Below are 57,671 nucleotides of genomic sequence, written 5' to 3' on the forward strand. Positions count from 1 at the left end.
CAAAAGGAAATCAAATTCCTGATTTTTCGTATGCAGGCTACATGGCTTCAGAAAAAGCGATTCCGAATGTGGAGAATAAAATTTTTGTTCCGAAACAAGAAGGTGATCCAACCCAAAGAATTCAGGCAGCGATTGATTATGTAAGCAATCTAAAACCGAACAAATCAGGTTTTCGAGGTGCTGTACTTTTAGACAAAGGAATTTTTAAAATCAGTGGAACTTTATTCATCAGAAAATCCGGAGTGGTTTTACGAGGAAGCGGAAACAATGAAAACGGAACAATTTTATTAGGAACCGGATTAAAAAGAGAAGCCGTAATTAGAATTTTAGGAATTGATGATAAAAAGTTAGGAGAAACTTTCGAATTCAATACAACATATACACCGCTCGGAACAAAAATAATTCAATTAAAAAACGCCTCAAAATTAAAACCGTCTGATGAAATTATCATCACAAAACCTTTAACTGCAAATTGGATTAAAGAACTAAAAATGGATGATTTTGGCGCAGAAACCGGTTGGATTGGCTGGAAAAAAGACGATTGGGATATTTCATGGAACAGAGTGGTAACCAAAATTAATGGAAATGAAGTAACACTAAACGCTCCCTTAACCATGACTTTGGATGACGTTTACGGAACTGCAAAAGTAACAGTCTATTCATGGTCAGGAAGAATTGAGCAAATCGGAATCGAAAATATCCTTTTGAAATCAACTTATGATACTTCAAAACCAAAAGACGAAGAACACAGATGGTTTGGAATTAGCATCGAAAACACAAAAAATGCCTGGGTAAAACAAGTCAGTTTCAAGCATTTTGCTGGAGGAGCAGTTTCGCTTTTAAAATCAGCACAGCAAATTACAGTTGAAGATTGTATTGCAACCGAACCCGTTTCTGAAATCGCAGGTTTTAGAAGACATACTTTTTATACCGAAGGCCAGCAAACTTTATTTCAGCGTTGTTATTCAGAATACGGTTATCACGATTTTGCCGTGGGAGGATTTGGAACAACAGGCCCGAATGTCTTTATTCAATGCGAATCGTATTTGCCTTTCAATAACAGCGGTGCGATTGGCAGTTGGGCAACCGGAGTTTTATTTGAAGTTTCATATATCGACGGTCACGCTTTAAGTTACAATAACAGAGAACAAAACGGACGAGGCGCAGGCTGGACGGCCGCAAATAGTGTTATTTGGGAAACTTCGGCATCAAAAATAGAATGTTATAATCCGCCAACGGCACAAAACTGGGCTTTTGGAACTTGGGGTGGCATCATGGCTGGCGACGGTCATTGGAAAGAAGTAAACGGGCATATCAATCCAAGGAGTTTGTTTTATGCACAGTTAGAAAGCAGATTGGAAAAACTTCCCATAAATCCTCATATTTATGATCTCGGCTCAGAACCTTCATCAAGTCCGGCTGTTGAAGTGGCGCAGGAATTAACCAAAAATTCAGTCGCTCCAAAAGAAAGTCTAATCGAATGGATTGCCGAAGTTTCGAAATTAAATCCAATTGACACAAACAATTCAGGTCTTAAAAATGCGAATGATTTAAAGATAAATTCGGCACAAAATACAATTTCAAACACAAAAGTAATCGTAAAAAACGGTTGGCTTACTTACGATAATAAAATAATCGCCGGAAATCGATTAAGCGTGCCGTGGTGGAGAGGAAGTTTGAGAGATAGTGATATTTCGAAGTCATTGCCGGATATTACCAGATTTGTTCCGGGAAGAACTGGAACCGGATTTACAGATAATATCGACGAAGTTTCCGATTATTTGACAACCAAAAATATGATCGCTTTAGAACATAATTACGGTTTATGGTACGAAAGAAGAATGGACGATCACGAACGCGTTCGCCGTTTTGATGCTGATGTCTGGCCTCCGTTTTACGAACAGCCATTTGCCAGAAGCGGACAGGATTTTGCCTGGGACCAATTAAGTAAATATGACCTGACAAAATTCAATGATTGGTATTGGGAGCGCTTGTCACTTTTTGCTGATTTGGCCGAAACCAAAGGACAATTGTTAATCAATCAGCAATATTTTCAACATAATATTATCGAAGCCGGAGCGCATTGGTCGAGCTCGCCTTGGCGTTCGGCAAACAATATAAACAGTACAGGATTTCCAGAGCCTCCGCCATATGCAGGCGATAAACGTATCTTTATGGCAGAACAATTTTATGATGTTACAAATCCTGCAAGAAGAAAATTACATCAGGGATTTATTCGTAAATCATTAGAAAATTTTCAGGAAAACAGCAACGTAATTCAGTTAACAAGTGCCGAATATACAGGTCCGCTTCACTTTATGGAATTCTGGCTGGATGAAGTTCAAAAATGGAAAGACGAAAACGGTAAAAAAGCAATTATAGGTTTAAGTGCCACAAAAGATGTTCAGGATGCTATTTTGAATGATGCAAAAAGAGCCAAAACAGTTGATGTAATTGACATTCGTTATTGGTATTATAAAGAAGACGGATCGGCTTATGCGCCAGAAGGAGGGAAAAATTTAGCACCAAGACAACACGCAAGAAAACTCAAAACCGGAAAAGAAACAGACGATCAGGTATATCGCGCCGTTCGTGAATACAGAGAAAAATATCCTGAAAAAATCATTTTATATTCAACAGATGGATCGTCAAGATTTGGATGGCCGGCTTTAATGGCGGGAGCTTCATTGGCAAACCTTCCCAAAATTGCGCTTCCTGAGTTTTATTCCGCTTTAAGCGAAATGAAATTAGTTGCGGGAAATACGTTTTCAGACAATATCTGGACATTAGAAAATACAGGAAAAAGTTATCTTTTTTACATCAAAAATGAAAAAGAAGTTTCACTTGATCTTTCTGCATACAAAGGAGATTTTGAAGTGTACGCAATCAACGCTGCAACCGGAAATTTAACCAAAAAAGCAAATATCAAAGGAGGAAAAACAGTTGTAATTCCACAATCAGAGATAAAAGAAAAAGTACTTTTTATAGTAAAGAAAAATTAGCCCACGGATGACACAGATTAAACGGATTAGCGCAGATATAATTAAAAATTAAAGAATAAAATGAAATCTGCACAATCTGCCAGATCTGCGAGAAATAAAAAAGAACCAGTGTAAACCAGTTCAATCCGTCAAACCCGTGGTCCAAAAAACATAATTTCAAAATAAACCAAAATGAATCTGAAAATTAAATATCTATACACAATTTGTATAAGCTTTTTGCTGACAGTGCAAAGCGGATATTCTCAATCTGCAGAAAAAACAAAAGGCACTTTGCCGAAAATTAAAGTGTCAAAAAACCAGCATTATTTCATAACCGAAGACGAAAAACCATTCTTTTGGTTGGGTGATACCGGCTGGCTGGCATTTGGAAAATTAGACAGAGAAAGCATAAATAAATATTTTCAGGATCGAAAAGCAAAAGGATTCAATGTTGTTCAGGTGATGGTTTTGCATAATATAAACGCGGTAAATGTTTATGGAGATGCCGCCCTGATAAACGAAGACGTTTCAAAACCTTTAACCACTGCAGGAAATAATTTCAATAATAAGGATGAATACGATTATTGGGATCACGTAGATTTCACTTTGGATGTTGCTCAGAAAAATGGAATCTACGTTGCAATGGTTCCCGTTTGGGGAACAAATGTTTCAAAAGGAAATAAAGTCAGCAAAGAGCAAGCAGAAAAATATGCGAAGTTTTTAGCCGACAGATATAAAAACAGAACCAATGTGATTTGGTTAAACGGCGGAGACACACACGGAAATGAGTTTATGGATATCTGGAACGCTATTGGAAACAAATTAAAAACAAACAATCCAGATCAGTTGGTGACTTTTCACCCTTTTGGAAGAACTGATTCTTCTGAAAATTATCATAATGCAAGCTGGCTGGATTTTAATATGTTTCAATCCGGTCACAGAAGATACGATCAGGATTCAATAAAAACGAATTTCAAAGAAGACAATTATAAATTTGTTCAGCGAGATTTAACCTTAAAACCAACAAAACCTACGCTTGACGGAGAACCATCTTACGAAGGAATTCCGCATGGTTTGCACGATACTTTACAGCCAAAATGGACAGACAATGACGTTCGTCGTTACGGATATTGGTCTGTTTTTGCAGGAGCTGCAGGTTATACATACGGCCATAATGCTGTAATGCAAATGTTTAGGAAAGGCGATAAACCAGCGTACGGAAACAAAGAATTATGGAGTTCTGCCATCAACGCACCAGGAGCCGGACAAATGGTGTACATTAAAAAATTGATGTTAAGTTTTCCATATTTAGAAAGAATTCCGGATCAAACCTTAATCGCCAATCAAGGAGAAAAATACGATTATTTAGTGGCCACAAAAGGCGAAAAATACGCTTTGATTTACACTTACAACGGTAGAAAAATTATTCTGAATATGGGAAAAATTGCCGGAGACAAAGTAACCGCAAGTTGGTACAATCCAAGAAATGGAAAAGAAACAAAAATTGGAATTGTAGATAATAAAGGAACAGAGGAATTTCAGCCATTAGGAGATAAAAAAGATGGAAATGACTGGGTTTTGATTTTGAGAACAAAATAAAGAATAACTCCAATCTTGTCATTTCTCCTCCTTCGAAATGACAAAAAACGAGAATAAAGATCTGCGCAATCTGCAAAATCTGCGTGAAACAAAACACACAAACATGAAAAATATATTAATCATTCTTTGTTTCATAACCACTTTCAACACTGCTTTCGCAAACGACGGCTGGCTGAATATCCTAAACGAAGGAGGTAACAACAAAGGAATAAAATGTACAGAAGCCATTCAAAATGCTATTGAAAAAGCATCAAAAAATGGTGGCGGAACAATTTTTTTTCCTTCTGGGGAATATTTAACGGGTGCGTTAAAACTAAAAAGCAACATTACGATTCATTTAGATTCAGGTGCGCTTTTGAAATTCTCAGACAATTTTGATGATTATTTACCTTATGTAGAAATGCGTTATGAAGGTTTGGTAATGAAATCTTTCTCACCATTATTTTATGCGAAAGATGCCGAAAATATCACCATAAAAGGAAGAGGTATAATCGACGGACAAGGAAAAGCGTGGTGGAACGAAGTATACAGAATAGAAAGTGCCAAAGGACCAATTCCTCAAACTAAATACCAAAAAATGTGGGAAGAACAAAACAAGGGAATCGTTTATTCTGATTATTATAAAAGAACGATTGACAAAAAGTTTTTCAGACCTTCATTCTTTCAGGCTTATGGCTGCAAAAATATTTTAATCGAAGGCGTTACTTTTCAAAATTCACCTTTTTGGACGATAAATCCTGAATTTTGTGATAATGTGACCGTAACAGGGATCTCAATTTTTAATCCGCATTCACCAAATACGGACGGAATTAATCCTTCGTCTTGTACCAATGTTCATATCTCGAATTGCCATATCAGCGTTGGAGACGATTGTATCACCATAAAATCAGGAAGAGATGAAGACGGTCGCAAATACGGAAAAGCAACAGAAAATGTTACCATCACCAATTGCACAATGTTAAGCGGTCACGGAGGTGTTGTAATAGGAAGTGAAATGTCGGGCGGAATCAAGAAAATCACGATTTCAAACTGTGTTTTTGACGGAACAGATCGGGGAATTCGTATCAAAGCAGCACGCGGAAGAGGCGGCGTTGTAGAAGATATTCGCGTCGATAATATTGTAATGAAAAACATCAAAGAAGAAGCAATTGTATTAAGCCTTTTTTACGATAAAGACACCAAAGTTGAATCTGTAACGGAGAAAACACCGATTTTCAGAAACATTCACATGAGCAATATTACAGGTTCGAATGTAAACAAAGCGGGACAAATTTTAGGAATTACCGAAATGCCAATTCAAAACATAACGTTCTCGAATATTAATATGGACGGAAAAGAAGGTTTTACGGTAAGTACAGCAACAGATGTGGAATTTCATGATGTGAAAGTAAACGCAACAGTGGGTTCATCTTTCAAAATATCAGATTCAAAAAATATCATTTTAGACAATGTTGGCTCATCAACACCAATAAAAGGAGTTCCGGTTATTAAGTTGGATAATGTTTTGAATATAATGATTAATAATAATTTTCCATTTAATGCGACCGATGTTTTCATCGAAGCTGATGGAAAAGAAACGAAAAGTATTTTCCTAAAGAATAATGTATTTAATAATGTAACAACCGCAGTTAAAAAAGGAAAAGACTTGGATAAAAAAGCAATTATAGAATAGCAGTTCGTCTTCCTGCAAGGTTTTCGAAACCTTGTAGGTATTTCTATGCGCACAAACTATACCTACAAGGTTTTGGAAACCTTGCAGGACAGAAAAACAAAACATGAAAAAAATATTCACCATAATAATTCTTTTCTTTTTTGCGATAACTTATTCGCAAAAAAAGAAGGAATTATATCTTTTTACGTCGTTTAGAGAACCGGCAACAGAAGGTTTATATCTGGCTTACAGCGAAGATGGTTACAACTGGAAAGGTTTGGAAGGATCGTTCTTAAAACCTGAAATCGGCGCAAGCAAAATCATGCGTGATCCGTCCATAACAAAAGGAGCAGACGGAACGTATCACATGGTTTGGACAACCGACTGGAAAGGCGGAAACGGTTTTGGATATGCCAGTTCTAAAGATTTGATTCATTGGTCACAACAAGAATATATTCCGGTAATGAAGAACGAACCGGAAGTGGTAAACGTTTGGGCGCCGGAAATTTTTTATGATGATGTCAAAAAAGAATATATTATTATTTGGGCATCGACAATTCCGTTTCGATTTGAAAAAGGAGTTGAAGAAGAAAAAAATAATCACAGAATGTATTATGTAACGACCAAGGATTTTAAAACATTCTCTGATACAAAATTATATTACGAACCCGGTTTTAGTGTGATCGATTGTGTGATTGTCAAAAAAAGCAAAAAAGATTATGTTTTGGTTTTGAAAGACAATACAAGACCTATGCGGAATATAAAAGTGGCTTTTGGAAAATCACCTTTAGGGCCATTCGGAAAAATTTCTGAACCGTTGACGGAATATTTATCAGAAGGACCAACTGTTGTTAAAGTTGATAAAAATTGGCTTTTATATTATGACAATTACGGTTCAAAAAATTATAAAGCTTTAAGTACTTCAGATTTTGTTCATTTTGATGATGTTTCGTCAAAAATAAGTCTTCCGGAAGGTCATAAACACGGAACGATTACAACAATTTCTGATGAAGTTTTAAAAGGATTAATTGAAAAGAAATAAAACATAAATTTCACAAATTTTCACAGATTAGATTAATTAAAAATTGAGAATTAAAAATTAAAAACCTGCTTGATCTGCTAAATCTGCGAGAGTAATTTTTTCACGCAGATTTAGCAGATCAAGCAGATAAAATAGAGATTAATACAATGATTGCTTTCCAAAACATAAAAACCAACATCATAACTACAGCCGCAATTCTTTTGATTGGTACAGCTGTAAATGCGCAGAATGACACCGTGCGTTATGTTGGTAAAACACTTTCAAATGTAGATTATCATCACGGGCAATTAAGTCCGGCGGTTGGAGTTCACGCTACACAAATTATGCGCGCAAGCCGTGAACATCCGGAAAAAGCAGATGGTTTTGGATGGACATACAACCACCAGCCTACAATGGCGTATTGGAATGATACTTTTTATCTTCAATATTTAAGTGATCCTGCAGGAGAACATATTCCACCAAGTCAGACATTAATAATGACTTCAAAAGATGGTGTGAGCTGGAAAATGCCAAAAGTAATTTTTCCTATTTATCATATTCCTGATGGATGGAAAAAAGAAGGCGTAGAAGGCATTGCCAAAAATCTGGATGCGATTATGCACCAACGAATGGGTTTTTATACTTCAAAAGACAAACGACTTTTTGCTTTGGCATATTACGGAATCGCCATGGATGAAAAAGACGATCCAAACGACGGAAAAGGAATTGGACGTGTGATTCGTGAAATTAAAAAAGACGGAAGTTTTGGCGAAATTTATTTCATCAGATACAACAAATCATGGGATAAATCGAAATCGGCTTTTCCTTTTTATACTCAGGCAAAAGACAAGGGTTTGAAAAAAGCCTGTGAAGAAATCCTTTCAGATCCTTTGATTTTACAGCAATGGGTGGAAGAAGCCGATCGCGATGATGAATTAATTCCGTTGAAAAAGCCTTATAAAGCGCTTAGTTCGTATCATTTACCAAACGGCGATGTGGTGGGTTTATGGAAACACGCTTTGACTTCGATAAGTAAAGATGGCGGAAAATCATGGGAATATATGCCCGTTCGTGCGCCTGGTTTTGTAAATAGCAACGCCAAAATCTGGGGACAAAAAACATCTGATAATCGTTATGCAACCGTTTATAATCCATCAGAATACCGTTGGCCATTAGCGATTTCAACTAGTGATGATGGTTTAAATTATAAAGATTTATTGTTGGTTCACGGAGAAATTAGTCCGATGCGCTATGGTGGCAACTACAAATCTGCTGGTCCGCAATACGTTCGTGGAATTTCTGAAGGAGACGGAATTCCGCCTGACGGAAAACTTTGGGTAAGCTACAGCGTAAACAAAGAAGATATTTGGGTCGCGTCGATTCCTGTTCCAGTTACAAGTATTATTACAGAAAATGCAAATGATATTTTTAACGAACTTCCAGACGGACAAGAATTAAAGCTTTGGAATACCTACGATTTATCTTGGGCATCTACCAAAATTGAAAAAAAAGACGGCAAAAAATGGCTAACTTTAAGAGATCAGGATAATTTTGATTATGCTCGTGCTGAACGTGTTATTCCGTTTGCAGAGAAAATGGAAGTAACTTTTACCGTTAAACCAGAACAAAATAATCACGGTTTATTGCAGGTGGAATTTCAAAACAAACAAGGATTGCCTGCTGTAAGATTAACGTTTGATTCAGACGGACAATTGAAGACAAAAACCGGTGCGCGTTTTAATACAATCGCCAAATACGAAGCCGGAAAAGAATATAAAGTAAATGTGAAACTGAATGTGAAAACACGTTCGTACACGATAAAAGTAAACGACGAAAAAGAATCAACAAGAATATTTTATGCGCCGGTAGATGGTTTTGAAAGAATTATGTTCCGCACAGGTGAACAAAGATATTCTCCAAATCCGGATACGGCACCAGATACAGACGATTATGATGATTTGCCTCAAACTGGAAAATTAATTCCAGAAGCGGTATTTAATATAGAATCGTTAATCACAAAAAAAATGTAAAACAGAATAGCCACGAATTCACGAATTATTTTATCATTGGGGGCATAATTATTTGCCACAGATTGAGATGATTTCACGGATTAATCGAATTATAATTTCGGTATAAAATTCGAATAATTAAACACAAAGATAAATTAGAGTTAATTTGTGAATTCGTGGCGAAAAAATATATAAAGTGAAGTTTTTCAAAAACATATTATTAGCAATTTGTCTTTTAGTAACTCTCGTTTCTAAAGGACAAATTTTGCCCGTACATCTAACCACAGAAATGGCCGAAAATCCATTAGCTGTTGTTCAAAATCAACCAAGATTTAGCTGGCAATTGGTTGCAAAAGAATCAAATACATCACAAATTGGCTATCAGATTTTGATTTCATCTTCTGAGGAAAAACTAAAAACTGACGAAGGTGATATTTGGAACAGCTTGAGAGTAAATTCTAATAAAAATTTGCACATTGTTTATAGTGGAAGCCCATTAAAACCCGAAACCAAATATTTCTGGAAGGTTAAAGTCTGGAATCAGGAAGGTGAAATTTCGAAATGGAGTAAAACTGCTTTTTTCAGAATGGCTCCCAACGAATCCGATTTAAAACCAATCTGGATTGGCGCGATTACAAAAGCAGATAGCCATTTACCGGAAGGCAGAAATTTTCACTCGGCGACTTATAAAAGAGAAAAAAAAGACTCGATAATCAATGCTTCGGATTCTTTGTCACGCAGAAGTATTATGCTTCGAAAACCTTTTAAGATTGCAAAAGAAATCAAAGAAGCTGTAGTGTATATTTCAGGTTTAGGGCATTATGAATTAACAATTAACGGGAAGAAGATTGGTAACAGCGAGTTTGCGCCTTTATGGACAGATTATGACAAAACGGTCAATTACAATACTTATGAATTATCGGCAAAAGAATTGCAAAAAGGAGAAAATGTAATTGGTGTACTTTTAGGAAACGGAATGTACAACACGCTCGCCGAACGATATACCAAGTTTTTTGTGAGTTTTGGTCCGCCAACTTTATTTTTCAAAATGAAAGTGGTTTACAAAGATGGCTCTGAAGAAATCATAAAATCGGATGAAAGCTGGAAATACAGCAAAAGCCCAATTACCTACAACAGCATTTTTGGAGGTGAAGATTACAACGCCAACTTAGAACAAAAAGGCTGGAATACAAAAGGTTTTAAAGATTCAAACTGGAAAAAAATTGTTGTTCAGGAAGCACCAAAAGGAGTTTTAAGAGCTCAGATTGCGCCGCAGATTACGGTTCAGAAACAATATGATGTTGCGGCATTTAAAGAACTTAAACCTAACTTTTTTGTTTTTAATATGGGACAAAATCTTTCGGGATTTACGACTGTAAAAGTAAAAGGAAAAAAAGGACAAACCGTTCGCGTTTGGGTTGGCGAAAGTTTAAATGATGACGGAACCGTTGGACAGGGAAGATCCGGAAAACCTTATTATTATGACTATACTTTAAAAGGAGATGGCGTAGAAGAATGGCAGCCGAAATTCAGTTACTACGGTTTTCAATATGTGCAGATTGAGAATATTAATTATAAAGAAACCAAAGATAAAAACTTGCCGACGCTGTTGGATTTAAAATCAAATTTCATTTATAATTCCGCTGGCGAAGCAGGAACTTTTGAATCTTCAAATACCATTTTTAATAAAGCGCATGAACTGATCAATAACTCCATAAAAAGTAATTTTCAGAGTGTTTTTACCGATTGTCCGCAACGCGAAAAATTGGGTTGGCTGGAAGAAATTCACTTAAACGGACCGGGTTTAATGTTCAATTATAATCTCGAAAGTTTTATTCCGGCAACGATGCAAAACATCTCAGATTCGCAACGAGAAGACGGTTTAATACCGACAATCGTTCCTGAGTATGTAGTTTTTGGAGGTGATTTTACAGATTCACCAGAGTGGGGCGTAACCGGAGTAATTCTGCCGTGGATGTATTATGAATATTATGGAGACGCTTCTTTATTAGAGAAATATTATCCGGTAATGAAAAAATACGTGGATTATTTAGGTACAAAAGCAAAAGATCATATTGTGTCGCACGGACTTGGTGATTGGTACGATTACGGAACACACGCGGCGGGATATTCAAAAAATAGTCCGATTGCACTTTCGGCGACTTCGCATTATTTTTATGGTGTAAGTTTGGTGGCAAAAGCGGCAAAATTGTTGAACAAAACAGAAGATATTTCGGAATATGAAACTTTGGCTTCTGATATTAAAACCGCTTTCAATAAGGAATTCTTCAATCCCGAAACCAAACAATATGGCACAAACAGCCAGTTTAGTAACGCTGTTCCAGTTTATATGGATATTGTAGAACCACAATATAAAGCGGCTGTAATGCAGAATTTATTAGCAGATATAAAAGCAAAAGGCGACAGATTAACAACGGGCGATGTTGGAAATCGTTATTTGTTTCAGGCTTTGGCACAAAATAGCGAAAACGAAATGATGTACAAAATGAACAATCATTACGATGCGCCGGGTTATGGTTTTCAGATCAAATTTGGGCTGACTACTTTAACCGAACAATGGGATCCGCGAAAAGGAAATTCATGGAATCACTTTATGATGGGACAAATCGAAGAATGGTTTTACCAAAGTTTAGCCGGAATTGTTCCTGATCCTGAAAATCCGGGTTTCAAACATTTCTTTATTCAGCCGCAAGTGGTGGGCGATATGACTTTTGTAAAAGCAACTTACAAATCTGTTTATGGAAATATTGCTTCGGAATGGGAGAAGAAAGATGGTAAATTAATTCTGAAAGTGGAGATTCCCGTGAATACATCGGCAACCATAAAATTGCCAATTGCAGCGGGTACAGAAGTAAAAGTAAACGGAAAAGTAACTAAATACCTGAGATTTGGATCAGGAAAATATACAATTGAATGTAAAATATAAAAATAAATTGGCACACAGATCAAACGGATTTCAACAGATGAACACAGATTTTTTTAAACTATCAAAATAAAATCCGCTCAACCCGCGTCATCCGCGTGCCAATGTCAACAACAAGAAATGAAGAAATTAAAAAACATAAGAAAGGCAATATTACTTTCAATTTTTGCAGTGAGTTTTGCAAATGCGCAAATAACGTCTGATGAAAATTACAGAAAACCCGTTTCAGAAACCTTAAAAAAGATTGAAACTATTTTTCATGTGACAATCAACGACGATCGAGGTTTATTAAAGGGAAAAGAACTCGATTATGCTGATTGGAGAATTGAGCCAGGAAATTTACCAATCTCATTGACGAATATTTTAGCGCCGTTTGAATTAATGTATTTTAAACAACCGGACGGAACTTATATTATAAGAAAATATGAAAACCATAAAGTTTCAGTTGATAAAGGAAAAGAACGATTGTTTTATCTGGAAAGCCTTTACTCAACTAAAGAAGAATGGGAAAAACGTAAAACGGAGTTAAAAGCTTGTATGATTACATCATTTGGTTTAGACAAGGCGCCCCCAACACCAAAGTCTAAGCCACTTTTAACTCCAAAAAGAATTTATAAAGACTACAGTGTCGAAAATATCGGATTGGAAATTCTGCCGGGCGTTTATGTAACAGGTTCGATTTATAAACCGTATCCTTTCAATAAAAAAGCTCCGGTAATTCTAACTCCTGATGGACATTTTGGGGACGGGAGATATAGAAAAGACGAACAATATCGTTGTGCTATTTTGGCTAAAATGGGTGCAATTGTTGTCAGCTACGATTTGTTTGCCTGGGGAGAATCATTATTACAATTTCCGGAACAAACGCACAGAAACAGTATTGCATCAACGGTACAAGTTTTAAGCGGAATCCGTTTATTGGATTATTTATCGACTCAAAAAAATGTTGATATGTCACGTGTTGGCGTTACAGGCGGATCGGGCGGTGGATCTCACACTATGTTTTTGGCGGCAATCGATGATAGAATTACGGTTTCTGCTCCGGTTGTAATGGTTTCGTCTCATTTTTCTGGAGGATGTCCTTGTGAAAGCGGGCGCGGAATTCACCTTTGCGGAAACGGAACAAACAATGCCGAAATTTCAGCAATGATGGCGCCAAAACCACAATTGATTGTTTCTGACGGAAAAGACTGGACATTGGCAGTTCCGGAATTGGAATTTCCTTTTATCCAAAGAACTTATCAATTGTACGGTAAAAAAGATTTGGTAGAAAACGCTCATTTTGCAAAAGAAGGACATGATTTCGGAATTTCAAAACGTATGGCTTTGTATCCGTTTATGGCGAAATATTTAGGTTTGGATTTGAATAAAGTAAAGAACGAAAAAGGCGAAATCGACGAATCAACTTGTGTGATTGAACCTTATGACAAATTATATGTTTTTGGCAATAAAGCCGAAAATTTGCCTAAAAATGCTTTGAAAGATATCGACAAATTATATGAAATGTTTGGAGAGAAAAATAATAAGATTTATGAAGTTAAGAAGTAAGATGTAAAAGATAGCCACGAATTCACGAATTATTTTAAGCCAATTTTAATAATTAAAAATTCGTGAATTTGTGGCAAAAAAAATATACTCTATGAAATTAAAAAATAAAATAACCGCGATTTGTGTTGGAATTTTTTCGTGTGCTGCAACAGCGCAAAGTAATAGTGATTTAAAACTTTGGTACGATAAACCAGCTGCGATTTGGAACGAAGCTTTGCCTTTGGGAAATGGTCGTTTGGGTGCGATGGTTTTTGGAGATCCGGCGGTGGAACGTTTGCAGTTGAACGAAGAAACGATTTGGGCTGGTTCACCAAACAGCAATGCACATACCAAATCGATAAAAGCTTTGCCGATTGTTCGACAATTAATTTTTGATGGAAAATTTGATGAAGCTCAGGAATTGGCTACACAGGATATTATGTCGCAAACCAATGACGGAATGCCGTATCAAACTTTTGGAAGTGTTTATATTTCATTTCCGGGACATCAAAAATATACCAATTATTATAGAGATTTAGATATTGCCAATGCTACGGCAAAGGTAAAATATACGGTAAACGGCGTTGAATTTACAAGAGAAATATTAACGGCTTTTTCAGATCAGGTTATTGCGGTGAAACTTTCGGCAAGTCAACCAGGACAAATTACGTGTAATGTTTTTATGAATAGTCCAATTGATAAAACGGTTGCTTCAACTGAAGGAAACCAAATTATACTTTCTGGTTTGGGAACCAATTTTGAAGGGGTAAAAGGAAAAGTAAAATTTCAGGGAAGGTTAACGGCTAAAAATAAAGGTGGCGAAATTGACGCGAGCAACGGCGTTTTAAGTATTAACAAAGCAGATGAAGTAACTTTATACATTTCGATCGCAACGAATTTCAAAAATTATCAGGATATTTCAGAAGATGAAATTGCGAAAAGCAAAGGATATTTGGCGAAAGCCGAAACCAAAGATTTTGAAACTATAAAAAAAGCGCATGTCGATTATTATCAAAAATTCTTCAACAGAGTTTCTTTTGATTTGGGAACAAACGACGCGGCTAAGAAACCAACCAACGAAAGAATCAGAGATTTCTCGAAACAATTTGATCCGCAATTGGCGAGTTTGTATTTTCAATTTGGGCGTTATCTTTTAATATCGAGTTCACAACCTGGCGGACAACCTGCGAATTTGCAAGGAATTTGGAATGATATGGTTACGCCACCCTGGGACAGTAAATACACCACAAACATCAATGCCGAAATGAATTATTGGCCTGCACAGGTAACCAATCTTCAGGAAATGCATGAACCTTTTGTTCAAATGGCAAAAGAATTAAGCGTTACGGGAGCAGAAACAGCAAGAATGATGTACAATGCCAGCGGTTGGGTTTTACACCACAATACCGATATTTGGCGTGTTACCGCTCCGGTTGATTCTGCTGCATCTGGAATGTGGCCAACGGGTGGTGCCTGGGTTTGTCAGGATTTATGGGAAAGATATTTATATACCGGTGATAAAAAATATTTAGAAGAAATTTATCCGATCATGAAAGGAGCAGCAGATTTCTTTCTTGATTTTATGGTTATCGATCCAAATACAAAATATTTAGTTGTAGTTCCTTCAAGTTCACCTGAGAACACACATGCGGGTGGAAGCGGAAAAGCGACAATTGCTTCCGGAACGACAATGGATAATCAATTGGTTTTTGATTTATTTACGCATGTTATTGAAGCTTCCAAATTGGTTTCACCAGATGCTGCTTATGTAAAAAAAGTAAGTGAAGCGCTGGCAAAAATGCCTCCAATGAAAGTGGGGAAACACAGTCAGTTACAAGAATGGCAGGACGATTGGGATAATCCGAAAGACAATCACCGACACGTTTCGCACTTGTACGGATTGTATCCAAGTAATCAGATTTCGGCAGTGAAAACTCCTGAATTATTTGAGGCAGCAAAACAATCTTTGATATATAGAACAGACGAATCGACAGGATGGTCGATGGGCTGGAAAGTAAATTTATGGGCCAGATTATTAGATGGAAATCATGCTTATAAACTGATTCAGGATCAACTGCATTTGGTAACGTCCGACCAAAGAAAAGGTGGTGGAACTTACCCAAATATGTTAGATGCGCACCAGCCGTTTCAAATTGATGGGAATTTTGGCTGTACTGCCGGAATTGCCGAAATGCTGATGCAAAGTCAGGAAGATGCGATACATTTATTGCCGGCCTTACCAGACGTTTGGAAAGATGGAAGTGTAAAAGGTTTGGTTTCGCGAGGTGGTTTTGTAATTGATATGACCTGGAAAAACAATAAAGTTTCTGAACTAAAAATTTATTCTAAAATAGGAGGAAACTGTAGATTAAAAGTAGAGAATACGTTAAAAGGATCGTCGCTTAAAAAAGCAAAAGGGAAAAATACAAATCCATTATTTTATGATGTTGAAGTGAATAAACCAATCATATCTGAAAAAGCGAATTTGAAGAAAGTTATGTTGCCAAAGTATAATGAATATGATGTTCAAATGAAGGCAGGGCAGACTTATACTTTTAAAGGGAATTAGGTTCTCCTAACAGGTTTTTAAAACCTGTTAGGTATAAAGTAGCAAGTCCAGTTTGTCATTCCGAGGAACGAGGAATCCCCGTTGCTGGGTCGACAAAGATTGGTGCTTTTGATTGTAGAGTTACTTGCGGAGATTCCTCGTTCCTCGGAATGACAAACTAGTCGCAGAAAAAGAATTAAATAAAAAAAAGAATAATGTTACATCATTTTAAATACAAAATAATAGCTTTTATAATCCTGATTGCAACTTTAAACGGCTGTAAATCTGGTGCGGACTATTCTCAAAAAGGAAAAGCGGTTATTTTAAAAGAAAAAAACTTCAAACATTATGTTGATTATTTCAACACCATGGAAGATGAGAATTTAAAATTTGCGATTCCGAATGATTCGGCTTGGACTTGGATGAAAAAGAATATTCCGTTGTTTGAATGTCCGCAGCAAAATTTTGAGGAGATTTATTATTTCCGTTGGTGGAGCGCGCGCAAACATATTAAGAAAACTCCGCAGGGATTTGCGATTACAGAGTTTTTGGTAGATCGTTCTTATGCCGATAAATACAATATGATTAGTTGTGCGTTGGGACATCATATTAATGAATTTCGATGGGTTCATGATCCGCAATATTTGGAGCAGGATGTTCATTTATGGTTTAGAGGAAATGATGGCAAACCGATGAAAAAGCTTCGAACTTTTAGCAGTTGGACTGCAGATGCTTTGTACAACAGGTATTTAGTAAATAAAGACGACAAATTTTTATTGGATATGTATCCTGATTTGGTTGCAGAATATGGAGCTTGGGAAGGCGACAGAAAACGAAAAGACGGCTTATTCTGGCAGTTTGATGTAAAAGACGGAATGGAAGAATCGTTGAGTGGTGCCAGAAAATTTAGAAATGCGCGCCCAACAATTAATAGTTATATGTTTGGAAATGCAACCGCTTTGGCGAAAATTGCCAAAATGAAAGGCGACGTCAAACAAGAAAGTTATTTTGAAGCGAAAGCAGATACGCTTCAAAAATTAGTAGAAACAAAACTATGGAATCCTAAAAGTGAATTCTTTGAGACCTTTACAGAAAAAGATACATTAGCGCAGGTTCGGGAAGCCATCGGATTTATTCCGTGGTATTTTAATTTACCACAGAAAAATAAAGGTTTTGAGAAAGCGTGGGAACAGATTAAAGATGAAAAAGGATTTTCGGCACCTTTTGGATTAACAACGGCTGAAAGAAGAAGCCCGCGTTTTAGAACGCACGGAACTGGAACTTGTGAATGGGACGGCGCAATTTGGCCTTTTGCCAGTTCGCAAACTTTGACCGCTTTGGCAAATGTATTGAACAATTACGATCAGAATTTTGTTGCCAAAACCGATTATTTCAAACAAATGGATTTGTATGTGCAGTCGCAATATTACCGTGGAAAACCGTATGTTGGCGAATATTTAGACGAAACAACAGGATATTGGTTGATGGGCGACAGAGAAAGAAGCCGTTACTATAATCATTCGACTTTTAATGATTTGATGATTACCGGTTTGGTTGGTTTGCGCCCAAGAGTAGATGAAAAAATAGAAGTGAATCCATTAATTCCGCAGGAAAAATGGGATTGGTTTTGTTTGGATAATGTTTTGTATCACGGCAATATTATTACGATTCTTTGGGATAAAACGGGAGAAAAATATCATAAAGGAAAAGGATTCAGGATTTTTAAAAATGGTAAGGAAATTGCGGTTTCTGAGAAGCTAGAAAGATTGGTTTCGGAGTAAATTTTAAAAAGCTTCAGAGAAGCAAAATATTTATAGCAAATACAGACCTGAATGATAAAAAGCTCCAGCGGAGCGACACAGACTAGGAATTATTTCGCCCCGCTGGGGCTTAATGAACTTACTATTATAAAATCTATAAATATATTGTCCCTCTGGGACTTTACATTGGTTAAACAAAAATTATGAAAAAGTTTTTTTTACATACAACATTCATCATCATAACATTGATTTCTTTTTCGGCGAAAGCCCAAAATAAAATCAGCGTTACCAATTTGCAATGCGAAATGCTGAACAATCCGGAAGGAATTGATGTTGTAAAACCAAGATTGAGCTGGCAAATAAATGCAGATGTAAATGATGTAAAACAAACGGCGTATCAAATTATTGTGGCTTCGACTTTAGAAAACTTAAATTCAAATAATGCCGATTTATGGGATAGCGGAAAAATTGAAAATGATGAATCTGTCAATATTATTTATAAAGGAAAAAAACTTGACGACAAACAAAATGCGTTTTGGAAAGTAACCGTCTGGACGAATAAAGGGGAAATTCAATCGAAAGAAAAGGCGAATTTTAGTATGGGAATTTTAAATTATGCCGACTGGAAATCAACACGCTGGATTGGTTATGAAAAAGCTTCTGCCGGAGATAGTATTTCTCAATATTCAAAATTGTCGGCGAGATATCTTCGAAAAGAAATCAACTTAAAAAAACAAATTAAAAATGCGAAGGTATATATAATGGGCATGGGTTTGTATGAATTGTACATTAACGGAAATAAAATTGGCGATCAGGTTTTGGCGCCGGTTCCTACGGATTATACAAAAAATGTAAAATACAATGTTTTTGACGTGACTTCGCAATTGAAAGAAGGAAAAAATATGTTGGGAACGATTTTAGGAAACGGACGTTTTTTTACGATGCGTCAGGATTATAAACCGTATAAAATTAAAACTTTTGGTTACCCAAAAATGGCTTTGCAGCTTTTTGTTGAATATACGGATGGAACAAAAGACGTAATTAGAACCGATGATACCTGGAAAGTTACCACAAACGGACCGATTTTATCGAACAATGAATACGACGGTGAAGAATACGACGCGAGAAAAGAAATGAAAAATTGGAACACCACCAATTTTGATGATAAAACTTGGTTAACAGCAGAATATGTTCAGGAACCGGGTGGTTTTTATGAAGCACAAATGACGCCGAATATGAAAATAATGGGCGAAGTAAAACCAATTTCAATCAAGCAAACGCCAAGAGGAACTTATATTCTCGATATGGGTCAAAATATGGTAGGCTGGCTGCAATTGAAAGTAAAAGGAAAAAGCGGCGACAAAATCACGTTGAAATTTGCTGAATCATTACAAACCGATGGATCTTTATATATCGATAATTTACGCGATGCCAGAACAACAGATGTTTATACTTTAAAAGGCGAAGGAGAAGAAATTTGGGAACCGACTTTTATATTTCACGGATTCCGTTTTGTAGAAGTTTCAGGATTTTCGACAAAACCAACTTTGGATAATTTTGTTGGAAAAGTGGTTTACGATGACATCAAAACAATTGGAACTTTTGAATCTTCGGATGCTGTGATGAACCAGATTTTTAAGAATGCCTATTGGGGAATTAGAGGAAATTACAAAGGAATGCCAATCGATTGTCCGCAACGAAATGAGCGTCAGCCGTGGTTGGGCGACAGAACGACGGGAGCTTATGGCGAAAGTTTTTTATTCGATAACCAGACGTTGTATGCCAAATGGCTTGATGATATTAAAAATGCACAAACCGCAGATGGCGGAATTCCGGATGTTGCACCGGCATTTTGGCGTTATTACGGTGATAATGTAACCTGGCCGGGAACGTATATTACAGTTGCAGATATGCTGTATCAGCAATTTGGAGATAAAAAAGTAATCGAAAAACATTATCCATCGATGAAAAAATGGATTGTGTACATGGAAGAAAATTATCTGGTTAACGATTTAATGACCAAAGACAAATACGGAGACTGGTGTGTTCCGCCGGAATCTTTAGAATTAATTCATTCCAAAGATTCGACCAGAACCACAAATGGAGAATTAATTGCGAGCGCATTCTATTATCATTTATTGCAAAAAATGAAAAAGTTTGCAACAATTAACGGGATAAATTCGGAAGATATTCAATATTACGATTCACTTTCTGAAAGAATAAAAACAGCTTTTAATGCGAAGTTTTTCGATTCAAAAACAAATAAATATGCAAATAATACGGTAACAGCAAATTTGCTTCCGTTGACTTTTGGAATGGTTCCTGAAAATCTTCAGTCAAAAGTATTTGACAATATTGTGCATGAAGTTGAGGTAACGTACAAAGGTCATATAAGTACGGGCGTTATTGGAACTCAATTTTTAATGCGAACGTTATCTCAATTTGGAAGACCGGATTTAAGTTATAAACTGGCTTCAAATAATACTTATCCGAGTTGGGGTTATATGGCGAAAAATGGCGCAACCACGATTTGGGAGTTATGGAACGGAAATACCGCAGATCCTAAAATGAATTCGCAAAACCATGTGATGCTTTTGGGCGATTTATTGATTTGGTATTATGAAAATATAGCAGGAATCAAGAGTAATCCTGAAACTCCGGGTTTCAAACAAATTATCATGAAACCTGATTTTGAAGCCGGATTGAGTTTTGTAAATGCTTCTTATGAATCTATTTATGGTTTGATTAAAAGTGATTGGAAAAAAGCTAAAAATAAACTCGATTGGAAAATAAATATTCCGGCGAATAGTTCCACAATAATTTATCTGCCAACGTCTGATGTTTCAGCTGTAACTATTAATAATCAAAAATTAAGCGTTGCTTTTTCATCTTCTTATAAAATTGAAAACAAGAACTTGGTTCTTAATTTATCATCCGGATCTTATACTATCGTCGTAAAGCGTTAATTTTAGACAATTCGGGACAGTACAGGATACATCGTTAAATTTTTAGTGTTATTTTTACACTTAATAAATATTTTTGCCTAAAAAAATATTAGGAATGTATTTATAATCCAAAATTTTAATTCAAAATAAAATTAAGAATGAAGATCATAAAATTGACATTTGTCTTGTTTGGACTTTTCCTTTTAGGAAGTTGTAAATCGGCTTTAGAAAAAAAGACTTGGAAAGAAGGTATTTTGGTAGATGAATTTATTTACGATAAAGCGCCTTACCCGTCTTGCCATGCTGTAACAATTGTCGAAGCAACAAATGGAGATTTAGTTTCATCCTGGTTTGGAGGAACGCACGAAAGACATCCTGATGTTTGTATTTATGTAAGCATCAAGCCGAAAGGAAGTGATAAATGGGGCGAAGGCGTTAAAGTTGCCGATGGTGTGATGAAAGAAGGCCCGAGATTACCAACATGGAATCCGGTTCTGTATCAAATTCCGGGTGGAGATTTAATGCTTTTCTACAAAATCGGTCCAAAACCATCGGAATGGTGGGGAGTAATCAGAACTTCATCTGATGGCGGAAAAACCTGGTCTGAGGCTAAAAAAATGCCTGATGGATTTTTAGGACCAATCAAAAATAAACCGGTTTTATTAAGCAACGGAACATTATTATGTCCGTCAAGTATTGAAGGAGACGGTTGGAGACTTCGCATGGAATCTACTCCGGATTTCGGCAAAACATGGATAATGGGTGATACACTGCCAAGAGGAAAACAAAAAATCAACGCCATTCAGCCAAGTATATTATTCCACAAAGATGGCAGTATCCAAGCCATTGGAAGAACCAGAAACAGAGCTATTTTTAGCACATTTTCTAAGGATAACGGAAAAACATGGTCTGATGTAGAATTGATCGGATTGCCAAATAACAACTCCGGAACAGATGCGGTAACGCTTAAAAACGGAAAACATTTACTTGTTTACAATCACGTTTTGCCTCCGGGAACAGAAGCAAAAGGTCCAAGAACGCCTTTGAATGTTTCAATTTCTGATGATGGAATTAATTGGAAAGCCGCTTTGGTTTTAGAAGATTCAAAAATCAGTCAATATTCATATCCTTCTATGATTCAAAGTTCTGACGGAATGGTGCATATTGTTTACACTTGGAGAAGAGAAAAACTGAAATATGTAAAAGTTGATCCAAGTAAATTAAAAGCGCTTCCAATTAAAAACGGAATCTGGCCTGGAGACGAAAACAAAGTCGTAACCGCTGTTAAGGCTGAAGAAGAATAAGATTTTAAAATTTAACCATTAAGATATTAAGTTGCATTAAACTTAATTTTCTTAGATCATAAAGTAAGTTTATTAAGCAGCACACTTAACTTTCTTAATATCTTAATGGTAAAAAACTAATATTTATGAATTTAGCTTATTTTAAGAAAGGCAGTATTATCGTAATCTTAGCAGTTTTATCCTGCTCTTTCGATAGTTGCGCAACAGCTCAGTCATCAAACAAACAAAAATATAAAGTTGCGGTTTGCGATTGGATGATTTTAAAAAGACAAAAATTAGGCGCTTTTGGTTTGGCAAGCGAAATCAAAGCAGACGGAATAGAACTGGACATGGGCGGTTTAGGAAAAAGACCAACTTTTGACAGCAAATTGGGAGATCCCGTTGAAAGACAAAAGTTTCTCGATAAATCTAAAGAATTGCATGTGGGAATCAGTTCTATTGCCATGTCCGGATTCTATGCGCAGTCTTTTGCCAAAAGAGAAACCATCGAACCTATGATTAATGATTGCGTAAAAGCAATGAAAGACATGAAGGTAAAAGTGGCTTATCTTCCATTAGGAACAGAAAGTGATTTGGTTAAAAATCCGGAATTACGTCCGATTGTTATTGAAAGATTAAAATGGGCAGGAAAACAAGTAGGTAAAATTGGCGGTGTAATCGCGATTGAAACTTCGCTAAATGCTACAGAAGAGAAAAAATTACTAGAAGAAATAGATTCGAAATACATCAAAAGTTCTTTCAATTTTGCCAATGCAGCAGATAACGGAAGAGATATTCCATCGGAACTAAAAATATTAGGCAAAAAACATTTGGCTCAAATTCATGCTTCGAATACAGATAAAGTCTGGCTTGAAAATGATACGATGATCAATATGCCGGAAATCAAAAAAACGCTGGACGAAATGAAATGGAGCGGCTGGCTAATTGTAGAGCGCTCTCGTGACGTAACACAAGTGCATAACGTAAAAGCCAATTATGGCGCAAACGTGGCCTATTTGAAAAAGATTTTTCAGAATTAATAAGCTTGTAAAAGTGCTGATTACGTAAAAGTTAAACATTACAAGTTCACACTTTTAATCTGCGTTTATCTGCTTAAATCTGCCCGATCTGCGTGCCATTTTTTCACGTAGATTTACACAGATTTAAGCAGATTTGGCAGATTTAATTTATCTAGCAAAGAATAAAAATTACAATACAATGAAATATTTTACTTTACTTTTTTTAACGATTTACACCACTTTCGCAACAGCGCAAAACATTACTATTGTTAGTGATTCAAAATCGCCAAGAGTGCAGTTTGGAGTTGAGAAATTATCTGAAATTTTATCTCAAAAAGGCTTCAAAGTAACTCCTTCTGATAAAATAAATAAGAAAGACAAAGTCATTGTTATTGGTGAAAAAGGAACTGATTTTTGGAAACAAAATGCAAAAAGCGCTAAAATCGACGATAGTAAACTGACTAAAAAAGAAGGCTTTCAAATTCGCACTCAAAAAAATATCATTTATATTGAAGGAACAGATGCTTCTGGAGCTTTGTATGGCGCATTAGAATTAGCAGATCGTATCAAAGATTCAGGAAAACTTCCGTCAGAAATTAATATTGACGACAGTCCGGAAATGGTTTTGAGAGGAGCTTGTATCGGAATGCAGAAACCTGTTTACCTTCCGGGACGTGATGTTTACGAATATCCGTATACGCCTGAAACGTTCCCTTGGTTTTACGATAAAAAACTATGGGTAAAGTATTTGGATATGCTGGTCGATAACAGAATGAACTCGTTGTATTTATGGAACGGACATCCTTTTGCGTCTTTAGTAAAATTAAAAGAATATCCTTTTGCTGTAGAAGTTAGCGACGAAGATTTTAAAAAGAACGAAGAAATCTATAAATTCCTAACCGAAGAAGCCAACAAAAGAGGCATCTGGGTAATTCAAATGTTTTATAATATTATTGTTTCTAAGCCTTTTGCAGAGCATTATAACATAAAAACACAAGACCGTTCAAGACCAATTACGCCTTTACTTTCAGACTATACCAGAAAATCTATTGCGGCTTTTATCGAAAAATATCCAAATGTTGGATTAATGGTTTGTTTGGGAGAAGCAATCAATACGGTTGATGACGATGTAGAATGGTTTACGAAAACCATTATTCCAGGCGTTCGCGATGGATTGCAAGCATTAGGAAAAACAGAGGAACCACCAATTATCCTGCGTTCTCACGATACAGACGGGCCTTTGGTGATGGAAAAATCACTTCCGTTATACAAAAATCTATATACAGAAAGTAAATATACCGGAGAGTCTTTAACGACTTACACACCAGGCGGACCTTGGGGAGAAACGCACAAACAGTTAAGCGCTTTAAAATCGATTCATATAGAAAACGTACATATTCTGGCAAACTTAGAACCTTTCAGATACGGTTCACCAGATTTTATCCAGAAAACGGTAAAAGCCATGCACAGCGTTCACGGCGCAAATGCACTGCATTTATATCCGCAGGCTTCGTATTGGGATTGGCCGTATTCTGCAGATAAAACAAAAACAGGCGAAAGATTACTGGAAATGGATCGTGACTGGATTTGGTACAAAGCATGGGCAAGATATGCGTGGGACAGTAAAAGAGACAGAAAAGAAGAAGTTCAATTTTGGGATAAAGATTTGGCTGCTAAATACGGAACTGATTTAGAAGCGGCAAATAACATTCAAAAAGCGTATGATGAAACAGGAGAAATTGCTCCAAAAACATTAAGACGTTTCGGAATCACAGAAGGAAACCGTCAGACTTTATTATTAGGAATGTTCGAAAGCCAATTGGTTAATCCGGCAAAATGGCGTGTTTATCCGGGATTTCATGAATCGTGCGGACCAGTTGGCGAATTGCTTTTGGAGTATTCTAAAAAAGAATGGAACCATGAACCGCATGTTGGCGAACTTCCAACTCAGATTATTGCAGAAATTACCGGACACGGAAGATTAGCGGTTGAAGCGATCGATAAAGCCGAAAAAAGCGTAACCAAAGACAAAGAAGAATTTCTACGTCTTAAAAACGATATGCATGCTTACAAAGCTTTTGCCGATTTCTTTTCAGAAAAGGTAAAAGCAGCCTTATTGGTGTTGAGATACAGTTATTCAAATGATATTTCAGATTTGGATAAAGCACTTCCACATTTAGAGAAAAGCATCGAATATTACGAAACATTAGTAAATTTAACGAAAGATAGTTATCTATACGCCAACAGCATGCAAACCGCACAACGCCGAATTCCGATTGGAGGCGATGACGGAAACAACAAAACATGGGCAGAATTATTACCGCATTATGAACGTGAATTGGTTAATTTTAAAAGAAATTTAGAGTTGCTAAAATCATCAAAAGATGGTAAAATTGCAACCAAAGAAGGAAAGCCGTGGCAAACTGCAGAAGTAACTTTATTAAGCGAAAACAAAGGAACTTATGCCGTAAAAAATGGTACAAAAGTGTACGGAACGCCAATTTCTGAATTGACGAAAATAGCTCCTGAATTACAAAACCTGAAAGGAATTGCATTTGAGGAAACAGCGCAAAACGAGAAAGGAACGCATCTGAAATTTAAAAATACTAAACCCGTAAAATTGGTTGTTGGGTATTTCAATTCAGATCAAAAGCGATTTTTGTTTCCGCCAAGTTTAGAAACAGATGCAGCAGGAAACGCTTACGGTCAGGCCGAAGTAATTTTGGCAAGCGCTATGAATTTAAAAGAATTACCTCGTGTAAACATTCATACCTACACGTTTCAACCAGGCGAAAACGAATTGAATTTAGGAAAAGGAAGAGTGCTGATTTTAGGATTTATAGACGCCAACCAAACCATTACGCCACGCGATGTGGGTTATATTGATGCCGGAGAAAAAGGGGCGATTGACTGGTTGTTTTATTAAGTATAAGTATAAGGGGTTTAATTTGGGCGTGCCCCTCCGGGTCGGGCTTTCTGCTATATCTTTTATTCCGTCCCGATAGCCATCGGGACTTTCATAAAAGGATACCGCCTCAATCCCTCACGCGAACTCGTAGTTAATTTAGACCTGACAGGTTTTTAAAACCTGTCAGGTCTAAATTAAGAGAAATAAAATACACAATCTTGTCATTTCGACGGAGGAGAAATCACATAACGTAACCATACAGTACGTTGCTCTCTGGATGTGATTTCTCCTCCGTCGAAATGACAAATAAACGAGAAGTACACTTTCCTACAAGGTTTTCAAAACCTTGTAGGTATTCAAAGTCAACGTTATAAAAATTAATCCTACGAGGTTTTGGAAACCTCGCAGGGTCAAAAAAAGCATGAAGAAAACATTTTTTTTTATTTATTTTTTTTTAGTTTTTTGCTCTGCTCAGAGCCAGGTGAAACATGCATCAGCGGAATTACGTAGAGAAATTTCGCTGAATTCATCTTGGGAAACTATAATCTTAAATAATCCCGTTCAGCAAGATGAAAGCTTTGTGAACAACCCCAAAATTGATTCACAGTGGCAAAATGTAAATGTACCGCATAACTGGGATCAATATTACGGTTACCGCCGAATGAAACACGGCAATTTGCACGGAACTGCCTGGTACCATAAAACTTTTAAAGCTGATAAAAAAGACAAAGGCAAACGCCTTTTTTTGTATTTTGAAGGAGTTGGCTCTTATGCCACAGTTTGGGTAAACGGAAAAAAAGTCGGCTCACACAAGGGCGGAAGAACCACTTTTACAATCGATATAACAAACGCCGTTTCTTTTGATGGGAAAAACAAAATAATGGTCAAAGCAGATCATCCGTCGTTTATTGCAGATCTTCCGTGGGTTTGCGGTGGCTGTTCCGGCGAATGGGGATTTTCTGAAGGATCTCAGCCGCTTGGTATTTTCAGACCGGTTTCGTTAATTGTTACAGATGAGGTTCGTATCGAGCCTTTTGGTGTTCATATCTGGAATGATAAATCAATTTCTAAAGAAAAAGCGATTCTGCATACCACAACAGAAATTAAAAATTACGGAAAGTCAAATCGGAACTTAACGATCGAAAATATACTTTTTGATGCTGCAGGAAAACAGGTTGCTATAAGTAAAATCGATGTCAAAACCATTTCCGGAGAAACAAAAGAAATAACACACACACTTCCGGAAATTATAAATCCAAAATTGTGGTCTCCGTCAAGTCCTTATTTATACGAGTTGGTGACTTCCATTTTCGAAAATGGAAAGAAAATTGACCAATTAAAAACGCCATACGGAATTCGTTGGGTAAGTTGGCCAGTTAGCCGTGATGGAAAAGATAATCGTTTTTATATTAATGACGAACCTTTGTTTGTAAACGGAATTTGCGAATACGAACACATGATTGGAAACAGTCATTCGTTTTCAGATGAACAAATTCACGCCAGAATCGAGCAGATAAAAGCCGCAGGATTTAATGCGTTTCGAGAAGCGCATCAGCCACATAATTTACTTTATCAAAAAGAATTAGACGAAAACGGAATCCTTTTTTGGAGTCAGTTTTCGGCACATATTTGGTATGATACGCCAGAATTTAAAGAGAATTTTAAAACCTTGTTACGCGAATGGATTAAAGAACGCAGAAACAACCCGTCTGTCGTGATGTGGGGTTTACAGAATGAAAGCACAATTCCGAAGGAATTTGCAGAAGAATGCACGAAAATCATTCGTGAAATGGATCCGTTATCTGCTTCTCAAAGAATTGTAACCACTTGCAACGGCGGTGAAGGAACAGACTGGAATGTCGTGCAAAACTGGTCCGGAACTTACGGCGGTGATCCTTTAAAATATAATCTCGAAATGAGCACGCAACTCTTAAACGGAGAATACGGCGCATGGCGAACTGCAGATTTACACACCGAAGGAGAATTTGATCAAAAAGGAATTTTGAGCGAAAACAGATTTTCGCAATTAATGGAAATCAAAGTCCGCGAAGCCGAATCTGTAAAAGATAAAATCGCGGGACAATTCAACTGGCTTTTTGCATCGCATGAAAATCCGGGACGTTCTCAAAATGGCGAAGGATTTCGTGATATAGATAAGGTTGGACCCATCAATTACAAAGGACTTTTTACGGTTTGGGGAGAACCGCTGGACGCGTATTATATGTACCGCGCCAATTATGTTTCGAACAAAACAAATCCGATGGTTTATATTGTTTCGCATTCCTGGCCAAGTCGTTGGGATTCGGCAGGTATCAAAAATGGAATCGATATTTACTCCAATTGTGATGAAGTTGAGTTGTTTAATGATGTTGATAAATCATCTTTAGGAAAACTAAAAAATCCTGGAGTGGGACAGCATTTTCAGTTTAATAATGTCAATATTCAATACAATGTTTTGTATGCCGTGGGTTATGTAAACGGAAAAGCGGTTGCAAAAGATTATGTGGTTTTAAACACACTTCCAAAAGCGCCAAATTTAAACGAATTATATACAGATCAGGCTGATATTACGAAAGCAAAAAAAGGATACAATTATATTTACAGGGTAAATTGTGGAGGTTCTGAATTTACAGATTCAGCTGGAAATACCTGGTTTACAGATACACACAAAAACGGACAATATACCTGGGGATCTTTGTCATGGACAGATAAATTTGAGAAATTACCGGATTTTTATGCGAGCCAAAGAACTACTTTCGATCCAATTTCGGGAACAAAAGATCCTGGATTATTTCAAAGTTTCAGATACGGAGTTGATAAATTAAGTTATGAATTTCCTGTTGGAGATGGCGAATATTTGGTTGAGTTGTATTTTACAGAACCTTGGTACGGAACCGGCGGCGGTTTAAATTGCAAAGGCTGGCGTTTGTTTAATGTTGCCATTAATGACAATGTTGTTTTAAAAGATTTTGATATTTGGGGAGAAGCCGGACATGATAAAGCCTTAAAGAAAACCTTCTTGGTAAAAAGCAAAAACGGAAAAATCAGCATTAATTTCCCAAATGTAAAATCGGGGCAAGCCATAATTTCTGCCATTGCAATCGGAACTAAAAAGAGATTTGAGAAACCGGCAGATACATCACCAAAAAATATTCAGAATCTGGTTTTAAGTTCTTACGATAAAACGATTAGTCGAGTTGCGTCTTGGTTGGATATAAATTCCAAACAATATTCTGATGCTGATGTTATTTTTACCCAATTGCCTTCGGAGGTTTTTGGAGCAGATTATTTGCAGTTTTCTTCCAAATCAAAAGTTTCAGGTTCGTTTACGGTTAAAGAAGATTCGGATGTTTATTTTTTGATTGACAATACAATCAAAACACAATTTGCCTGGTTAGCTGATTATAAAAAATCAGAAGAAATGGCAAAAAATAGTAGTACTATTGAATTTGGTATTTTTTCGAAAAAAGTAAAAAAAGGAGAAAAAATCACCTTTGATAATTCAGAAATTGTGAATTCTATTATTGTCGTTCCTATTTATGATATGGGCGAAAAAGACGATTCGCGTCAGACTTTAGTTCTGGAAGCAGAAAATGCCAAAACAGCTGGAACCGATATTGTAAAAGGAAATTTTAAAAAAGCTGATTATATAGAGTTTACAAAAAAAACAAATAACAGCATTGAGTTTGAAGTAAAACCCGGAGTTGCCGGAATTTATTTAATGCGTTTTAAATTCATGAACAGAAACGAAACGCCATTAAAAGTAAAATTCAAAATGGAAGATGCCTACGGAATTTTAATGCGTAACGATACAATCGAATTTTTTCCTTCACCTGAAAAATGGAAGGTTTTGAATACGACATCAGGCGGATATATAAATGCAGGAACGTATAAAATTACTTTGGAAGGAGATGATTTGAAGGGGTTGATGTTGGATAATTTTGAATTTCAATAACGAGGTTTTGCCACGAAGGCACAAAGGCTCGAAGGTTTAATAAAGATTTTTATTGTAGAGACGCACAGCAGTGCGTCTACGTTCCAATTGTCCATACTGTTAGACGCACTGCTGTGTGTCTTTACGAAAACATTGTGACGTAAAATTTAAATAATGTAACCACAATCTTGTCATCCCGAGGAACGAGGGATCTCCACAAGTAACTCCGCAAAGGAATGTCGACAATTTTTGTAGAGCTTCTTGCGGAGATTCCTCCTCCGTCGGAATGACAAATAGGACGTAATTTGATTATAAAAATAAGTTTATGAACAAAAACATTTTAAAAAATACCGCAATAGCTTTAGCAATATTGCTTACCACAACATCTTTTGCCCAAGGAAAAAAAGCCAGAATTATCGAAGATTTCAATAAAAACTGGAATTTCAAATTGGGTGATTATCCATCGGCACCACAAAAAGATTTTAGTACTGCCGATTGGAGAACTTTGCAATTACCACACGATTGGAGTATTGAAGGCGCTTTTGACAAAGACAGTAAAACAAAACAAGCGCAAGGATTTTTACCGGCTGGAAAAGGCTGGTATCGTAAAACGTTTACCGTTCCTGCAAGCTTTAAAAGCAAAACTATTTCAGTAGAATTTGATGGTGTTTTTAAAAACAGCGAGGTATTCATTAACGGACATTCTTTAGGAATTCGTCCTAACGGCTATATTTCATTTTCTTATGATTTGTCAGCGTTTTTAAATTTTGGTCAGCCCAATATTATCGCTGTAAAAGTTGATAATGATGCACAGCCAAATTCAAGATGGTATACAGGATCTGGAATTTACAGAAACGTGCGTTTGGTTATCGCCGAAAAATTGCATGTTGCCGAATGGGGAACTTTTGTAACAACGCCGGAAATTTATAAAGAAAAAGCTTTGGTTCATTTAGAAGTTGAGGTTAAAAATGATTCGGATAGAGAAAAGGAATTTATATTGGTTTCTACCATTTTCGATAAAAATAATGATGACGTTGCCGAGGTACAAGCAACAGGAAAAATTGCAGCAAATTCATCTTCAAAAAAGATTCAGGATTTTACTTTAAAAAAGCCAAAACTATGGGATACGGAAAATCCATATTTGTATAAAATCATCACTAAAATTTATGAGAAAGGGGAATTGGCTGATAATTACGAAACACCGCTTGGAGTTCGTTTTTTTGATTTTGATGCCGAAAAAGGATTTTCATTAAACGGAAAATCAACGAAAATTTTAGGCGTTTGCCTGCATCATGATAATGGAGCTTTGGGTGCGGTTGAAAATATTCATGCGTTAAAAAGAAAGTTAGTTTTAATGAAAGAAATGGGCGTAAATGCCATTAGAATGTCACATAATCCGCATTCGTTAGAAATGATGCAATTGTGCGACGAAATGGGTTTTATTGTTCAGGATGAGGCTTTTGATGTTTGGAAAAAGAAAAAAGTAACCAACGATTATCATAAAGACTGGGATGCGTGGCATAAAAAAGATTTAGAAGATTTTATTAAAAGAGACCGTAATCATCCATCGGTTATGATGTGGAGTATTGGTAACGAAATCAGGGAACAATTTGATAGTACGGGAATTGCGATTACGAAAGAATTGGCGAAAATCGTAAAATCGTTAGATATTACACGTCCCGTAACTTCTGCTTTGACGGAGAATGTTATTGAGAAAAATTTCATTTATCAATCCGGTGCTTTAGATCTTTTGGGATTCAATTACAAACATGAAGATTATAAAGATTTTCCAACTCGTTTTAAAGGGCAGAAAATCATTGCTTCGGAAAGTGTTTCGGCTTTGGAAACGCGTGGACATTATGATTTTCCTGCGGATGGAATTAAAGCCTGGCCTCCAAAACATGGCGCTCCTTTTGATGGAAATGCAGATTGGACGGTTTCGGCTTTCGATCAGGTAAAATCGTATTGGGGCGCAACGCACGAAGAGAATTGGAAAACCATCAAAAAACAGGATTTCATGGCGGGAACTTTTATCTGGACGGGCTTTGATTATATCGGAGAACCAGACCCATACCCGTATCCGGCAAGAAGTTCTTATTTCGGAATTGTAGATTTGGCGGGTTTCCCAAAAGATGTGTATTATATGTATCAAAGTGAATGGACAACTAAACCTGTGTTGCATATTTTTCCGCATTGGAACTGGAAACCGGGACAGGAAGTTGATGTTTGGGCATATTACAATAATGCCGATGAAGTTGAATTATTCCTTAATGGAAAATCTCTCGGAAAAAAATCAAAACAAAACGACGATTTGCATATTTCATGGCGCGTAAAATTTGAGCCGGGAACGATAAAAGCCATTTCGAGAAAAAACGGAAAAGTAGTTTTAGAAAAAGAGATTCATACTGCCGGAGATGCTGCAAAAATTGATTTAAAAGCAGACAAACAAGTCATCAAAAATGATGGTTATGATTTGGTTTATATTACGGTTTCTATTACAGATGCCGTTGGAAATTCACTTCTAACAGCAAATGATTTAATTAATTTTGAAGTTACGGGCGGAGCAAAATTAGTTGGCGTTGATAACGGATATCAGGCGAATCTGGATTCTTTTAAAGCAAATTCGTGTAAACTTTTTAACGGAAAATGTATTGCGATTATTCAGTCGATTGGAAAGAGGGAAACAATAAAAATTAAAGCTTCGACGGGAAGTTTACCTTTTTCTACAATTGAAGTTAAAGTGGATTAAATTTATTGCCGCAACGTTTTTTGAACCATATAAGTTATATAAGTAGATTTAGATTTTTTCTTAACTGTACTTATATAATTTACATGGTTTGTTTTTTTATGTTTAACTAATCCAAGTTTCCCATTTTTCAATTATTTTCCATTTCCCATTTACTTTTTTCAAATATATGGCTTTTCCATTTCCGCAAAGGCTCCCACAATGATAACCTAATTGAACATATGCTTTTTGTCTGTCAAGAGAAAGAACCGGAATAGTCATTTCGTAAAATTTAAATGGATGAACTTTTTTATTCCTTATTATTGCTTTTTCAATTGTAATTGAGTTCAATTTATTAATTAAATATTTTTCAATTTTTAGTTTTTCAGGATTTGAATTTTGTTTTAATAGATAGAGAGAATCTTTAGATGAAAAAAAACTTTCTTCTTTGATCTTATTATTTATTAATTCGGTAATATAGATATCTTGAGGTGGTGGAGGTAGATTTAATCCATCATTTCTTTTTTCAGGAATGTAAATATTTAATCTCCTAAGTTCACTGCAAAACATTGTTGAGTCTTCACTTTTCGAAAATACATTCAAGCTGTCCTGAATTATTATTGCTTCAACAATCTCGTTGATATTTTTAATTTCTTCAGAAGCAATATTGGTTTCTTCTTTTTTGTTTTGGCAACTACAAAAAACAATAATTATAATTGTGTAAAGCGTTATTTTTTTCATGTATCTGTTAAGATTATATTTTGTTAAAGTAAAAGTAGAGAATTAATTTAAAAATGAACAAAACGTTTTAGATGTTAAGATTATACTTGCAGATTTTATAAAATAACTTATTTTAGCATATAAATAATATTTAAAAGCCGTAAAATGATTTGTACCATTTATTCTCATAATGTTGGATTTGATACTATTAAAGAATTAATCCTGTCCAGCTTCCCAAAAGGTAATGCTGTTATTAGTACTCAGGATGAATTTGATATTATCGATCTTGAAATAAAAGGAGGAATTCTGGGTTCTTCAAAAAAAATAAAAATTTCTTATCGCGAAAGACTTAAACCTTCTTATCAAATTCCAGAAATTAATGATTCTGATTTAACAGCAAATTTAAAGGGACTTTATGGCTATGTAGATTCATTGCCAACAGTAAATGAAAAAGTAAAAGATTTGTTTCTTCATAAAATACAAACCCTGAATTGCGAATTTTCGATTATTCAGGAAAAAGGTGAAGTAAAAGAGTTAAAAACAGCAATCGAAAATATAGCAAACGAACTTGATGCGGTTTTATTTGTTCAGCCTGATACGGCTATCAGTAAATCTAACGGGCAGCATTTTTTAGACAAGAATTTAAATCTGATCATTGACGGTGAAGGCAATTGTGAAATTGATGAACTAGATGTCAAAATCAATTCAGTTTATTTTGATGGAGATCAAAATGAACTGGAAGAAGATCAAAAAAACAGAAAAGAGAATAACGAAAAAATTCTGGAAGCAAAAGGCATAAAAATCAACAAAAATCTGCCTTGTATAGAATCTGAAGCCGAAACGACTATAAGAACACCAAAAGAAATTGCACAAAGAGTAAGCGTTTTGGCCATGACAAATTTAGTGGCTTTTAATAGTATTGATCCAGACGTAGCGATTGATTATTTGCAAAGTTATAATCTTTGGGATTTTGTTACAGAAAATGAAAAAGAGTTTCTGGCAGATCCAACAGATGACAAAAAAGCACAGGAAAGCTGGAAATGTGAAGGAATCTGGACTTTAATGTGGGCTTTGAAAAAGGTTGAAAACCTGGATTTCCCGGATGTGTTTTGCAATCTCGAAAATATAAGCCCCGAGGATTATCCCGTAGGTCCGGACAAAGATCCAAATGATTTTATAGATGCCATAGTTTCGACAAGATCTAAAAGTGAAATTTTGGATGCTGATGATTTGTATTACAGATACAATTGGGCTTGTGTTGACGAAAGAATTAATGGCAGAGAAATCGAAGGCATAAATCCGGGAATTGTTTATGAAAGACAATATGCCTTAAATTGGCTTATAAATTATATGGATCAGGATTGGGATTCTATTAGTTGTGATACCTAAAAAGCAAAAGCAAAATCAAAAACATAAACTAATTTGGAAACATTCAAAAATTCTGCAATTTTAGAAGAAATAGAAGTTAAAACAGATTTCTCGGTAAAGTCTTTTTTGGTTGTAGTTTTTACGGCAATCGCAGTTTTAATGATTTATAAATTGCCTAAAGAACTTCTTCAGTGGGAAAAGTTTAATCCTAATGGCATTTTTACCATTGCTTTTTTAGCGATTTCAATATTGTGTGTTTTGTCATGGTTATGGCTTTTGGATACTCAGCCAAAATTTATAATTAAGAAAGATGGTTTTTGGGTCAGAAAAACAATTCTTCCATTTTCTGCTCTTGAACTGATAAAATGGAATGAGATTAAGCATGTTGAATACGATTCCGTAAAAGAAAAAAGAGGAAGATCTTTTTTCCTGGTAATTCATAGAAAAGAAAGTTCAAAAACAAATAAAATAGAACTAAGTGAAATTGATCAGCCTAAAGAAGATGTTTTAGCTGTCATTAGAAAATTCACAACAATTATGAATTATGCTGACCGAATGAAAGTAACGCAATAATTTCATCTTAAATAATAAATAATGACAAAGAATATTATCATAATAGTTTTATGCAGTATTGTTCTTTTCTGCACAATTAATGAGTTTGGATATTTGTTTATGTCTATTCCGTCTTTTATCATTTTATCGTATTATTTGTCTGATTTAATTTTAAAAATTGTATACAAAAAAGGTCAGCCTAAACGAGAACTCAATAAAAATTTCCAATACATCCTTTTTATTGGTTTAATTCCGTCTGTATTTGTTTTCAGATATTTTGAAAACACAATTGGCGGATATAATTTGTTCTGGAAACTTGTGTTTTTAAGTTTGATTTTCAATAGTTTAATCGTTTTAATTTTAAGAAGATATCTTAATTCTAATGATGGATCAAAGTCAAATAATATATTTTGCATTTGTCTGTGTACTTTTATGTTGATTCCAAGTGTTGGAATCTTTATAAATACCAATATTTCTAATGAAATCGAAAAGCAAGAAACCAATATAATTAACTACAAAAAGATAAGTAAAAGTAGCAAAGGAGTACAAAACTATGAACTTTTCATCAAAACGGAATATGATAATAATGAAAGATTAGAAGTCCAAAAACAATTATATGAAGCGATTAAAGATGATAATGAAATAGTTTTGACTTTACGAAAAGGAATTTTAGATTACGATTACATTACAAAATTTGATGTGAAGTAAAACCATTCCTAATATAAAATAACAAATAACACCAACCCTTAAAACTCATTTTCCTCGGTCATATCTATAGTTTTTGGATGTAGGGTAACCAGTTGTAAAACGATGGCAGTAACAACTACAAATAATAGAAGTACAAAAATGTGCCTCATTCCGCCATTATCAGCAGCTTTTCCTAAAAATTCGGTGATAACAGCCCCGGCCGAAATACCAACAAAATTCATAATTCCGTATCCGGTAGCCCTGTAACGAGGCGCAACAAACTGACAAAGAATAGGCATGTTGTTGGTGTCGTATATTCCAAATCCAATTCCAAAAAGGATCGCACCAAAAATAATAGCTTCTATGTCACAACAGTAGCCAAATAAAAACAATGCCGGAATGGTAAGAAACAATCCAATAGCGCTGGTGTAAACTCTTCCTTTAAGATGTTTCATCACCCATTTATCTGAAATGGCACCACCAATTAAAACGCCAAAAAAGGAAGACATCGAAATCGTTACGGTTGCAATTGGTCCCGCTATAGACATGTCTAAATGTAAAGTTTCAGTAAATAAGGTGGGTAACCAGTTTTTGGCTGCCCAACCCGGTAAACTAGGTGCAGAGAAATAAAAGAGTAAAACCCAAAAGGAGATATTACCGAATAATATTCCCAACCCTTTGAACATTTGCCTGAATTCATAACTGACAGATGACTTTTTTGTAGGATCAAAAAAGTAAGTTTTCTTTTCCTGTAGAAAAAATATCAGTACTAAACTGTAAAGTACACCTAGTAAACCTACGGAGTGAAAGCTGAAATGCCAGGAAAAATGTTTAGAAACAGTAGCTCCAAAACCACCCAGCGCCTGTCCTAAATAAATTCCCGTGGTATGAATTGCAATCGCAAAAGAGCGAGTTTTTTCCTGATGGTAATCTGCAATTAAGGATAATGCAGCTGGAATATAAAAAGCTTCACTAAAACCCATAATTCCGCGTAAAATATAAATTTGATTGAAAGTTGTGGCATACCCCATCGCCATTGTAACCCCAGACCAAATAAAAAGACTGCCTATGATTATTCTTTTTCGGTTAAATCGATCCGCAATAATTCCGGAAACAGGGCTCATTAGAGCATAGATCCAAAGGAAAATAGCCATTAAGAGACCGAAATTTTCAGCTTTAGCCAATTCAGGAATGTCATCCATCATCGCTGATTTCATAGTAGAAAGCATTTGTCGGTCTAAATAATTAAGTAAAGCTACAAACCACAACAAGCCCACAACAATCCATGGATAGGATTTTTTTTCATTCAATTTTGCAATCATTTTCTTTTTTCAAAATAATGGCCGAATATACGAATTCAAACGCAACAGGGAATAATTGTTTTCCATCTGTGCTGCATAAATTAAAAGTAAATAAATTTAATTGTTGTCTCATTCAGAATAATCTATTCTAATACACTAATAAAAAAACTCCATTAGCAATAATGGAGTTTTTTTATGCTCGTCATTTTGGCTAATGCAAACTCCAAAATGGCTAATTCCAACCTTATACTTCGGCTGATCTTTGCATTATAAATTTAAAACAATTAAAAATGCAAAAGACAATTTTTATTACAGGAGCTTCATCAGGATTAGGAAAATCAACAGCAAAATTATTTCAAAGCAAAGGCTGGCAGGTAATTGCCACAATGCGAAATCCTGAAAAGGAAACCGAATTAAATCAATTAAAAAACGTAATTCTACTTCCGCTTGATGTTTCAAATTCGGAACAAATAAAATCTACTATCAAAAATGTTACAGAGAAATATTCGGTCGATGTTGTGCTGAACAATGCCGGATATGGTTTAATAGGTGCTTTAGAATCTTTGAATGAAGAACAAATCGAACGTCAAATCGAGACCAATTTATTGGGAGTTATTAAAGTTTCTAAGGCTTTTGTATCTCACTTTCGTGAAAAGAAAAGCGGAACGTTTATTAATATAACGTCGACTTTTGGATTAATGGGTTTTCCGACTTGCTCTATTTACAGCGCTACAAAGTTTGCGGTTGATGGTTTCTCTGAAAGTTTAGCTTCTGAATTAGTGCAATTCGGAATTCAGGTAAAAGTAATCGCGCCGGGTGGAATGCAGACTGATTTTACGACACGATCTATGGATGGTGGGCAACATGAAACGTATGAAAAGCTAACCACTGAAGTAAGCAAAGGTTATAGTGAAGAGCAAATTAGCAATTATACAAAAGCCGAAGATGTTGCCCAAATTATTTACGAAGCAGCGACCGATAATAAAGCTCAATTGCGATATATTGCCGGAAACGACGCAAACGCTTTATACGATGAACGTTTGAAATTGGGTGCCGAAACTCAGGTGCAAAATATCAAAACAATGTTTACTTTTTAATTTCGAAACAGATGAAAAATAAAGCGATAGAATTGACTACTTTTAAACTAAATGGTTTTACAACACAACAATTTATTGAGGCCAATGCAGAAATTGATGCATTTTTAAAACTTCAAAATGGATTTTGTTCCAGAACCATTTTCGAATTAAAAAAAGGTGTTGTTTATGATATGCTCGTTTGGGACAGCACCCAAGACGGCACAAATGCAATGCATAAATTAATGACAGAATTGAGTGATTCGGTTGTACACGATATGATCGATCAAAGTTCTGTAAGCTGGAATATTGCGCCAGTAGAACATTTTGTAAATTTGTACAATAGTATTGCTAAAAATGAAAAATCAGCCTAAAATATTCCAGTCGATATCAGAACTGCATAAAGCGATGGGGCAGCCAAAACCAATGCATCCGCTGATTAGTATTTTGGATTATGGTAAAGCGATTTTTGACCCCAAGGATTTTGAACAGGGAATCATTTTAGATTTTTACAAGATATCTTTCAAGACAAATTTCTCCGGAAAATTGCGATACGGACATGGATTTTATGATTTTGAAGAAGGCGGAATGTCGTTTGTGGCACCAGGACAAATTTTAAAGATGCAGGAAGAAGAAGCGGATTATAGCGGAATGTCGCTTAATATTCACCCTGATTTTATTCGGCCTTATACTTTAAATGAAAATATTAAAAAGTATGGTTTTTTCTCGTATTCCGCAGCCGAAGCTTTGTATTTGTCAGAGAAAGAAAAGGAAACAATTCTGGCGGTTTTTGCTAATATTCAGGACGAACTCGATCAGCGAATTGACACTTTTAGTCAGGATGTAATTATCTCGCAATTAGAATTGTTGCTTAATTACAGCAATCGGTTTTACAACAGACAGTTTATTACCCGAAAAGCGGTTAATAATGACGTGCTTTCTAAACTAGAAAACCTGCTCGAAGATTATTTTAATACCGAAAAACCGCTTGAAAATGGTTTGCCAACGGTACAATTTGTGGCAGATGAATTGCAATTGTCATCAAGATATTTGAGCGATTTATTGCGAAGTGTTTCTGGACAAAATACGCAGCAGTTTATTCATGACAAATTGATCGAAAAAGCAAAAGAATACATTGCAAAAGGAACTTTATCTATTGCTGAAATTGCTTATAAATTAGGGTTTGAACATCCGCAATCGTTCAATAAATTATTCAAGAAAAAAACGAATGTAAGTCCGGTAGCGTTTCAGGAATTATTCAATAAAAATTAAATTATGGCATCAATAAATTTTGAACAATTAAAAGAACGCTCTTTAAAAATAAGAGCAAAATACCGAGAATTGGAACTTACACATCACGGTAGCGAATGGACGGTTGAAGAAGATGCATTGGCTTTTTTAACTGATGCAGGTTTAGTGGGGCGTCACGTAATGTCGCAGCAAGGAAGGTGGCCAAAAGCAAATACAGAAGAAGAATTAAAACATAAATTGGGAGAATCTATTTGGTGGCTTACCGTTTTGGCAGAAAGAATGAATATCAATATTGAAGAAGCAACTCAAGAGTTTTTAACCAAAACAGAAGAATTGTTTGAGTAATACGTTTGATTGATTTTCTTCGATTTAAATAAACAAATTTAAAAACTCCATTAGCAATAATGGAGTTTTTTGTTTTAATGAATTAAGATTATAAATAGTAAGATGATTTTATTCATATTTCAGATATTTCAAAATATCAGTTTTTGTTGCCGCATAAGCTCTTGAAAGCACAATGATTAAAGTTAGAATTAATAACACAACAAATCCTAAAATAAAAGGAATTATGCTAATGTCGATTCTAAAAGCAAAATTCTCCAGCCATTTATTCAACAAATAATAAACAGGAAACAGCGCAATTAAAAAACCAACAATACAATACAAAACATATTGTTTCGACAGTTCTTTCAACAGCACATTTGTTTCGGCGCCAAGTGTTTTTCTGATGGCAATTTCTTTCATTCGTCTTTGTATCGAATAAGAGGCAACCGCAAATAAACCAAAAAGTGCAATTAGGATTACGACGATATTCAGTAATGAAAACAAGTTCTTTTGCTTAATATAAGATTCGTAAGTTCTCGCATATTCTTTGTCAACAAAATCATATCGAAAAGGATATTCGGTATCCACTTTTGCCCATAATTTTTCAATCCTTTTAATCGTAGTTTCCAGATTATCAGATTTTACTTTTATGTAAACCCTGTTGATGTTGTGCGCCATATTAAAGGTTTTAATGTGATAGAAAACAATTGGCGGCACTTTTAATTCCGGGCTCAGTAAATTAAAATCTTTAACAATACCAATGATTTTTAATTTCTGATCGCGTATCAGAAGTTCTTTCCCAATAGGATTTTTAAGCTTCATTAAATTTAAAGCACTTTCATTTATTATAACCGAATTAACGGTATCAGAAGCTAATTTTCTATCGAAATTTCTGCCTTCTTTCATTTTAACATTCAGCATTTCAAGTAAACCATAGTCTATAGCGATACCTCTTTCTTTAAAAAGTTCATTGTTATAAAGAACGGGTGAAATCGAGTTATCAGATCCATCAAAACAAATAAGTCCGGTTGAAATTTGTTCAACACCTTTAATTTTGCCCAATTCCTGTTTTAAAGTATTGTATTTAGCAGAAATGGTTTGTTCTGCATTTTCGGATGTATATTCTGCCAACGGAATATTTAATGGAATTGTAAGAACCTGATCACCTTTAAAACCGAGATCCTTATTCTGTAAATATTGAATTTGCTGATAAACGATGTTAGAACCAATTATAAAAAAGGCCGCAATTGCAAATTGAAAAATCAGCATTCCGTTGCGAAGCCAGATTCCGTTTTTGCTTCTTTCGAAATTTCCTTTCAGAACTTTAAAAGTTTCGAAATTGGACACATAAATTGCCGGAAATAATCCTGCTGTCAAAATTGTAATGATGAAAATCAATATCAATTGTATGTAAAACTGACTGGCAAGAAGTACAATGTTTTTGTTTAAAAAGTTGTTGTAATACGGCAAAGTCAGTTCTACAATTACTAATGCCAGTAAAATAGAAAAACTCGTGGTTAAAACCGTTTCAAAAAGAAATTGTACAATAATATTACTTTTAGATGCACCCGAAATTTTGCGTATTCCAACTTCTTTAGCCCGCTTTACGGCATTTGCAGTTGCGAGATTGATGTAATTAACAATCGATAAAGTGAGAATTAAAACGGATAACCCCATCATGATCATTAAAAACTGATAATTTCCCCGTGTTTCAGGATATCCGTCTGCAATCGAATGTAATCTGGCTTTTGACAATGGCTCAAGAACAACGTTAAAATAACCTACTTTTTTAGCCATCTCTTTGGGAGTAAAACCTGCTTCTTTGGAAAGTCGCGTAATAAAATCGTGGTTGTAAATTCGTTCGAGTTTCTTTCTTGTAAGATCAACTTTTGACGGGTCTTTTACTTTTAATAATAACTTTAAAATAAACGGATTTATGTGTCCGGAAGTTGTCAGTTCCTTCATTTTATTGATGATGGCATTTGGCGCAATCGAAGAATTTCCAGGAATATGATATACGGCCCGTACAGAAAACAACTGGTCAAAGCATTTTATTTGTTTTCCAATAGGATTTTCATTTCCAAAAATTCTTTTAGCCGTAATATCTGAAATAGCAATGCTGGAATCATCTTTTATAGCTGAAATTGCATCGCCCAGAATAATTTTGAAAGGAAAAAAAGAAAAGAAATTTTGTTCGACATTGATAATTTTATCTACAAATTCCTTTTTTCTGTTATAAATAATTTTATCCTTTTGATACCAACTGTCCGCATACATTATAGTTTCGATATTTGGATCTTCATCCAACGCAGGTTTTAAAAATAAGGCACAATCTGACCATGCCGGCATATCGCTTAGTTGAATCAAAACCTGATAAACATTGTCTTTTTCAGGATTCCAGTCGTTGTAATTTTGTTCGTCGTTCCAGTAAAGCAGTGCAAAAATCAGCCCGGCAATTCCTATTGACAATCCGAGAATATTCAGAAAAGAGAAAAGCATGTTGTGCTTTAATCGGTAAATAAATATATTGATATAGTTTAGTATCATTTATTCGTATTTTAAATATTTCAGGATATCTACTTTTGTTACTTGGTATGCTTTTGCCAAAACAACGGCAAGTGTCAGGAATAATAAAGACACAAAGGCAAGAATAAATGGTAAAATTGGAATATTGATGCGAAAGGCAAAATCTTCGAGCCAGTTTTTTAATAAAATATAAGCCGGAATAATTCCGATTAAAAATCCGATAATGCAGAAAACCACATATTGTTTAGAAAGTTCTTTTAGTAAAATATTGGTCTCAGCACCAAGGGTTTTTCTAATAGCGATTTCTTTAAATCTTCTTTCCATAGAAAACGATGCCAAGGCAAACAATCCGAAAACGGCAATTAGAATTACAACCAGATTCAAGAGAGCGAATAAATTTCTTTGATCTTCATACTTTTTGTAGGTTTTGGCGAAATTTTTATCCACAAAATTGTATTCGAAAGGATATTCTGAATCCACTTTTTTGGACCAAAAATTCCTTAGGGAAGCAATAGTTTTGGAAATATCTTTTGGCGAAATCTTTACAGAAACGTATTCTATATTGCCTTGCGTCCATTTCTGAGTATTTATATGGAATAAAATCATAGGATTAATTTCATTGTCTAAACCAGAATAATGGAAGTTTTTAACGATTCCCACAACTTTATATTTTTCGCCATTCCAGCCGATTATTTTATCCAAAGGATTTTTTTCCTGCAAAGTTTTGGCTGCCACTTCATTCAGTAAAACATTAGAAATAGTATCGGATGCCAGTTTATCTGTGAGCGATCTTCCTTTTATAACTTTTATTCCCAACATTTCCAGCATTCCAAAATCAAACCCGATTTGCTGAATTACTGTCACTTTATTGTTGTAAAATAAACCACCTCTTGAACTTTCGTTTTCTCCAATAGAAAATGCTCCGGCAGAAACGGCTTCGACACCGTTAATTTTTTGTATTTCCTGTTGGATGCTTTTGTATTGCTCAAATTTACCTTTGCCTTTTTGTTCCCTAAAAGCGATATTCATGATTTGAGATCCTTTAAAGCCTAAATCTTTTTCTACCATAAAATTGACCTGTTGGTAGACAATAAAAGAACCGATAATAAAAAAAGCAGCAATCGAAAATTGTATAACCAGCATACTGTTTCTAATCCATATTCCACTTTTACTGCGGGAAAAATTTCCTTTTAAAACATTCAAAACGGCAAAATTTGAAATGTAAACTGCCGGAAAGACTCCACAAACAAAAATCACGACGATGAAGATTAAAACGAGCTGTAGGTAAAATTGTGATCCGGCGAGAATTAATTCTTTGTTTAAAAATTGATTGTAAAATGGCAGCGAAATTTCAACAATTACGAGTGCTAGTAATACGGAAAATAAGGTAATTAACGCAGTTTCAAATACAAACTGAAACACAATTTGCAATTTTGTAGCGCCAATAATTTTTCTGACGCCTACTTCTTTTGCCCGTTTTATGGCATTCGCCGTGGCTAAGTTGATATAGTTTACAATCGATAATATTAAAATTAAAATAGACAGCGCCATTAATATTTGTAAAAACTGAAGGTTTCCTGTTCCTTCCGGAAACGGATAATTCCCTTTGTAAAGTCTTGAGTTTTCAAACGGAAGTAATTTAACTTTGAAGGGTTCACCGAATTTTTTTATAAATGCTTCAAGGGTCATTCCTTCTTTTCTTGCCTGCCTTTTATAGTTTTTTTCGATAAACAATTGTTCCATACTTTTAATGACAAGTCCTGCATCGTTTTTCTTTTTTAGTTTTAAGATTAAACCAAAATTAAAACCCCAATGGTCTTTAAGATGTTCCAGGTCTTCTTCAATAATGTTGGTGACTGCATTCGGCATAACAACTGATTTTCCGGGTATTCTATAGACACCTCGAACGACAAATAATTTGTCAGCATATTTTACCTGTTTGCCAACAGGGTTTTCATTCTTAAATAAGCGAAAGGCTGTTTCTTCAGAAAAAACAATGCTTTGAGGATCGTTCAGCGCACTTTTTGCATCACCGTATTTGAATTCAAATGGAAAGAAAGAAAAGAAACTGTTTTGGGCCGAAAACAGTTTATCTACTAATTCTATTTTGCCATTGTATTGTATTGTTTCTTTTGTGTAATAAGTATTGAAATAGCAATAATTTTCTAAATACGGAGTGGTTGATTTTATAGCCGGCGCAGTAATAGCAGAGTTTGAAGCCATGATATTGCCTTCTCCCAAATCATTCATCACGATAAATGTTTTATCATTTGAAGTATTCCATTTATCATAAGAATGTTCATCGTTCCAATACAAAATCGAAAAAATTAATGCCGCAATTCCAATACTCAGGCCCAGAATATTCAAAGCTGTAAAAAGCTTATTGTTTTTAATGTGGTATATAAATATGTTTATCCAGTTAAGTATCATAGTTTTAGTTGTAGCGTTAAGAATAAAAAGAAGAAAATTGTCTTTTTTTATTCATATTTCAGATATCTCAAAACATCAATTTTAGTCACCTGATACGCTTTTGCCAAAACAATGGTCAAGGTCAAAAACATCAAACAAACAAATGCAGCAAAAAACGGAAGTAAAGGAATATCGATTCTAAAGGCAAAATTCTCCAGCCATTTTTGTAATAAAAGATAAGCAGGCAGTATTCCGATTAAAAATCCGATAATGCAGAAAATCACATATTGTTTAGATAAACCTTTCAGTAAAGTATTGGTTTCCGCGCCAAGCGTTTTTCTGATGGCGATTTCCCGTAATCTTCTTTCCATAGAAAAAGAAGCTAAAGCAAACAATCCGAAAATGGCGATTAAGATTACTACAATGTTTAATAAAGCAAATAAGTCTCTTTGGTTTTCATATTTTTTATACGATCTGGCAAAGTTTTTATCTACAAAAACATATTCAAACGGATATTCGGAATCGACTTTTGTTTTCCAGAACTTTCCAATATTATCAATGGTTTGAGGCATATCATTTGGTGAAATTTTGACTGATATTGTATGCATTTCACTTTGAGACCATGATTGTGTTTTAATGTGATAGAAAATCATTGGGCCAATTTTGTTTTCAAGACCAAAAAAATTAAAGTCTTTTACAATTCCAACTACCCTGTAATTGCCATCTTGCCAATTTACTACCTTATTCAACGGGTCTTTTTCCATTAATGTTTTTGCTGCAGTTTCATTTAATAAAATATTTGAAATCGTATCTGAGGCAATTTGTTCTGTTAAATCACGGCCTTTTATCACTTGAATACCCAGAAGCTTCAGTATTCCAAAATCAACACCCATTTGCTGCGTTATAACTTCCTGATGCGTTTTATAATGTAAACCAGCCCATGAATTTTCGATGCCCCCAATAGAAAATGATGCTGCAGAAACAGCTTCAACACCGGTAATTTTTTGAAGTTCCTGTTGAACTGCTTTATAGCGGTCAAACTGTCCTTTTCCTTTTTTAGACTTAAATGAAATGTCTATAACTTGTGCTCCTTTAAAACCCAAATCTTTTTCGGCCATAAAATTTACCTGTTGGTACACAATAAAAGAACCAATGATAAAAAATGTGGCAATAGCAAATTGTAAAACCAGCATTCCATTACGAAGCCAAATCCCGCTTTTGCTTCTCGAAAAATTTCCTTTTAAAACTTTCAGTACTTCAAAATTTGAGATGTAGATGGCAGGAATAACACCGGAAACAAAAACAACAAGAATGAAAATCAATACTAATTGAAGATAGAATTGACTTCCGATAAGAATGAGATTTTTGTTTAATAAAGCATTATAAAAAGGCAATGAAAGTTCTACAATTACCAATGCAAGCAATACAGAAAACAGCGTAATTAATACAGTTTCAAATACAAATTGCATTATGATTTGCAATTTTGAGGCGCCAACAACTTTTCTTATTCCAACTTCTTTCGCACGTTTTACAGCATTTGCAGTTGCCAGATTAATGTAATTGGCAATCGATAATAACAAAATAAGTATGGATAAACCTATCAATATTCGCAAAAAAATCACATTGGCACTTCCTTCCGCAAACGGGGTGTTTCCGTTATATAGTCTTGCACTTGTAAGCGGTAACAACTGTGCTTTAATAGGTTCTCCGTATCTTTTTATGAACGACTCAAGATCTAAACCTTCTGCCTTTGCCTGTTTTTTATAGTTTTCTTCAAGAAAGATTTGATCTAGTTTTTTAATGACAGCGGTTGTATCTCTTGCATTTTTTAGCTTAAGCATTAATCCGTAATTCAACCCCCAGCTTTCTCTGTTTTTTTCTAAATCATCTTCTATTACCGTTGTAACTGCAGATGGCATCACCGAAGATTTTTCGTTTAATCGATATACTCCACGAACCACGAAAATTCGTTCTGCATATCTGACTTGTTTCCCCATCGGATTTTCGTCTTTAAATAGACGTGAAGCTGTTTCTTCAGAAAGAGCAATGCTGTTGCGATCGTGAATAGCGCTTTTTGCATTACCGCGAATAAATTCGAAAGGAAAAAAAGAAAAGAAACTGCTTTGTGCCGTTAAAATCTTATCAACTAATTCTGTTTTTCCATGATATTGTATTGTTTGTTTAGAGTAATTGTTTCTAAAATAGCAATATTCATCTAAATAAGACGTGGTCGATTTTAAAATAGGAGCAGGAATTGCAGACGATACAGCCCAGATATTTCCTCCTCCAAGATTACTCATAACCGAATAGACTTTGTCTTTTTCGGGATTCCATTGATCATACGAATGTTCTTCATTCCAGTACAAAATCGCAAAAATTAATGCTGCAATTCCAATGCTTAAACCCAAAACATTCAAAGCTGTATAAAGCTTATTGTTTTTGATATGATATATAAATATGTTTGTCCAGTTTTTTAGCATTTTACTCGTATTTTAGGTATTTCAAAACATCAACTTTTGTTGCCTGATAAGCTCTTGTTAACACAACCGAAAGCGTTAAAAACAGTAAAGCACTAAATCCTATTAAAAAGGGATAAAGAGAAATGGTAATTCGGTACGCAAAATTCTCCAGCCATTTGTCCAGTAAATAATACGCCGGAAACAAAGCGATTAAAAATCCAATTACGCTGAAAAGGACATATTGTTTACAAAGTTCTTTTAATAAAACATTGGTGTCGGCTCCCAGAGTTTTACGAATCGCGATTTCTTTCATGCGTCTTTCGATAGAATAAGAAGCAAGAGCAAATAACCCGAAAAGAGCAATTGTAATTACAATAATATTCAGCAACGAGAAAAGATTCTTTTGCTTTACATAACTGCTATACGATTTTTTATATTCTTTATCTACAAAATTGTATGCAAATGGATATTCAGGATCTACTTTTTTTGTCCACAGATTTTCCACGTCAGCCAGAGTTTGCTGCATCGTTTTTGGATCAGCTTTAATGTAAATATTATTCATAAGTGAGGTAAACCAGGGAGCGGTTTTAAAATGTAAAAAAGTCATAGGAGGTATTGGTTCTCCGGGATTTCCTAAATTAAAATCTTTGACAACTCCAACAATAATTACATTAATTCCGTTCCAGTCGATTTTTTTTCCTATCGGATCTTTTTCATTCAATAATTTTAGGGCGGTTTCATTAATTAACATCGAACTTATAGTGTCTTGTGCGAATTTTGGGTTAAAATAACGTCCTTTCACCATTTTTATTTTCATCATTTCCAATAGTCCAAAATCGATTGGCATATTACTGCCGTCAACATTTATATCTTTATAATGATAGGCTATTACAGATTTTGCACCATGTCCAAAAACAAAACCTGCACCTGCCACTTGTTTTACTCCTTTAATGTGCTGTAATTGATTTTTAATAATGTTGTATCGTTCAAGGCGATGTTTGTCTGTAATTCCTTCGCCATAGATATTTCTGTATGAAATGTTTAGAATTTGATTTCCATTAAAACCTAATTCTTTAGAATTCATAAGATCTATCTGCTCGTAAACAATATAAGATCCAACAATAAAAAAAGAGGCAACAGCAAACTGAAAAATCAACATTCCGTTTCTAAGCCAGACACCGCTTTTACTTCTGCCAAAATTTCCTTTTAATACTTTTAATGATTCAAAATTTGAAACATAAACCGCCGGAAATATTCCTGCGATAACTACAGTTACAATAAATATCACGACAAGCTGCAAAAAGAACTGACCACTTTGCAAAGCGAGTGTTTTCTCTAAAAAGGCATTATAAAAAGGCAAAGAAAGTTCTACAATAACAAGGGATATCAAAATAGAAAGCAATGAAATTATTGCGGTTTCAAAGATGAATTGCTTAATTATAGCCGACTTTGAAGCTCCGATAATTTTTCGAACCCCAACTTCTTTGGCTCTCTTTATAGCATTTGCCGTAGCAGAATTGACATAATTGACAATGGACAGGATTAGAATTAAAATAGATAATCCAACCATGATCAGTAAAAATTGAAAATTGCCTTTTGCTTCAATCAAACTGCCGGTTTTTGAGTGTAAACGAAGCGATGCTAATGGCTCTAAAGAAGGTTTTATCTCGCCAAATTTTTTGATAAATTCTTCTGGCGTGATACCTTGTTGTTGTGCAAAGCGAACGGACATATTTTCATAATACAAATTCTTAAGATTATCCGTTACTTGTTTTTGACTGTTTGCATTTTTAAGTTTTAATAAAAGAACAGAATGAAAATTTCCCCATTCCTGAATCGTTTTATTTATTCTTGCATCCATAAAATTAACTACGCATGACGGGTTGTAAACTGATTTTTTGTCCAGTTTATAAACACCTCTTACAATCAGATTTTTATTTTGTAAAACCACCTGTTTTCCCAAAGCGCTTTGGTTTCCAAAAAGCTGAACGGCTAAATCCTGCGATAAACAAATACTGTTTACATCCGGCAATGCTGTTTTAGCATTACCTTCAATAAACGGGTAAGGGAAATAATCAAAAAAGTTCTTTTGAGCCGAAACGATCTTGTCAGACTGCACTTTTTTATTATTAAAACGAATAATATCATTATTATAATCGCCGCTTAAATAGCAATATGATTCGACTTGAGGGCTTGCTGTTTTTATAGCAGATCCTATTGGCGATGAACTTGAAGCCCAATATGTCGTTGCATCCATTTGATTGGCTACTAAAAATACGTTGTCTTTGTTTGGATTCCATTGATCGTAACTCTGCTCGTCATTCCAATATAAAATTGCAAAAATCAATCCTGCAATTCCAATACTCAAACCCAAAACATTCAAAGCTGTAAAAAGCTTATTGTTCTTGATGTGGTATATAAATATGTTTGTCCAGTTTTTTAGCATTATTCTAGTTTTTAGAAGTTACCAAAACATCGACATTTCTATTGTTTATTTTTTCAGAAAGAATAATTCCGTCTTTCATTAAAATAGTTTTTTGAGAGAATGAAGCATCGTAATCTGAGTGCGTCACCATTAAAATCGTGGCGCCGCCAGCATGAAGATCCGTCAATAATTCCATTACTTCATTACCATTTTTACTATCCAGATTTCCTGTTGGTTCATCGGCAAGAATAATTTTTGGATCGTTAATTAAAGCTCTTGCAACCGCCACACGTTGTTGCTGACCTCCGGAAAGTTGTTGCGGATAATGTTTTAGTCGATGCGAAATACCTAATATATTGGCGATATTCTGTACTTTTTTCTTTCTTTCAGAAGCCGGGACGTCATTGTAAATAAGGGGCAATTCTATATTATCAAAAACAGAAAGTTCATCAATCAGGTTGAAATTCTGAAAAATGAAACCTATGTTCTCTTTTCTGGCTTTTGATTTTAGATTCTCTTTTAAGCCAATCATTTCCTGACCTAACAATTGATAACTTCCTCCCGAAGCGCTGTCCAGCAATCCGATAATATTTAATAAAGTTGATTTTCCGCTTCCGGATGGTCCCATAATCGAGACAAAATCGCCTTCGTTTATGGTTAATGAGATTTCGCTTAATGCATTTGTTTCTACTTCTTCGGTTCTGAAAATTTTTGAAAGTTTGTTAATGTTGATCATAATTGTTGTTTTAGATTGATGTTTTTAATTTTTTTATTGCCGAAGTAATAGAAACAGGCCCGAAATTAAGATAATTAACAATATAGTTGTTAGCTATCAAATTTTGTTACTTTTACCAGCAATAATGGTTCACATATTTGATGATTTGTTAGTCTAAATGTGATTTTCATGCCAAAAAATTAAAGATTGTAACTGCCTTATTTTTACGTTTTTATTTTTTATAAAAAACCAGAAGTGTCCATTAGTGGACAGCTTTCGTCCAAAACCGAACAAAAATGAAAAAGACAAATGCCTCAATATTAATCATCGACGATCAGGAAGATATCCTTTTTGCGTCGAAAGTGTTTCTGAAAAAGTATTTTGAAAACATTTATACACTTAATAATCCCAAAAATGTTATCGAATTATTGTCGAAAAATACCATCGATGTTGTTTTGTTAGACATGAATTACAGAATAGGTTTTGAAGACGGAAGGGAAGGTTTGTATTTATTAAAAGAAATAAAAACGCTTTCACCAAAAACTATCGTGATCTTAATGACCGCTTTTGGAAAAGTTGAAACGGCTGTAGAAGGCTTAAAATCAGGTGCTTTTGATTATATACTGAAACCCTGGGAAAACAAAAAACTACTCGAATCTGTAAAACAAGCCGTTGATAAATCCAGAAAAGAACAGAAAAAAGATAAGAATGTTGAAATACAGAATGACTTCTTTATAGGAACTTCTGATAATATAAAAAAAGCGTATTCTCTGGCAGATAAAGTAGCAAAAACCGATGCTAATGTTTTAATTCTGGGAGAAAACGGAACCGGAAAATTTGTTCTCGCACATCATATTTATTCTCAATCGGAAAGAAAAAATAATCCATTTATTGCGGTTGATTTAGGATCTCTAAATTCTAATATTTTCGAAAGTGAATTATTCGGTTACGCAAAAGGCGCTTTTACAGATGCAAAAGTTGATACTCCGGGTCGTTTTGAAATGGCGCAAAACGGAACTATTTTTCTGGATGAAATAGGAAATGTTCCGCTGCATTTGCAATCTAAACTATTGCAGGTTATTCAAACCAAAACCGTAACAAGATTGGGAGAAACTAAACCCAGAGCTTTGAATGTGCGCATTATTACGGCAACGAATTTGAATTTAAAACTGGAAGTTGCCGATAAAAACTTCAGGGAAGATTTATATTATCGTATTAATACGATGGAAATTATTCTGCCGCCGTTGCGAGAAAGAAACGCGGATAAAATTCCGTTGGCCGAATATCTTCTGCAAAAAATGATCGAAAAATACGGCAGGGATGAAATTACTTTCGATAAAAAAGTATTGGAACAAATTGAAAAACACGCCTGGAACGGAAACATTCGCGAAATGGAAAATAAAATTGAACGCGCCGTTATTCTTTGCGAAAACAACAAAATAACAGTTTCTGATTTAGATCTCGAAACCGTAACTCTTTATGATGAAAATCCGGATGATATTCAGCTTTCATCTATAGAAAAAACGACAATCGAAAAAGCATTGTTGAAACACAATAGTAATATCAGCAAAACTGCTGATGAATTAGGATTGTCACGAGGTGCATTGTATCGTCGTTTAGAGAAATATAATATTAACATCAAAACTGAGGGGTTGTAATCTAACACAGACATAATTTTGACGTCGATCTTTGTCAAAGTTTTAAACTTTGACAAAGATTACCAGATAAAAACAAACACGAATTTCACTAATTGACACTAATTTTAGTTTGTGAAATTAATTTCACAAACTAAGCTGACTATTAAAATTTGTGCAAATTCGTGACCCGAGCGATAGCGAACGGACGAAGTAAATTTGTGTTTAAAATTGATTTATAATATTTGTGCCCAGATGGTAGCATAGCTATGAGAAAAATTACAGTTCAGGATTTTTAATTTTTAATTCCAAATTTTTAATTTTAAAAATATGTTTAAAACATTTCAAACCTATAAACTTTTGTTTGTACGATTAATTCTAATTATTGCAGCGATAGAAATTTCGATTTACTTTTTTAAGATCGATTTGATTTTTACGGGCGTATTTGGTCTTTTTATTGTTTTTTTATTCATTCGCGAAATGTATTTTTATGTTCGGAATTTTGTTTTGCTTTACGATAAAACCATCTCTTCGATCTTGCAAAATGATTTTACATCCGATTTTACCAAACATAAATTCAATAGAAGTTACAATGATTTATTTCATTTATACGACACTTTAAAAAACAAGCAAAACGAAGAGGTTTCAAAAGATATAATTTACCGTTCGATTCTAAATAATATTGAAACGGGAATCATCATTTTGCAAAAACATGACTCAGATTGGAATATTTTTTTAATGAATGAATATTTCTCCAAACAGTTTAATGTTCCAAAAGTTTCAAAATGGAAATACCTCAAAAATCAATTGCCTTCGTTATGCGAAATTATTGAAGAAGATGATTTTCAGGAAATAAAAACATCCATAGAAATCAGTATCAATGAACAAAATAAGCAAACGTTTGTTTTGCAGGCTTCGCGAACAGAAATTTTCGAGAAAGATTATTTTATTGTTTTGTTAGATTCGATTCAGAATGTGGTCGAGAAAAAAGAGAAAGACGCCTGGGTAAATTTGATGAAAGTGATTTCGCATGAACTTTTAAATTCGATAACACCAATTCGTTCTATTTGCCAGAATCTGCAGGATTTGGTGGAGCAGGATTCTTTATCGGCAGAAGATTTGGAAGATATAAAAAACAGTGTTGAAACGATGTTGAGAAGAAGTGATCATTTGCAAAAATTTGTAGAAGGATATCGAAAACTCGCCATGCTGCCTTCGCCTAAAAAGGAAGAAATAGAATTACAAGACTTGATAGATAATTGTTTACAAATCATGAATCCGTTATTTAAGGAAAATCAGATTGAAGTTTTAAGTAACATAGCTTTTAAACGTTGGATAAATGTCGATTCACAGCAAGTAGAACAAGTTTTGATCAATTTGCTGACAAATTGTATTTACGCTGTAAAAAATGCCGAATTAAAACAGATTATCATTTCGGCGGAAGCCAAAGAAAACCGAATTTTCATCAGAATCTCAGATAGTGGCAACGGAATCGAAAAGGAAATCGAAAACAAAATTTTCCTTCCGTTTTTTACCACCAGAAATGAAGGAGCCGGAATTGGTTTGACTTTATCAAAAAATATTATCGAAGCGCACGGTGGTTATATTTCGTTTAAAACGGAAGAGGGGAGAACTGTTTTTGAGATTTGTTTGGTTGAATAAGTATTTTAATTTCAATTAATTGTAGTAGTTTTTTTACTATATTAGCTTGATTAAAAGCTATTTATGATAAACAAATAACCAATGGATAAAAAACCACTATCAGATTTAACAGACCAGGAATTATTACAAGAAGCAAAAAAAAGAAAATCAGCTTCAATTACCAATGCATTTTTAATTGGTTTTTTGATTGGAATTGTGTTTTACAGCGTTGTAAAAAATACCTGGGGATTTCTTACGCTGATTCCTTTGTTCCTTGCTTATAAATTGATTAACAATTCAAAATACGAGAAAGAAGAATTAGAAAATCTTTTGAAGGAGCGAGGTTTGAAATAAATAATAGATCTTGTTGTCTTTACGAATTAATTTCAGAAGTACTTAGAAAACGATAATATTCTTTTATTTTAGTTTTTAATCTTTTAGCCAAATACTTGTTTCCGTCTTTTAATTCATCGAGTATGATTTCAGCTTCTTCTATGTATTTTAACTTTTTTTCGTCTTCCCAATAATATGGAGGCTGATACAAATTTGAAATTCGATCGGCCATTTTAACAGCCCAAATTTCTATAGGTTGCTCTTTAATTCTTTTTAAACTGTCAAGCATTTTTTCAATTTGGCCCTCGATTTTGTCATTTTTTGTAAGAGCAAGAACTCCATTGGCAACTTCATGACCAAAAAGTTCATTTATTTTTTCATATGTCGCTGCAGTGTCTTCAATTGTATCGTGTAGAATTGCACATTTAATAGCTAAACCAGAATTCATATTTTCTGTTGATTGAATAGCATTTAGAATTTCAAAGACAACACTTCCAATATGATTTATGTATTCAACTTGTTCTCCATCCTTAAGGCCACCATATTTTTGTCCATTATGTAATTTCGAAGCTAGCTGCCAAATTTCCTGGATTTCATCTATTGACCAATATTTTTGTTTTTCCATATGTATAATAAATTAAGGCTTGTATGTTTATGGTAAAATACAAAAATATTTGGAATTATTATTAAGTAATTGTGTAGTTTTCGAAATATGTATCCTTTAATAAGTTGTTTTCCGGTTCTTCTATACAATAGGAACTCCTATCCAATGAAATATAAAAATTAGTGCAATAGTTATTCCAATACTGCACAAAGTTAGAATGCGCCAATAAGTAGATCTTCCATATCCAAATCGCCAAATCCTTTCGCCAGTTTCTTCCCGGTTTGATTTTAAAGTTAATTTCGCAAGTATAAATGTTGAAATGATAAAGATCAAAATTGTAATTAACCAAAATTTTATCATGATTTAATGTTTTTGAAATGCGGTTTAAATTTACTCAATTTTTTTCAAAATCTCTGATTATGAGTACTCGTTATTTTTAAAATGCTTCTAAGTTTTGTGTTCAACTGCTTTCTACACTGAAATAATACTTAGCTATTTCTCATTTGTTGTAAGTTCTTTTCTTAATGCATTTTTGGTAGCTTTATCTATAAATTTCTGTGGTAATAGTGAAATCAAAAAAGTCTGTATTGCATGTTGCCAGTAAGGCATTATACTTTGCCTGCCGCAGCCTATTCTGTTTAAAACACATTTTGCATAAGTTTCGGCACTTGGGCGCATAAAGGAAACGGGCTTTCTGTTACTTCCGGTATTTACACTTCCCGTGAGCAATGAAATCACTTCTATATTTTCAAGTTCACGAGCCAAAGAAATAGAGAAAGCATTATTATAGGCTTTTGTTCCGGCATATACGGCCAAATAAGGCGGAGGTAAAAGTCCGGCATAAGAAGATACATTGAGTATTAAAGCAGGCTTTTTGAAAAAAGGGATTAAATCATGTGTCAGTTGTGAAGGAAATGCAGTGTTTAGCATAATTGTTTCGTCAATTTCCTGATTACTCATTTCGGTAAATTCAGAAATGGGACCAACACCAACATTGTTGACTAAAATGGTGATTGGTAAATGGGAAATAGATGATAGATCCATTTTACTGCTTTTGCTTCCATCATGTGCTAAATTTATAACGTTACAAGTTGGGTTTTTTGTTATAATATCGTTTTCTGTCAATTTTAACTTTTCAACGTTTCTTCCATGAATTATGACATTAAACCCATTATTGGCAAGTTCTAATGCAATTGCTTTGCCAATCCCATCGGTTGCGCCTGTTATTAAAGCATAAGCACCATCTGTTTTGTATTTAAGTAGTTGGGAGGGATGTAAATACAGTATTATGAATTTAAAAAGTTGAAAAAATAATACCGTCAATGCAAGAACTCCAATGCTCCAAATAAGCTGATTTATCATAGTTGTATTTTTGATACAAAACTATTTCAGTGCTCTTGTAATAACAATGGAAATACAATGGCAATGATTGGACTATTTGCGGTAATTCACTCTAAATTGCAGCGGAGTCATCTTTTCTAAATTAGAGAAAAAACGATTAAAATAGGCGTGATCATCATAACCAAGTTCATAAGCAATTTCCTTTACTGTATTATCTGTAGCATACAGTAATCGTTTGGCTTCTGTTAATATCGTTTGTTGTATCCAATAGCTAACAGTTAAACCGGTAGTTAATTTAACAGCCTCATTCAGGTAAGCAGAAGAAATATTTAATTCATTTGCATAGTTTACCGCACTTTTATGAGTTCTAAAATGCTTTAATAACAAACTCTTAAATTGTTTTGTAATGATATGCTTTCGTGAAATAGCAGTTTCACTAACTTTTATTTGCTCATAAGCATCTGCAAATAGGCAAACACAAGTATTTGTCAGCGAATAAATTACTTCAGAACTTGTACTTAATTTTTGAGAAGCTTCTACCAATTCTATACAAGAATTTAAAAAATGGCTGGTGGTTGAATTTATGCTAACAGACAGGTAATCAAAGTAGTTTTCTTCAAAGATACCTCTGTTTTTTTTGCTTATTAGTTTTGAATCAACAATCAATAAAGATGCTTGCGTACCAGAATCAACCAAAGTAACGTAATGAACTTGTCCTGGTAAAATACAGATTATAGAATTTTCTGTTAAGGTAATTTCTTTAAAATCAACCACAATTTTGCTATATCCATTTTTTTGAAGAATGAACAAGAAATGGTCATCTCTTCGATGTGGTATTTTTTGATATAAAGCACTATTATCTTCCGTAGCAATAAAATGAAAAACACTTGTTTCCTGATTTGTAAACTCATTTAAAGAAATTGTCGGAATGTTTTTTTTCATACTATGCTTTGTCAAGGTTGTCGTTAACTTTATAAAAGTGTATTTACATTATGATGTGCCCGTTAAGTTTTTACAATATTACTCAAAAAATAAATCTGATAGAGCAGATTTTAAATAGGTGCCCTAAGTTTGACAAAAAATATAGCCATCAAAAAACCTTAATTTTCTTAAGGACTTTTCTGGTGGTTCTTACGGAACTATTTATGAAATCATTTCATGCAGGATTTGAAGAAACTTTCTAATAGAAATGTTAATTTTTTTTATATAGTATTTAAAAAATTAATAAAACGTTGTACAAATAGTCTTATATTCGCTTTTAAATAAAAATTCAGTTTATGAATAAAATAAGTCCTAATTAGCCTTTATTGAGGCTATTTATAATGATAAAACCAAACTAAAAAAATGACTTTCATTAAAACAATTTCTACATTTTTAATTACACTTTTATTAGCAACCACAGCTTTTGGACAAGGATCTAAACATAAAACCAAAATTTTATTAATCGGGACAAT

At 34.6% G+C, this 57,671-nt stretch carries 36 protein-coding genes (2 of these 36 cut by a window edge); 26 read left to right on the top strand and 10 right to left on the bottom strand.

Annotation, left to right across the window (positions count from 1 at the left end):
- The 15 genes from RT99_RS15985 to RT99_RS16055 form a co-directional block, all read left to right on the top strand.
- On the top strand, positions 1-3,002 hold the 3' portion of the coding sequence (locus RT99_RS15985) for a DUF6298 domain-containing protein (protein ID WP_242607220.1). 154 nt of this gene lie to the left of the window's left edge; only the last 3,002 of its 3,156 coding nucleotides appear in the window; its start codon lies beyond the left edge, outside the window; it ends in the stop codon at positions 3,000-3,002.
- 171 nt (positions 3,003-3,173) lie between these two features.
- Positions 3,174-4,580, top strand: coding sequence for a glycoside hydrolase family 140 protein (locus RT99_RS15990; RefSeq protein ID WP_042565764.1), 1,407 nt, complete (start codon positions 3,174-3,176; stop codon positions 4,578-4,580).
- Positions 4,581-4,683: 103 nt separating this feature from the next.
- Positions 4,684-6,252, top strand: a complete 1,569-nt coding sequence (locus RT99_RS15995) for a glycoside hydrolase family 28 protein (RefSeq protein ID WP_042566037.1) — start codon at positions 4,684-4,686, stop codon at positions 6,250-6,252.
- A 103-nt stretch (positions 6,253-6,355) separates the two neighbouring features.
- Entirely contained in the window at positions 6,356-7,273 is a 918-nt protein-coding gene (locus RT99_RS16000; RefSeq protein WP_042565765.1) for a glycoside hydrolase family 43 protein, read from the top strand.
- 146 nt (positions 7,274-7,419) lie between these two features.
- Positions 7,420-9,282, top strand: coding sequence for a six-hairpin glycosidase (locus tag RT99_RS16005; protein ID WP_042565766.1), 1,863 nt, complete (start codon positions 7,420-7,422; stop codon positions 9,280-9,282).
- Between the two features lie 244 nt (positions 9,283-9,526).
- Positions 9,527-12,208, top strand: coding sequence for a glycoside hydrolase family 78 protein (locus tag RT99_RS16010; protein ID WP_242607221.1), 2,682 nt, complete (start codon positions 9,527-9,529; stop codon positions 12,206-12,208).
- A gap of 117 nt (positions 12,209-12,325) precedes the next feature.
- Positions 12,326-13,753, top strand: a complete 1,428-nt coding sequence (locus tag RT99_RS16015; RefSeq protein ID WP_042565768.1) for a S9 family peptidase — start codon at positions 12,326-12,328, stop codon at positions 13,751-13,753.
- 91 nt (positions 13,754-13,844) lie between these two features.
- On the top strand, positions 13,845-16,301 hold the full coding sequence (locus RT99_RS16020) for a glycoside hydrolase N-terminal domain-containing protein (RefSeq protein WP_042565769.1): 2,457 nt from the start codon (positions 13,845-13,847) through the stop codon (positions 16,299-16,301).
- A 194-nt stretch (positions 16,302-16,495) separates the two neighbouring features.
- Positions 16,496-18,061, top strand: a complete 1,566-nt coding sequence (locus RT99_RS16025; protein ID WP_042565770.1) for a glycosyl hydrolase family 65 protein — start codon at positions 16,496-16,498, stop codon at positions 18,059-18,061.
- 182 nt (positions 18,062-18,243) lie between these two features.
- Positions 18,244-21,006, top strand: a complete 2,763-nt coding sequence (locus tag RT99_RS16030) for a glycoside hydrolase family 78 protein (RefSeq protein ID WP_042565771.1) — start codon at positions 18,244-18,246, stop codon at positions 21,004-21,006.
- Between the two features lie 137 nt (positions 21,007-21,143).
- Complete coding sequence (locus tag RT99_RS16035) at positions 21,144-22,289, top strand: exo-alpha-sialidase (RefSeq protein WP_042565772.1); 1,146 nt, start codon at positions 21,144-21,146, stop codon at positions 22,287-22,289.
- A 125-nt stretch (positions 22,290-22,414) separates the two neighbouring features.
- On the top strand, positions 22,415-23,308 hold the full coding sequence (locus tag RT99_RS16040) for a sugar phosphate isomerase/epimerase (protein ID WP_042565773.1): 894 nt from the start codon (positions 22,415-22,417) through the stop codon (positions 23,306-23,308).
- Between the two features lie 178 nt (positions 23,309-23,486).
- Positions 23,487-26,213 (top strand): glycoside hydrolase family 20 zincin-like fold domain-containing protein, encoded by a 2,727-nt coding sequence (locus RT99_RS16045; RefSeq protein ID WP_052483722.1) that lies wholly within the window; start codon positions 23,487-23,489, stop codon positions 26,211-26,213.
- A gap of 403 nt (positions 26,214-26,616) precedes the next feature.
- Positions 26,617-30,150 (top strand): malectin domain-containing carbohydrate-binding protein, encoded by a 3,534-nt coding sequence (locus RT99_RS16050; protein WP_042565774.1) that lies wholly within the window; start codon positions 26,617-26,619, stop codon positions 30,148-30,150.
- A 304-nt stretch (positions 30,151-30,454) separates the two neighbouring features.
- A complete protein-coding gene (locus RT99_RS16055) occupies positions 30,455-32,878 on the top strand; it encodes a glycoside hydrolase family 2 TIM barrel-domain containing protein (RefSeq protein WP_042565775.1) in 2,424 nt (807 codons plus the stop codon).
- Between the two features lie 102 nt (positions 32,879-32,980).
- Here RT99_RS16055 and RT99_RS16060 read toward each other — a convergent pair whose 3' ends face one another.
- Positions 32,981-33,595, bottom strand: coding sequence for a hypothetical protein (locus RT99_RS16060; protein WP_042565776.1), 615 nt, complete (start codon positions 33,593-33,595; stop codon positions 32,981-32,983).
- A gap of 144 nt (positions 33,596-33,739) precedes the next feature.
- On the opposite strand from RT99_RS16060, the gene RT99_RS16065 reads away from it, so the two are divergent.
- Genes RT99_RS16065 through RT99_RS16075 form a run of 3 tightly spaced genes read left to right on the top strand, consistent with a single transcriptional unit; the run spans position 33,740 to position 36,202 of the window.
- On the top strand, positions 33,740-34,963 hold the full coding sequence (locus RT99_RS16065) for a DUF4272 domain-containing protein (protein ID WP_042565777.1): 1,224 nt from the start codon (positions 33,740-33,742) through the stop codon (positions 34,961-34,963).
- 33 nt (positions 34,964-34,996) lie between these two features.
- Positions 34,997-35,515, top strand: a complete 519-nt coding sequence (locus RT99_RS16070) for a hypothetical protein (RefSeq protein WP_042565778.1) — start codon at positions 34,997-34,999, stop codon at positions 35,513-35,515.
- 21 nt (positions 35,516-35,536) lie between these two features.
- On the top strand, positions 35,537-36,202 hold the full coding sequence (locus RT99_RS16075) for a hypothetical protein (protein WP_131494924.1): 666 nt from the start codon (positions 35,537-35,539) through the stop codon (positions 36,200-36,202).
- Between the two features lie 38 nt (positions 36,203-36,240).
- Here RT99_RS16075 and RT99_RS16080 read toward each other — a convergent pair whose 3' ends face one another.
- Positions 36,241-37,503 carry an MFS transporter gene (locus tag RT99_RS16080; protein WP_042565780.1) on the bottom strand — a complete coding sequence of 421 codons (1,263 nt, stop codon included), beginning with the start codon at positions 37,501-37,503 and terminating at the stop codon, positions 36,241-36,243.
- 269 nt (positions 37,504-37,772) lie between these two features.
- Between RT99_RS16080 and RT99_RS16085 the strand changes: the two genes are divergently transcribed.
- From RT99_RS16085 to RT99_RS16100, 4 genes are read left to right on the top strand one after another with little or no spacing between them, the layout of a single operon-like run.
- The gene (locus tag RT99_RS16085) at positions 37,773-38,579 is read left to right on the top strand and encodes an SDR family oxidoreductase (protein ID WP_042565781.1); all 807 of its coding nucleotides are present in this window, start codon (positions 37,773-37,775) and stop codon (positions 38,577-38,579) included.
- Positions 38,580-38,590: 11 nt separating this feature from the next.
- Positions 38,591-38,929, top strand: a complete 339-nt coding sequence (locus RT99_RS16090) for a hypothetical protein (protein ID WP_042565782.1) — start codon at positions 38,591-38,593, stop codon at positions 38,927-38,929.
- Positions 38,913-39,827: an AraC family transcriptional regulator gene (locus RT99_RS16095; RefSeq protein ID WP_042565783.1), complete on the top strand. Its 915-nt coding sequence runs from the start codon at positions 38,913-38,915 to the stop codon at positions 39,825-39,827. Before RT99_RS16090 ends, RT99_RS16095 begins: the two co-directional genes overlap by 17 nt.
- 3 nt (positions 39,828-39,830) lie before the next feature.
- Entirely contained in the window at positions 39,831-40,151 is a 321-nt protein-coding gene (locus RT99_RS16100; RefSeq protein WP_042565784.1) for a MazG-like protein, read from the top strand.
- A 108-nt stretch (positions 40,152-40,259) separates the two neighbouring features.
- Here RT99_RS16100 and RT99_RS16105 read toward each other — a convergent pair whose 3' ends face one another.
- The 5 genes from RT99_RS16105 to RT99_RS16125 are packed head-to-tail and all read right to left on the bottom strand — an operon-like array spanning position 40,260 to position 50,685.
- Positions 40,260-42,677, bottom strand: a complete 2,418-nt coding sequence (locus tag RT99_RS16105) for an ABC transporter permease (protein WP_042565785.1) — start codon at positions 42,675-42,677, stop codon at positions 40,260-40,262.
- The gene (locus tag RT99_RS16110; RefSeq protein WP_042565786.1) at positions 42,678-45,086 is read right to left on the bottom strand and encodes an ABC transporter permease; all 2,409 of its coding nucleotides are present in this window, start codon (positions 45,084-45,086) and stop codon (positions 42,678-42,680) included. It lies immediately after the preceding gene.
- A gap of 47 nt (positions 45,087-45,133) precedes the next feature.
- On the bottom strand, positions 45,134-47,545 hold the full coding sequence (locus RT99_RS16115) for an ABC transporter permease (RefSeq protein WP_042565787.1): 2,412 nt from the start codon (positions 47,543-47,545) through the stop codon (positions 45,134-45,136).
- A gap of 1 nt (position 47,546) precedes the next feature.
- Positions 47,547-49,970, bottom strand: a complete 2,424-nt coding sequence (locus RT99_RS16120; RefSeq protein WP_042565788.1) for an ABC transporter permease — start codon at positions 49,968-49,970, stop codon at positions 47,547-47,549.
- A gap of 4 nt (positions 49,971-49,974) precedes the next feature.
- On the bottom strand, positions 49,975-50,685 hold the full coding sequence (locus tag RT99_RS16125) for an ABC transporter ATP-binding protein (protein ID WP_082036973.1): 711 nt from the start codon (positions 50,683-50,685) through the stop codon (positions 49,975-49,977).
- A 275-nt stretch (positions 50,686-50,960) separates the two neighbouring features.
- On the opposite strand from RT99_RS16125, the gene RT99_RS16130 reads away from it, so the two are divergent.
- The 3 genes from RT99_RS16130 to RT99_RS16140 all read left to right on the top strand — a co-directional run bounded on the left by RT99_RS16130 (position 50,961) and on the right by RT99_RS16140 (position 54,293).
- A complete protein-coding gene (locus RT99_RS16130; RefSeq protein WP_042565790.1) occupies positions 50,961-52,322 on the top strand; it encodes a sigma-54 dependent transcriptional regulator in 1,362 nt (453 codons plus the stop codon).
- 306 nt (positions 52,323-52,628) lie between these two features.
- Positions 52,629-53,960, top strand: a complete 1,332-nt coding sequence (locus RT99_RS16135) for a PAS domain-containing sensor histidine kinase (protein ID WP_042565791.1) — start codon at positions 52,629-52,631, stop codon at positions 53,958-53,960.
- A gap of 81 nt (positions 53,961-54,041) precedes the next feature.
- Positions 54,042-54,293 (top strand): hypothetical protein, encoded by a 252-nt coding sequence (locus tag RT99_RS16140; protein WP_042565792.1) that lies wholly within the window; start codon positions 54,042-54,044, stop codon positions 54,291-54,293.
- A 19-nt stretch (positions 54,294-54,312) separates the two neighbouring features.
- Here the strand turns inward: RT99_RS16140 and RT99_RS16145 are convergent, their stop codons facing one another.
- From RT99_RS16145 to RT99_RS24760, 3 genes are all read right to left on the bottom strand, one after another.
- Complete coding sequence (locus tag RT99_RS16145) at positions 54,313-54,897, bottom strand: HD domain-containing protein (protein WP_042565793.1); 585 nt, start codon at positions 54,895-54,897, stop codon at positions 54,313-54,315.
- A 471-nt stretch (positions 54,898-55,368) separates the two neighbouring features.
- A complete protein-coding gene (locus RT99_RS16155) occupies positions 55,369-56,238 on the bottom strand; it encodes an SDR family NAD(P)-dependent oxidoreductase (RefSeq protein WP_042565795.1) in 870 nt (289 codons plus the stop codon).
- Between the two features lie 72 nt (positions 56,239-56,310).
- Entirely contained in the window at positions 56,311-57,159 is an 849-nt protein-coding gene (locus RT99_RS24760; protein WP_052483703.1) for an AraC family transcriptional regulator, read from the bottom strand.
- A 402-nt stretch (positions 57,160-57,561) separates the two neighbouring features.
- Here RT99_RS24760 and RT99_RS16165 point away from each other — a divergent pair, with 402 nt between their 5' ends.
- Positions 57,562-57,671, top strand: the beginning of a protein-coding gene (locus tag RT99_RS16165; RefSeq protein WP_042565796.1) for a DUF5694 domain-containing protein. The gene runs 709 nt beyond the window's last position; only the first 110 of its 819 coding nucleotides appear in the window; it begins with the start codon at positions 57,562-57,564; the stop codon falls past the right edge of the window.

Origin of the sequence: Flavobacterium sp. MEB061 (genome assembly GCF_000834715.1) — a bacterium.
Lineage (GTDB): Bacteria > Bacteroidota > Bacteroidia > Flavobacteriales > Flavobacteriaceae > Flavobacterium > Flavobacterium pectinovorum.

Bases quoted from the DNA above. Each gene is read 5' to 3' on its own strand.
- RT99_RS16120 (WP_042565788.1), bottom strand. From the start codon at position 49,970: ATGCTAAAAAACTGGACAAACATATTTATATACCACATCAAGAACAAT.
- RT99_RS16110 (WP_042565786.1), bottom strand. From the start codon at position 45,086: ATGATACTTAACTGGATAAACATATTTATATACCACATTAAAAACAAT.
- RT99_RS16060 (WP_042565776.1), bottom strand. From the start codon at position 33,595: ATGAAAAAAATAACGCTTTACACAATTATAATTATTGTTTTTTGTAGT.
- RT99_RS16125 (WP_082036973.1), bottom strand. From the start codon at position 50,685: ATGATCAACATTAACAAACTTTCAAAAATTTTCAGAACCGAAGAAGTA.
- RT99_RS16015 (WP_042565768.1), top strand. From the start codon at position 12,326: ATGAAGAAATTAAAAAACATAAGAAAGGCAATATTACTTTCAATTTTT.
- RT99_RS16050 (WP_042565774.1), top strand. From the start codon at position 26,617: ATGAAGAAAACATTTTTTTTTATTTATTTTTTTTTAGTTTTTTGCTCT.
- RT99_RS16045 (WP_052483722.1), top strand. From the start codon at position 23,487: ATGAAATATTTTACTTTACTTTTTTTAACGATTTACACCACTTTCGCA.
- RT99_RS16090 (WP_042565782.1), top strand. From the start codon at position 38,591: ATGAAAAATAAAGCGATAGAATTGACTACTTTTAAACTAAATGGTTTT.
- RT99_RS15995 (WP_042566037.1), top strand. From the start codon at position 4,684: ATGAAAAATATATTAATCATTCTTTGTTTCATAACCACTTTCAACACT.
- RT99_RS16005 (WP_042565766.1), top strand. From the start codon at position 7,420: ATGATTGCTTTCCAAAACATAAAAACCAACATCATAACTACAGCCGCA.
- RT99_RS16025 (WP_042565770.1), top strand. From the start codon at position 16,496: ATGTTACATCATTTTAAATACAAAATAATAGCTTTTATAATCCTGATT.
- RT99_RS16115 (WP_042565787.1), bottom strand. From the start codon at position 47,545: ATGCTAAAAAACTGGACAAACATATTTATATATCATATCAAAAACAAT.
- RT99_RS16080 (WP_042565780.1), bottom strand. From the start codon at position 37,503: ATGATTGCAAAATTGAATGAAAAAAAATCCTATCCATGGATTGTTGTG.
- RT99_RS16140 (WP_042565792.1), top strand. From the start codon at position 54,042: ATGGATAAAAAACCACTATCAGATTTAACAGACCAGGAATTATTACAA.
- RT99_RS16035 (WP_042565772.1), top strand. From the start codon at position 21,144: ATGAAGATCATAAAATTGACATTTGTCTTGTTTGGACTTTTCCTTTTA.
- RT99_RS16105 (WP_042565785.1), bottom strand. From the start codon at position 42,677: ATGATACTAAACTATATCAATATATTTATTTACCGATTAAAGCACAAC.
- RT99_RS15990 (WP_042565764.1), top strand. From the start codon at position 3,174: ATGAATCTGAAAATTAAATATCTATACACAATTTGTATAAGCTTTTTG.
- RT99_RS16100 (WP_042565784.1), top strand. From the start codon at position 39,831: ATGGCATCAATAAATTTTGAACAATTAAAAGAACGCTCTTTAAAAATA.
- RT99_RS16155 (WP_042565795.1), bottom strand. From the start codon at position 56,238: ATGATAAATCAGCTTATTTGGAGCATTGGAGTTCTTGCATTGACGGTA.
- RT99_RS16040 (WP_042565773.1), top strand. From the start codon at position 22,415: ATGAATTTAGCTTATTTTAAGAAAGGCAGTATTATCGTAATCTTAGCA.
- RT99_RS16145 (WP_042565793.1), bottom strand. From the start codon at position 54,897: ATGGAAAAACAAAAATATTGGTCAATAGATGAAATCCAGGAAATTTGG.
- RT99_RS16000 (WP_042565765.1), top strand. From the start codon at position 6,356: ATGAAAAAAATATTCACCATAATAATTCTTTTCTTTTTTGCGATAACT.
- RT99_RS16065 (WP_042565777.1), top strand. From the start codon at position 33,740: ATGATTTGTACCATTTATTCTCATAATGTTGGATTTGATACTATTAAA.
- RT99_RS16075 (WP_131494924.1), top strand. From the start codon at position 35,537: ATGACAAAGAATATTATCATAATAGTTTTATGCAGTATTGTTCTTTTC.
- RT99_RS16135 (WP_042565791.1), top strand. From the start codon at position 52,629: ATGTTTAAAACATTTCAAACCTATAAACTTTTGTTTGTACGATTAATT.
- RT99_RS16030 (WP_042565771.1), top strand. From the start codon at position 18,244: ATGAAAAAGTTTTTTTTACATACAACATTCATCATCATAACATTGATT.
- RT99_RS24760 (WP_052483703.1), bottom strand. From the start codon at position 57,159: ATGAAAAAAAACATTCCGACAATTTCTTTAAATGAGTTTACAAATCAG.
- RT99_RS16130 (WP_042565790.1), top strand. From the start codon at position 50,961: ATGAAAAAGACAAATGCCTCAATATTAATCATCGACGATCAGGAAGAT.
- RT99_RS16095 (WP_042565783.1), top strand. From the start codon at position 38,913: ATGAAAAATCAGCCTAAAATATTCCAGTCGATATCAGAACTGCATAAA.
- RT99_RS16085 (WP_042565781.1), top strand. From the start codon at position 37,773: ATGCAAAAGACAATTTTTATTACAGGAGCTTCATCAGGATTAGGAAAA.
- RT99_RS16020 (WP_042565769.1), top strand. From the start codon at position 13,845: ATGAAATTAAAAAATAAAATAACCGCGATTTGTGTTGGAATTTTTTCG.
- RT99_RS16055 (WP_042565775.1), top strand. From the start codon at position 30,455: ATGAACAAAAACATTTTAAAAAATACCGCAATAGCTTTAGCAATATTG.